The sequence below is a fragment of the Streptococcus sp. HMSC10A01 genome (assembly GCF_001807785.1).
Taxonomy (GTDB): domain Bacteria; phylum Bacillota; class Bacilli; order Lactobacillales; family Streptococcaceae; genus Streptococcus; species Streptococcus gordonii.
Genome location: NZ_KV790983.1, coordinates 594,363 through 652,033, shown reverse-complemented (window position 1 = coordinate 652,033; position 57,671 = coordinate 594,363). Strand labels below are relative to the sequence as shown.

At 38.4% G+C, this 57,671-nt stretch carries 52 protein-coding genes and 2 pseudogenes (2 of these 54 cut by a window edge); 43 read left to right on the top strand and 11 right to left on the bottom strand.

Going from position 1 to position 57,671, the window contains the following annotated elements:
- The 5 genes from HMPREF3108_RS10150 to HMPREF3108_RS10130 form a co-directional block, all read left to right on the top strand.
- Positions 1 to 874: the 3' portion of a serine protease HtrA gene (locus HMPREF3108_RS10150; protein ID WP_061603308.1), read on the top strand. It extends 320 nt beyond the left edge of the window; 874 of the gene's 1,194 nt are visible here — the last part of the coding sequence; its start codon lies off the left edge, out of view; its stop codon occupies positions 872 to 874.
- A gap of 65 nt (positions 875 to 939) precedes the next feature.
- Positions 940 to 1,704 carry a ParB/RepB/Spo0J family partition protein gene (locus HMPREF3108_RS10145; protein WP_048777284.1) on the top strand — a complete coding sequence of 255 codons (765 nt, stop codon included), beginning with the start codon at positions 940 to 942 and terminating at the stop codon, positions 1,702 to 1,704.
- Positions 1,705 to 1,907: 203 nt separating this feature from the next.
- On the top strand, positions 1,908 to 3,260 hold the full coding sequence (gene dnaA / locus HMPREF3108_RS10140; RefSeq protein WP_048777285.1) for a chromosomal replication initiator protein DnaA: 1,353 nt from the start codon (positions 1,908 to 1,910) through the stop codon (positions 3,258 to 3,260).
- 160 nt (positions 3,261 to 3,420) lie between these two features.
- Positions 3,421 to 4,557, top strand: coding sequence for a DNA polymerase III subunit beta (gene dnaN / locus HMPREF3108_RS10135; RefSeq protein ID WP_008808038.1), 1,137 nt, complete (start codon positions 3,421 to 3,423; stop codon positions 4,555 to 4,557).
- Positions 4,557 to 4,760, top strand: coding sequence for a DUF951 domain-containing protein (locus HMPREF3108_RS10130; RefSeq protein WP_048777286.1), 204 nt, complete (start codon positions 4,557 to 4,559; stop codon positions 4,758 to 4,760). Before dnaN ends, HMPREF3108_RS10130 begins: the two co-directional genes overlap by 1 nt.
- A gap of 18 nt (positions 4,761 to 4,778) precedes the next feature.
- Here the strand turns inward: HMPREF3108_RS10130 and HMPREF3108_RS10125 are convergent, their stop codons facing one another.
- The 3 genes from HMPREF3108_RS10125 to HMPREF3108_RS10115 all read right to left on the bottom strand — a co-directional run bounded on the left by HMPREF3108_RS10125 (position 4,779) and on the right by HMPREF3108_RS10115 (position 9,595).
- Positions 4,779 to 5,297 (bottom strand): YehR family lipoprotein, encoded by a 519-nt coding sequence (locus HMPREF3108_RS10125; RefSeq protein WP_045504988.1) that lies wholly within the window; start codon positions 5,295 to 5,297, stop codon positions 4,779 to 4,781.
- 68 nt (positions 5,298 to 5,365) lie between these two features.
- Entirely contained in the window at positions 5,366 to 7,933 is a 2,568-nt protein-coding gene (locus tag HMPREF3108_RS10120; RefSeq protein WP_048777287.1) for a YfhO family protein, read from the bottom strand.
- 39 nt (positions 7,934 to 7,972) lie between these two features.
- A complete protein-coding gene (locus HMPREF3108_RS10115) occupies positions 7,973 to 9,595 on the bottom strand; it encodes an ATP-binding cassette domain-containing protein (protein WP_070494435.1) in 1,623 nt (540 codons plus the stop codon).
- A 229-nt stretch (positions 9,596 to 9,824) separates the two neighbouring features.
- On the opposite strand from HMPREF3108_RS10115, the gene trpS reads away from it, so the two are divergent.
- Together trpS and guaB are read left to right on the top strand one after the other, a co-directional pair.
- Complete coding sequence (trpS, locus tag HMPREF3108_RS10110; RefSeq protein WP_008808043.1) at positions 9,825 to 10,847, top strand: tryptophan--tRNA ligase; 1,023 nt, start codon at positions 9,825 to 9,827, stop codon at positions 10,845 to 10,847.
- Positions 10,848 to 10,951: 104 nt separating this feature from the next.
- Positions 10,952 to 12,433, top strand: a pseudogene (guaB, locus tag HMPREF3108_RS10105) (IMP dehydrogenase).
- A gap of 102 nt (positions 12,434 to 12,535) precedes the next feature.
- Here the strand turns inward: guaB and recF are convergent.
- The gene (gene recF / locus HMPREF3108_RS10100) at positions 12,536 to 13,621 is read right to left on the bottom strand and encodes a DNA replication/repair protein RecF (protein ID WP_048777290.1); all 1,086 of its coding nucleotides are present in this window, start codon (positions 13,619 to 13,621) and stop codon (positions 12,536 to 12,538) included.
- 1 nt (position 13,622) lies between these two features.
- Positions 13,623 to 14,015 carry a S4 domain-containing protein YaaA gene (gene yaaA, locus HMPREF3108_RS10095; protein ID WP_046164777.1) on the bottom strand — a complete coding sequence of 131 codons (393 nt, stop codon included), beginning with the start codon at positions 14,013 to 14,015 and terminating at the stop codon, positions 13,623 to 13,625.
- Between the two features lie 154 nt (positions 14,016 to 14,169).
- Between yaaA and yfmF the strand changes: the two genes are divergently transcribed.
- The 8 genes from yfmF (at position 14,170) to HMPREF3108_RS10055 (ending at position 21,592) form a co-directional block, all read left to right on the top strand.
- Entirely contained in the window at positions 14,170 to 15,417 is a 1,248-nt protein-coding gene (gene yfmF, locus HMPREF3108_RS10090) for an EF-P 5-aminopentanol modification-associated protein YfmF (protein WP_045772591.1), read from the top strand.
- Complete coding sequence (gene yfmH / locus HMPREF3108_RS10085) at positions 15,417 to 16,712, top strand: EF-P 5-aminopentanol modification-associated protein YfmH (protein ID WP_048777291.1); 1,296 nt, start codon at positions 15,417 to 15,419, stop codon at positions 16,710 to 16,712. Before yfmF ends, yfmH begins: the two co-directional genes overlap by 1 nt.
- Positions 16,713 to 16,958: 246 nt before the next feature.
- Positions 16,959 to 17,789: a cytoskeleton protein RodZ gene (gene rodZ / locus HMPREF3108_RS10080; RefSeq protein WP_048777292.1), complete on the top strand. Its 831-nt coding sequence runs from the start codon at positions 16,959 to 16,961 to the stop codon at positions 17,787 to 17,789.
- An 8-nt stretch (positions 17,790 to 17,797) separates the two neighbouring features.
- Positions 17,798 to 18,337: a CDP-diacylglycerol--glycerol-3-phosphate 3-phosphatidyltransferase gene (gene pgsA, locus HMPREF3108_RS10075; protein ID WP_008808050.1), complete on the top strand. Its 540-nt coding sequence runs from the start codon at positions 17,798 to 17,800 to the stop codon at positions 18,335 to 18,337.
- A gap of 3 nt (positions 18,338 to 18,340) precedes the next feature.
- Positions 18,341 to 19,165 carry an energy-coupling factor ABC transporter ATP-binding protein gene (locus tag HMPREF3108_RS10070; RefSeq protein ID WP_048777326.1) on the top strand — a complete coding sequence of 275 codons (825 nt, stop codon included), beginning with the start codon at positions 18,341 to 18,343 and terminating at the stop codon, positions 19,163 to 19,165.
- A complete protein-coding gene (locus HMPREF3108_RS10065; protein WP_011999571.1) occupies positions 19,150 to 19,989 on the top strand; it encodes an energy-coupling factor transporter ATPase in 840 nt (279 codons plus the stop codon). Before HMPREF3108_RS10070 ends, HMPREF3108_RS10065 begins: the two co-directional genes overlap by 16 nt.
- Positions 19,982 to 20,776 carry an energy-coupling factor transporter transmembrane component T family protein gene (locus HMPREF3108_RS10060; RefSeq protein WP_045772594.1) on the top strand — a complete coding sequence of 265 codons (795 nt, stop codon included), beginning with the start codon at positions 19,982 to 19,984 and terminating at the stop codon, positions 20,774 to 20,776. Before HMPREF3108_RS10065 ends, HMPREF3108_RS10060 begins: the two co-directional genes overlap by 8 nt.
- 186 nt (positions 20,777 to 20,962) lie before the next feature.
- Complete coding sequence (locus HMPREF3108_RS10055) at positions 20,963 to 21,592, top strand: LysM peptidoglycan-binding domain-containing protein (protein ID WP_045772595.1); 630 nt, start codon at positions 20,963 to 20,965, stop codon at positions 21,590 to 21,592.
- Between the two features lie 77 nt (positions 21,593 to 21,669).
- On the opposite strand, the gene sdaAA is transcribed toward HMPREF3108_RS10055, so the two are convergent.
- Positions 21,670 to 22,542, bottom strand: coding sequence for an L-serine ammonia-lyase, iron-sulfur-dependent, subunit alpha (gene sdaAA / locus HMPREF3108_RS10050; protein WP_048777293.1), 873 nt, complete (start codon positions 22,540 to 22,542; stop codon positions 21,670 to 21,672).
- Positions 22,543 to 22,550: 8 nt separating this feature from the next.
- Complete coding sequence (gene sdaAB, locus HMPREF3108_RS10045) at positions 22,551 to 23,222, bottom strand: L-serine ammonia-lyase, iron-sulfur-dependent subunit beta (protein ID WP_045772597.1); 672 nt, start codon at positions 23,220 to 23,222, stop codon at positions 22,551 to 22,553.
- A gap of 325 nt (positions 23,223 to 23,547) precedes the next feature.
- On the opposite strand from sdaAB, the gene HMPREF3108_RS10040 reads away from it, so the two are divergent.
- The 18 genes and pseudogenes from HMPREF3108_RS10040 (at position 23,548) to purH (ending at position 45,404) form a co-directional block, all read left to right on the top strand.
- On the top strand, positions 23,548 to 24,111 hold the full coding sequence (locus HMPREF3108_RS10040) for an aggregation-promoting factor (protein ID WP_048777294.1): 564 nt from the start codon (positions 23,548 to 23,550) through the stop codon (positions 24,109 to 24,111).
- 185 nt (positions 24,112 to 24,296) lie between these two features.
- On the top strand, positions 24,297 to 25,442 hold the full coding sequence (gene mnmA, locus HMPREF3108_RS10035; RefSeq protein ID WP_223354086.1) for a tRNA 2-thiouridine(34) synthase MnmA: 1,146 nt from the start codon (positions 24,297 to 24,299) through the stop codon (positions 25,440 to 25,442).
- A gap of 138 nt (positions 25,443 to 25,580) precedes the next feature.
- Complete coding sequence (gene mnmG / locus HMPREF3108_RS10030; RefSeq protein WP_048777296.1) at positions 25,581 to 27,500, top strand: tRNA uridine-5-carboxymethylaminomethyl(34) synthesis enzyme MnmG; 1,920 nt, start codon at positions 25,581 to 25,583, stop codon at positions 27,498 to 27,500.
- 341 nt (positions 27,501 to 27,841) lie between these two features.
- Positions 27,842 to 29,821 (top strand): DHH family phosphoesterase, encoded by a 1,980-nt coding sequence (locus HMPREF3108_RS10025; RefSeq protein WP_048777297.1) that lies wholly within the window; start codon positions 27,842 to 27,844, stop codon positions 29,819 to 29,821.
- Positions 29,818 to 30,270, top strand: coding sequence for a 50S ribosomal protein L9 (gene rplI / locus HMPREF3108_RS10020; RefSeq protein ID WP_011999581.1), 453 nt, complete (start codon positions 29,818 to 29,820; stop codon positions 30,268 to 30,270). The genes HMPREF3108_RS10025 and rplI overlap by 4 nt, the downstream gene beginning before the upstream one ends.
- 26 nt (positions 30,271 to 30,296) lie before the next feature.
- Positions 30,297 to 31,652 carry a replicative DNA helicase gene (dnaB, locus tag HMPREF3108_RS10015; RefSeq protein WP_008808062.1) on the top strand — a complete coding sequence of 452 codons (1,356 nt, stop codon included), beginning with the start codon at positions 30,297 to 30,299 and terminating at the stop codon, positions 31,650 to 31,652.
- A 1-nt stretch (position 31,653) separates the two neighbouring features.
- Complete coding sequence (locus HMPREF3108_RS10010) at positions 31,654 to 31,944, top strand: Veg family protein (protein WP_011999582.1); 291 nt, start codon at positions 31,654 to 31,656, stop codon at positions 31,942 to 31,944.
- A gap of 124 nt (positions 31,945 to 32,068) precedes the next feature.
- Complete coding sequence (locus HMPREF3108_RS10005) at positions 32,069 to 33,256, top strand: pyridoxal phosphate-dependent aminotransferase (protein WP_048777298.1); 1,188 nt, start codon at positions 32,069 to 32,071, stop codon at positions 33,254 to 33,256.
- Positions 33,234 to 34,016 carry a DNA repair protein RecO gene (gene recO, locus HMPREF3108_RS10000; protein ID WP_070494433.1) on the top strand — a complete coding sequence of 261 codons (783 nt, stop codon included), beginning with the start codon at positions 33,234 to 33,236 and terminating at the stop codon, positions 34,014 to 34,016. The genes HMPREF3108_RS10005 and recO overlap by 23 nt, the downstream gene beginning before the upstream one ends.
- Positions 34,013 to 35,014, top strand: a complete 1,002-nt coding sequence (gene plsX / locus HMPREF3108_RS09995) for a phosphate acyltransferase PlsX (RefSeq protein ID WP_070494431.1) — start codon at positions 34,013 to 34,015, stop codon at positions 35,012 to 35,014. The genes recO and plsX overlap by 4 nt, the downstream gene beginning before the upstream one ends.
- Positions 35,011 to 35,250 (top strand): acyl carrier protein, encoded by a 240-nt coding sequence (locus HMPREF3108_RS09990; RefSeq protein ID WP_008808067.1) that lies wholly within the window; start codon positions 35,011 to 35,013, stop codon positions 35,248 to 35,250. The genes plsX and HMPREF3108_RS09990 overlap by 4 nt, the downstream gene beginning before the upstream one ends.
- A 152-nt stretch (positions 35,251 to 35,402) precedes the next feature.
- The gene (gene purC, locus HMPREF3108_RS09985) at positions 35,403 to 36,110 is read left to right on the top strand and encodes a phosphoribosylaminoimidazolesuccinocarboxamide synthase (protein WP_048777302.1); all 708 of its coding nucleotides are present in this window, start codon (positions 35,403 to 35,405) and stop codon (positions 36,108 to 36,110) included.
- A gap of 18 nt (positions 36,111 to 36,128) precedes the next feature.
- The gene (locus HMPREF3108_RS09980) at positions 36,129 to 39,872 is read left to right on the top strand and encodes a phosphoribosylformylglycinamidine synthase (protein ID WP_048777303.1); all 3,744 of its coding nucleotides are present in this window, start codon (positions 36,129 to 36,131) and stop codon (positions 39,870 to 39,872) included.
- 83 nt (positions 39,873 to 39,955) lie between these two features.
- The gene (purF, locus tag HMPREF3108_RS09975; protein WP_048777304.1) at positions 39,956 to 41,398 is read left to right on the top strand and encodes an amidophosphoribosyltransferase; all 1,443 of its coding nucleotides are present in this window, start codon (positions 39,956 to 39,958) and stop codon (positions 41,396 to 41,398) included.
- Between the two features lie 42 nt (positions 41,399 to 41,440).
- Positions 41,441 to 42,463 (top strand): phosphoribosylformylglycinamidine cyclo-ligase, encoded by a 1,023-nt coding sequence (purM, locus tag HMPREF3108_RS09970; RefSeq protein WP_048777305.1) that lies wholly within the window; start codon positions 41,441 to 41,443, stop codon positions 42,461 to 42,463.
- Positions 42,460 to 43,011, top strand: a complete 552-nt coding sequence (gene purN / locus HMPREF3108_RS09965) for a phosphoribosylglycinamide formyltransferase (RefSeq protein WP_048777306.1) — start codon at positions 42,460 to 42,462, stop codon at positions 43,009 to 43,011. Before purM ends, purN begins: the two co-directional genes overlap by 4 nt.
- Positions 43,012 to 43,116: 105 nt before the next feature.
- A pseudogene (locus HMPREF3108_RS09960) lies at positions 43,117 to 43,824 on the top strand (suppressor of fused domain protein).
- Positions 43,825 to 43,856: 32 nt separating this feature from the next.
- On the top strand, positions 43,857 to 45,404 hold the full coding sequence (gene purH / locus HMPREF3108_RS09955; protein ID WP_048777307.1) for a bifunctional phosphoribosylaminoimidazolecarboxamide formyltransferase/IMP cyclohydrolase: 1,548 nt from the start codon (positions 43,857 to 43,859) through the stop codon (positions 45,402 to 45,404).
- A gap of 328 nt (positions 45,405 to 45,732) precedes the next feature.
- Here the strand turns inward: purH and HMPREF3108_RS09950 are convergent, their stop codons facing one another.
- Positions 45,733 to 46,449, bottom strand: a complete 717-nt coding sequence (locus HMPREF3108_RS09950) for a GntR family transcriptional regulator (protein ID WP_045634528.1) — start codon at positions 46,447 to 46,449, stop codon at positions 45,733 to 45,735.
- Positions 46,450 to 46,555: 106 nt separating this feature from the next.
- Between HMPREF3108_RS09950 and HMPREF3108_RS09945 the strand changes: the two genes are divergently transcribed.
- From HMPREF3108_RS09945 to HMPREF3108_RS09915, 7 genes are all read left to right on the top strand, one after another.
- Positions 46,556 to 48,382 carry a glycoside hydrolase family 35 protein gene (locus HMPREF3108_RS09945; RefSeq protein WP_083277182.1) on the top strand — a complete coding sequence of 609 codons (1,827 nt, stop codon included), beginning with the start codon at positions 46,556 to 46,558 and terminating at the stop codon, positions 48,380 to 48,382.
- Positions 48,379 to 48,855, top strand: coding sequence for a PTS sugar transporter subunit IIB (locus HMPREF3108_RS09940; protein WP_008808079.1), 477 nt, complete (start codon positions 48,379 to 48,381; stop codon positions 48,853 to 48,855). The genes HMPREF3108_RS09945 and HMPREF3108_RS09940 overlap by 4 nt, the downstream gene beginning before the upstream one ends.
- 26 nt (positions 48,856 to 48,881) lie before the next feature.
- The gene (locus HMPREF3108_RS09935; protein WP_048777308.1) at positions 48,882 to 49,796 is read left to right on the top strand and encodes a PTS mannose/fructose/sorbose/N-acetylgalactosamine transporter subunit IIC; all 915 of its coding nucleotides are present in this window, start codon (positions 48,882 to 48,884) and stop codon (positions 49,794 to 49,796) included.
- Positions 49,783 to 50,601 (top strand): PTS system mannose/fructose/sorbose family transporter subunit IID, encoded by an 819-nt coding sequence (locus HMPREF3108_RS09930; protein ID WP_048777309.1) that lies wholly within the window; start codon positions 49,783 to 49,785, stop codon positions 50,599 to 50,601. The genes HMPREF3108_RS09935 and HMPREF3108_RS09930 overlap by 14 nt, the downstream gene beginning before the upstream one ends.
- 11 nt (positions 50,602 to 50,612) lie before the next feature.
- Positions 50,613 to 51,020, top strand: coding sequence for a PTS sugar transporter subunit IIA (locus HMPREF3108_RS09925; protein WP_046164797.1), 408 nt, complete (start codon positions 50,613 to 50,615; stop codon positions 51,018 to 51,020).
- A gap of 150 nt (positions 51,021 to 51,170) precedes the next feature.
- A complete protein-coding gene (locus tag HMPREF3108_RS09920) occupies positions 51,171 to 52,334 on the top strand; it encodes an SIS domain-containing protein (protein WP_061596346.1) in 1,164 nt (387 codons plus the stop codon).
- 225 nt (positions 52,335 to 52,559) lie between these two features.
- Complete coding sequence (locus tag HMPREF3108_RS09915) at positions 52,560 to 53,594, top strand: aldose epimerase family protein (protein ID WP_061596344.1); 1,035 nt, start codon at positions 52,560 to 52,562, stop codon at positions 53,592 to 53,594.
- Between the two features lie 95 nt (positions 53,595 to 53,689).
- Here the strand turns inward: HMPREF3108_RS09915 and HMPREF3108_RS09910 are convergent, their stop codons facing one another.
- From HMPREF3108_RS09910 to HMPREF3108_RS09900, 3 genes are read right to left on the bottom strand one after another with little or no spacing between them, the layout of a single operon-like run.
- Positions 53,690 to 54,703: a DUF4097 family beta strand repeat-containing protein gene (locus tag HMPREF3108_RS09910; RefSeq protein WP_061596342.1), complete on the bottom strand. Its 1,014-nt coding sequence runs from the start codon at positions 54,701 to 54,703 to the stop codon at positions 53,690 to 53,692.
- Positions 54,696 to 55,280 carry a DUF1700 domain-containing protein gene (locus HMPREF3108_RS09905; RefSeq protein WP_061596340.1) on the bottom strand — a complete coding sequence of 195 codons (585 nt, stop codon included), beginning with the start codon at positions 55,278 to 55,280 and terminating at the stop codon, positions 54,696 to 54,698. Before HMPREF3108_RS09905 ends, HMPREF3108_RS09910 begins: the two co-directional genes overlap by 8 nt.
- A complete protein-coding gene (locus HMPREF3108_RS09900) occupies positions 55,267 to 55,596 on the bottom strand; it encodes a PadR family transcriptional regulator (protein WP_061596338.1) in 330 nt (109 codons plus the stop codon). Before HMPREF3108_RS09900 ends, HMPREF3108_RS09905 begins: the two co-directional genes overlap by 14 nt.
- Before the next feature lie 209 nt (positions 55,597 to 55,805).
- Here HMPREF3108_RS09900 and HMPREF3108_RS09895 point away from each other — a divergent pair, with 209 nt between their 5' ends.
- The 3 genes in view from HMPREF3108_RS09895 to dltB are tightly spaced (at most 45 nt apart) and all read left to right on the top strand, a layout consistent with a single transcriptional unit that may run on beyond the window.
- A complete protein-coding gene (locus tag HMPREF3108_RS09895) occupies positions 55,806 to 55,937 on the top strand; it encodes a teichoic acid D-Ala incorporation-associated protein DltX (RefSeq protein WP_011999604.1) in 132 nt (43 codons plus the stop codon).
- A 45-nt stretch (positions 55,938 to 55,982) separates the two neighbouring features.
- A complete protein-coding gene (gene dltA / locus HMPREF3108_RS09890) occupies positions 55,983 to 57,506 on the top strand; it encodes a D-alanine--poly(phosphoribitol) ligase subunit DltA (RefSeq protein WP_260452505.1) in 1,524 nt (507 codons plus the stop codon).
- Positions 57,503 to 57,671, top strand: the beginning of a protein-coding gene (gene dltB / locus HMPREF3108_RS09885; protein WP_070494429.1) for a D-alanyl-lipoteichoic acid biosynthesis protein DltB. 1,079 nt of this gene lie beyond the right edge of the window; only the first 169 of its 1,248 coding nucleotides appear in the window; the start codon lies at positions 57,503 to 57,505; its stop codon lies beyond the right edge, outside the window. Before dltA ends, dltB begins: the two co-directional genes overlap by 4 nt.

The window sequence follows — 57,671 nt, the reverse complement described above, 5'->3', positions numbered from 1 at the left end:
TATCTATAGAAAAGATAAAGACTATGCTTACTTAGTTACCAATACACACGTTATCAATGGAGCAAAAAAGGTTGATATCCGTCTTGCTGATGGGAATAAGGTTCCTGGTGAAATAGTCGGAACTGATACATATTCTGATATTTCTGTAGTCAGAATTCCTGCTGATAAGGTTAAAAATGTGGCTGAATTTGGGGATTCTAGTAAATTAACTGTTGGAGAAACTGCCATTGCAATCGGAAGCCCTCTTGGTTCTGATTATGCTAATACAGTGACTCAGGGAATTGTTTCTAGTCTAAGCCGTAATGTTTCTTCACGATCAGAAGATGGTCAGACAATTGCTACTCAAGCTATTCAAACTGATGCAGCAATTAATCCAGGTAACTCTGGTGGTCCTCTTGTAAACATTCAAGGTCAAGTTATTGGTATTACCTCTAGTAAAATTGCTAACACCAATAATGGTAGTACTTCTGTTGAAGGTATGGGATTTGCAATCCCATCCAATGATGTTGTAAATATCATTGAACAATTAGAAAAGAATGGTAAAGTCATTCGACCAGCATTAGGAATTCAAATGGTCAACTTAAGTAGTTTGTCTTCTTCAAGCTCTGATCGATTAAAACTTCCAGACAATGTTAAAAATGGTGTCGTTGTTCGTTCAACACAAACTGGAATGCCTGCTGATGGTAAGTTACAAAAATATGATGTGATTACAAAAATTGATGATACAGAAATATCATCTGCTAGCGATATCCAATCAGCTCTTTATAAACATTCAATTAATGAAGAAATTAAAGTTACTTATTATCGTGATGGAAAAGAGCAAACAACAACTATTAAACTAACTAAATCAACTGATGATTTAAGTTCTGAATAAATACCATTTACAAGACTGTCAACACACCTTTACTCTTTCGTAAAGGTGTGTTATGCTATATACAAATGGAAAATTATCAATATATTTTAATTAAAGATATTCACACCAATCCCTATCAACCAAGAAAAGATTTTTCAATAGAGAAATTAAACGAGTTAGCAAATTCTATTAAAGAAAACGGATTAATCCAGCCTATTATCGTCAGGAAATCATCTATCATTGGATACGAACTTTTAGCTGGGGAAAGAAGATTTAGGGCAGCTAAAATAGCAGGCTTAACTGAAATTCCTGCCTTAGTCAAATCACTAAGCGATGATGAAATGATGAAGCAGGCTATTATTGAAAATCTTCAAAGAGAGGATCTCAATCCAATAGAAGAAGCTGAATCTTATCAGAATCTTATTTACAAGGGATTGACGCATGATGAAATCGCTCAGATTATGGGGAAATCAAGGCCTTATATTACAAATCTTGTTCGCTTGCTACAGCTACCTGATTTTGTCTTAAAAGCTGTAAAAGAAGGTCATATTTCTCAGGCTCATGCTCGATTATTAATAAAACTTAAGGAAAAAGACCAGAAAAAATGGCTTGAAAAAATTATTTCTTCAGATATTTCTGTTAGAAAATTAGAGAAATTATTACAGACTTCTCCTACTAAGCCTAAGTCTGAAAATGTCCAAAAAATTTTTATAGAGGAAGAAGAAGAAAATCTAAAGAAATTATTGGGAGTTGATGTAAAGATTAGTCTCTCTAAGAAACAAACTGGCAAAATCTCAATTTCTTTTTCTAATCAGGAAGAATATGAAAGAATTATTAACAGTCTTAAATAGTACTGTTATTTTTCTTTTATCATTTCACAAGCATTTCCACAAAATATAGTATCCAGAAAACTTTATATAGCAAGAAAAATCTTAACTTTCCACAACTTGTGGAAAACTTTGATAAACATTGTGGATTTCTATTCACAGTTGTGGAAAACTTTTTAAGTTTATGTTAAAATATTGAAGAATATTATAAGTAGAAGGGAGAAATAATGGCTCAGGAACAAGAATTTTGGGCGCGTGTATTAGAGTTAGCTCACACTCAGCTAAAAAAAACAACCTTTGACTTTTTTGTAGCAGAAGCCAAATTGATTAAAATTGAAAATAATCAAGCGACAATTCACTTAGATAGTCCTGTTAAAAAGCTTTTCTGGGAGCAAAATTTAGCAGATATTATCCTAACGGCTGGTTTCGAAATCTACAATTATCAAATTACTGCCTTATACGTATTTGAAATAGAAGACAGAGTTAAAGAAGAACCAGTTCATTTAACTTCACAGCAGCCTGATTTAACTGAAAAGAAAAAATCTCCTCCACTAGCTACTGGCTTAAAATCTAAATATACTTTTGAAAATTTCGTACAAGGGGATGGCAATCAGTGGGCAAAAGCAGCTGCCTTAGCTGTCGCTGATAATCTGGGAGGTATCTATAATCCCTTATTCATCTATGGTGGACCAGGTTTAGGAAAGACACATTTATTGAATGCTATTGGAAACGAAGTATTAGAAAACACACCTGATGCTCGGATAAAATATGTTCCTGCTGAAACCTTTATTAATGATTTCCTAGAACATCTTCGTTTAGGAGAAATGGATAGTTTTAAGAAAATCTATCGCAGTCTTGATTTATTATTAATCGATGATATTCAGGGACTTAGTAAAAAAGTATCTACTCAAGAAGAATTCTTTAACACTTTTGATAAATTGCATGGAGAAAATAAACAGATTGTTTTGACCAGTGACCGGAGTCCGGATTATTTGGAAAATCTAGAAGAAAGATTAGTCACGCGCTTCAAGTGGGGCTTAACTAGTGATATCACTCCTCCAAATTTTGAAACTCGGATTGCTATTTTGCGAAATAAAATTGAAGAATTTGATCTTATTTTTCCAAATGAAACAATTGAATATTTAGCTGGACAATTTGATTCAAATGTACGTGACCTTGAAGGTGCTCTAAAAGATATCAATTTACTTGCTAGTATGAAGCAGATTAAAGAGATTACTATCGATATTGCTGCTGAAGCTATTCGCTCTCGTAAACAAGCAGGTAGTCAACTATTAGTCATCCCAATTGATCGTATCCAAACTGAAGTTGGGAATTTTTACGGAGTTAGTGTCAAAGAAATGAAAGGAACTAGGCGAGTTCAAAATATTGTATTAGCTCGTCAGGTTGCCATGTACTTGACCCGAGAATTAACAGATAATAGCTTACCAAAGATTGGACGTGAATTTGGCGGAAAAGACCATACAACAGTAATTCATGCCCATGGAAAAATAAAAAGTATGCTGGAAGAAGACGATAATCTACGTCTAGAAATTGAATCGATAAAAAATAAAATAAAATAAAATAGTTGTGGATAAGTTTTTAAAAACATGGAAATTAATCCACAAATTGTGCACAAGTAAGAATACTTGCTGTAACTCTGATTGAACTATTTTTCCACATTATCCACATGGCCTACTATTACTATTAACCTTATAATCATAAATAATAAAAGGAGTTTTCATGATTAACTTTTCTATTAATAAAAATTTATTTTTACAAGCCTTGAACACAACCAAACGAGCTATTAGTCATAAAAATGCGATTCCTATTCTTTCAACTATTAAAATTGATGTTACTAACGAAGGAATTACCTTAATTGGTTCTAATGGACAAATTTCGATTGAAAATTTTATTTCTATAAATAATGAAAATGCAGGTCTCTTAGTTACTTCCTTAGGTTCAATCCTTCTTGAAGCGACTTTCTTTATTAATGTTGTTTCTAGTCTTCCAGATGTGACTCTTGATTTTAAAGAAATTGAGCAAAAGCAAATCGTACTGACTAGTGGAAAATCAGAAATTACTCTAAAAGGAAAAGATGCTGATCAATATCCACGTATTCAAGATGTACCAACTTCTAATCCCTTAGTTCTTGAAACAAAGATTTTGAAGGATTTAATTAATGAAACAGCATTTGCAGCTAGCTTACAAGAAAGTCGTCCTATTTTAACTGGTGTACACTTTGTTTTAACGGATCATAAGAATCTTAAAACAGTTGCTACAGATTCCCATCGACTCAGTCAAAAGAAAATTATTCTAGAAAAAAATGGGGATAACTTTGACGTTGTTATTCCAAGTCGTTCTCTACGCGAATTTACAGCTGTTTTTAGCGATGAAATTGAGACAGTTGAGGTTTTCTTTGCTAATCATCAAATTCTTTTTAGAAGCGAAAATATTAGCTTCTATACACGTCTATTAGAAGGAAATTACCCAGATACGGATCGTCTTATTCCCACAGAGTTTTCAACAGTTGTTACTTTTGCTACATCTGCTTTACGTGCTGCGATGGAACGCGCTCGACTATTATCTAATGCCACACAGAATGGAACTGTAAAACTAGAGATTGAAGGTGGCGTTGTAAGTGCTCATGTAAACTCTCCAGAAGTTGGCCGAGTAAATGAAGAAATTGATGCTGAAAATGTTTCAGGAGACAATCTAACTATTAGCTTTAACCCAACTTATCTTATTGAAGCTTTAAAAGCTGTGAATAGTGAAAAAGTAACTATTAGCTTTATCTCAGCTGTTCGCCCATTTACTCTTGTGCCTAGTGATCAAGAAGAAGATTTCATTCAATTAATTACTCCAGTGAGAACAAACTAATGTATGATAAAGGAAGTTATGTTGAAATGAAAAAGCCACATGCCTGTACGATTAAGTCAACAGGTAAAAAGGCAAATCGTTGGGAAATCACCAGAGTTGGAGCGGATATAAAAATTCGTTGCACAAATTGTGATCATGTTGTCATGATGAGCTGTTATGACTTTGAGAGAAAAATGAAAAAAGTCTTAAGTGATGAAACTTAAGACTTTTTATTATTTTTATTATTTTTTTAGTTCTTCAAATTTACCATTTTCGACTTTTTTGAAGCCACTTTTTTCAAGCGCTTCTCCACTAGCTTTCATACTAATTTTTTTAGCATTTTTTTCGTTAGAAATCATCATACCTGGAAGAGAGGCTAATTCTTTTAAATCAGCTTTGTCGTAATCAATTTCTATATTTTCTTTAATACCGTTTTTATCAAAGGAGACTTTTTCTTTAATTCCTTTGACTGTTTGATATTGTTTTGAAAGCTCTTCTATTTTAGCTTTAGCAGCATTTTTTTGCTCTTCTTGGCTTTCATCGATTCCTAAAGACTTATAAGAAATGAAATTTTCAGTAGTTTGTTTGGTAACTACGTCACCTTTATGATAATAGGTCAGACGCATATCAAATTGATTTGATTGATCAATTCTTTGGTAATAAGTAACATCTTCTTTTTGACCACAAGCTACTAAAAGAAAAGCAAAACATACTGTAAGTATAGTAAGGGACAATTTTAATAAATGATTTTTTTTCATCATGGAAACCTCCTTCATATACAAATATTATAAAATAAATTTTTAAAAATTCAAATAATTTTTTTGAATTATCATCTTTTTTTGTAATTATAAAGAGTGAAAAGAGTAATTCCTAAAATAAAGCATCCTATTCCTTCCTTAAAACCTTTAGGAATAAATTTTAGGATAACTCTTCCTGTTCCTTTTTTTACATCAACCTTCATGAAACCATCTTGAGCCTTGTAGATAGTAACTGGGTGACCATTTTGTGTTGCACTCCACCCCTTGTCGTAAGGTAAAGTTAAAAAGAGAGAGGAATCTTTTTGAGCTTGATAATCTACAGTTATTTGGCTATTTTTTGTAGTAACTTCAACTTTTTGAGAATGAATTTTATCAATTGCTTCTTGAAAGTGATTGATATTTACTTTGTAAAATTCAGGTTTATCAAAAGAAACTTGAGAATTATCAGGAAATGTAAAGCGAACAGTTACAGTTTGTTTATCCGTAAAATGACCAAGATTAAAAAATGTAAAGACATTATTTGTTGTAAAGCGTCTTGTTTCGTTTCCTATCGAAATATCAACAACTGTCTGATCATCATTAGAAAAATGTATATTTGGAAGACTGACATAAACTTGACTATTCTCAGGAACATCTAGTGTATAAGTCATACTAGCAAAGCTCTCATTATTCTCTTTGTCAACATTTACAGTGATATGATCATTATTTTCAATAATGTTATGAGAGTTTATTGGATGAATTTTTTGAAAGTACTTATAGTTTAAGCCTGATAATTGATTTAGAAATTTTGTTTGATTATCAAGAGTTAAATTATTAAACTTTACATCTTTGTAAACTTTATTAGTTAAAAAAGCTAAGGTAGTTGCATTTTTATTTTGATATAGGGTTAGATTCTTTTCTGTTTTAATTGGAGTGAATCCATACTTTTGAGGATTTACTTCAGAAATATTATAAGCAAGTGAGAAGATAGCATCCATTAAAATGCTGTTGTTTTGATAGCGTAGATTAAGATTAGTTCCAGTTGATTTAAAACCAAGTTTATCTAGAGTTGAACTTGTCATTGTATTTCGAACAGAAGAAAATTGTGAAATACCATTGTAGTTATATTTCATACTATCATTTCCTGTTTGAGGATCCAATGTCTCTGTGCGAAAAAATTCTGTATTTTTATCTTTTGAATACTTTACAAGCTTGTCAATTTCTTTTAAATTTTTAGCATAGGAAGAACGGCTAGCAAATACCCATTCTTTAGCAATGCCATCAACTTGGTAAAAAGCGTTTAAAGAAACTTCAAAACAAACAAAAGCTAATGTTGTAACAAAAAACACTTTCTTTGAAATAAAAGATTTAGTAAAAGTACCAAATATTAATAAGTAGGCTAAGAGAAACTCTAAAGTTAAAATAAAGTTTACAGGTCCTAAAAAATCATAATGTTTTCTAAAAACAAAAACAAAAATAAATCCAATGGATAAAATCGTGAAAGATATGATTAGATTCTTAAATTTAATTTGTTTAAGACGTTGTAAGGTTTCTGCTGCTAAAAAGATAATGAAAAGAGAGAAGAGCCAGGAATAGCGATGTAAAAACATATTAGGCGCGTGCATCCCTTGCCAAAACAAGTCTAATCTTTCAAGAGAAAAACTTGCAATAAATATTATAATTAGAAAAAAATAGGAAAGTTTCACGTGAAACTTAATCGATTTTAATGTAAAAAACAGGATAGCTAGCAATAGTGGAACTATTCCAACATAAATCATTGGAATGGATCCATATTTAGTTGTATCAAAGCTTCCAATAAAATTTTTAGCAAAAATATCTAAAAACCAAGTTTTTTCTGTAAACAGTCTATCAACTGAAGTTAATTTTTCTCCATGAGTTTTTAAATCCAAAAATGTTGGCAAAATCATAATTAGACTTGTGACGCCAGATAATATTGACACAATTGTAAAGTCTAAAAAAGTTTTAATTCTATTTTTAAAATCCCATGTTGTTTGAACAAAAAACCAAAAAATTAAAAATAGTGCCATCATATATCCAAAATAATAATTCTGGATAAAGAGAATTGACAAACTCGTAAAGTATAATACTCGATTTTTTTTGAGGAGTAAAAGGTGTAAACCATAGAGAATTAGAGGAGCAAGGATAAAGACATCTAGCCAAGTTTTGATTTCAATTTGACTAGTTGCAAAACTCATAAGAGAATAGCAGGTTGACAGCATTAAAATAAGAAAGTTTGGTATTTTTTTAAATATTCCTTTTAAACTGATAGCAGCTGTTAATCCAATTAATCCAAATTTAATCAAGGTAAAGAGATAGACAGCATCTGGCATATTTTCTAGATTGAAGAAATAAACAAAAGGAGATAAAAAACTTCCTAAATAGTAACTAGTCAAAGCATAAAAGTTTAAACCTAATCCACTTGTAAAGGTATAAAAAAGACTATCACTGCCATGAAGAATATTTCTAAGCGTAGTATCAAAGATAACATATTGATGAAAGCCATCTCCTAGTAAAGGAGATGTATCACTATTCCAATAAATACCTTGGGAAAGATATACAATGAACATAATTAAAAAAGGAATTAAAAATGCTGCAAAGTAAACCCAATAATTTTTAAAATAATTCTTTATTTTTTTCATAAACTATATATAGCTAAAAAGCGAATATTCATTCGCTTTTTAGTCTTTCCATAATTCTTTTACTTTTTGCTGAACTTCTTGATTTTCTAAGAATTCATCATAAGTTTCATCAATACGATCAATCACACCATCTTTAGATAACACAATAATATGATTTGCTAATGTTTGAATAAATTCATGGTCATGGCTAGCAAAAATAATGGACTCTTTGAAGTTTTTCAATCCATCATTTAAGCTGGAAATTGATTCCAAATCTAAGTGATTTGTTGGATCATCCAATACTAAGACATTGGATTTAAGCAACATCAATTTAGAAAGCATAACACGAACTTTTTCTCCACCTGACAAGACGTTTACAGACTTGTTAACCTCATCTCCAGAGAAAAGCATACGCCCAAGAAAACCTCGGAGGAAAGTATTGTCATCTTCTTCTTTACTTGCAAATTGACGCAACCAGTCAAGGATTGATTCACCACCAGCAAAATCACGAGAATTATCTTTAGGTAAATAAGATTGACTAGTTGTTACACCCCACTTAACAGTTCCTTCGTATTCAATATCTCCCATTAAAGCACGAATTAAGGCTGTTGTTTGAATATCGTTTTGACCAATCAAAGCTGTCTTGTCACCTGGGCGTAAAATAAAGCTAATATTATCAAGAATAGTTTCCCCGTCAATCTTGACAGAAAGATTTTCAACTGTCAAGAGGTCATTACCAATTTCACGTTCTGCTTTAAAGCTGATAAATGGGTATTTACGGCTAGATGGAACAATTTCTTCTAACTCTATCTTGTCAAGCATCTTTTTACGGGAAGTTGCTTGTTTTGATTTGGACGCATTGGCAGAGAAACGAGCAACGAACTCTTGAAGTTGTTTGATTTTTTCTTCTGCTTTGGCATTTCGGTCAGCGAGTAGCTTAGCCGCTAGTTCGCTTGATTCTTTCCAGAAATCATAGTTTCCGACATAGAGCTTAATTTTTCCAAAGTCAAGGTCGGCCATATGAGTGCAGACTTTATTCAAAAAGTGGCGATCGTGGGATACAACAATAACTGTATTGTCAAAATCGATAAGAAAGTCTTCCAGCCAACTAATCGACTGAATATCCAGACCATTAGTTGGCTCGTCCAGAAGTAAGACATCAGGTTTACCAAAAAGGGCTTTTGCCAAGAGTACTTTAACCTTGTCCCCATTAGAGAGTTCACTCATATTTTGGTAGTGAAGATCTTCTGGAATATTTAGGTTTTGCAAGAGTTGAGATGCTTCACTTTCTGCTTCCCAGCCACCTAGTTCAGCAAACTCTCCCTCAAGCTCAGCCGCTCGAACACCATCTTCATCTGAAAAATCTGGCTTCATGTAGATAGCATCTTTTTCCTTCATGATACTGTAAAGTAGGTCATTTCCCATAATAACAACATCAATGACTCTTTCATCTTCGTAGTCAAAGTGATTTTGACGAAGAACTGAAAGACGTTCATTAGGACCTAATGAAATATGACCAGTTGTTGGTTCAATATCTCCAGCTAATATTTTTAAAAATGTTGATTTTCCAGCGCCATTGGCACCAATTAAACCATAGGTATTACCAGCTGTAAATTTGATGTTAACTTCATCAAATAATTTGCGGTCACTGAAACGTAATGAAACATCTGATACTGTAAGCAATATAATTCTCCTCTTTAATATAACTAGTACTATTTTACTAGAAAAATCACCATATTTCAAATAATTCAAGAAGAAACTCTTGTTTTTAATTGTAAAATTTTTGTCAACTTATTGTCAATTAAATTGACAAAGTTGTAAAAGTTATTTTTATATAGAAATTTATCCAATCTCCTTTCTCATTTTTATTGAAAATGTTATAATGAATTCAACATTAATTGAGGAGAAATAGATGACAAAGCCTATTATTTTAACAGGAGATCGGCCAACTGGAAAATTACATATTGGCCATTATGTAGGAAGTTTACGGAATCGAGTTCTTTTACAAAATGAAGGAAAATATGATTTATTTGTTTTTTTAGCTGATCAACAAGCCTTGACAGATCATGCTAAGGACCCACAAACAATTATTGAATCAATAGGGAACGTAGCTTTGGATTATTTAGCTGCTGGTTTGGATCCAGAAAAGGTTACTATTTTTATTCAGAGTCAAATTCCTGAACTTGCTGAATTAACAATGTACTACATGAATCTAGTCTCTTTAGCTCGGTTGGAAAGAAATCCAACTGTCAAGACAGAAATAGCTCAAAAGGGCTTTGGTCAAAGTATTCCTACAGGATTTTTGGTTTATCCAATTTCTCAGGCGGCTGATATTACAGCTTTTAAGGCGAATTATGTACCAGTAGGGACTGATCAAAAGCCAATGATTGAGCAAACTAGAGAAATAGTTCGTTCTTTTAACAATGCTTATCAAAAAGATGTCTTAGTTGAACCGGAGGGAATTTATCCTGAGAATGAAGCTGCAGGAAGATTACCAGGGTTGGATGGAAATGCTAAAATGTCTAAATCATTAAATAATGGAATCTACCTTGCTGATGATATGGACACACTTAAGAAAAAAGTGATGGGAATGTACACAGACCCTAATCATATTAGAGTAGAAGATCCGGGAAAAATCGAAGGTAATATGGTTTTTCATTATCTGGATGTTTTTGGAAGACCAGAAGATCAAGCAGAAATTGCTGCTATGAAGGAACATTATCAAAGAGGCGGCTTGGGTGATGTAAAGACAAAACGTTATTTATTGGAAATTTTAGAAAGAGAGTTGGGCCCTATTCGTGAGCGTCGCATAGAGTTTGCTAAAGATATGGGACAAGTCTATGATATGCTTAGAAAAGGAAGTGAAAAAGCACGTCAAAAAGCTAGCCAGACTCTTTCTGAAGTGAAATCAGCTATGGGGATTAATTATTTTTAATAGATGATTGACAAATCATAACAGAGTGGTATTATATTATAAATTAAGTTGGTCTAGAACATGGTTCTACTATATGGATGAAAATAGAAAAGAGGAAACTTCGAATGTCTAATTGGGACACTAAATTTTTGAAAAAAGGTTTTACCTTTGATGATGTATTGTTGATTCCAGCTGAAAGTCATGTGTTGCCTAACGATGCTGATTTAACTACGAAATTGGCAGATAATTTGACTTTAAATATCCCAATTATTACAGCAGCAATGGATACCGTAACAGAAAGTCAAATGGCCATTGCTATTGCGCGTGCAGGTGGTCTTGGAGTAATCCATAAAAATATGTCTATTGCGCAACAAGCAGACGAAGTTCGTAAGGTAAAACGTTCTGAAAATGGTGTTATTATTGATCCATTCTTCTTAACACCAGGACATACAATTGCTGAAGCAGATGAATTGATGGGACGTTATCGTATTAGCGGTGTTCCAGTTGTTGAAACATTAGAAAACCGTAAGTTGGTTGGTATATTGACCAATCGAGATTTACGTTTCATTTCTGATTTCAATCAACCTATTTCTAATCATATGACTAGCGAAAATTTGGTTACAGCTCCAGTTGGAACAGATTGAGAAACTGCTGAGCGTATTCTTCAGGAACATCGTATTGAAAAACTTCCTCTGGTTGATGAAGATGGTCGTCTTTCAGGTTTAATCACGATTAAAGATATTGAAAAAGTAATTGAATTTCCAAATGCTGCTAAAGATGAGTTTGGTCGTCTTCTAGTTGCTGGTGCGGTAGGTGTCACTTCAGATACATTTGAACGTGCAGAGGCTCTTTTTGAAGCAGGTGCTGATGCTATTGTTATTGATACAGCTCATGGACACTCTGCAGGAGTTTTGCGTAAGATTGCTGAAATTCGTGCTCATTTCCCAGACCGCACTTTAATCGCAGGAAATATTGCAACTGCTGAAGGTGCGCGTGCCCTTTATGAAGCAGGTGTAGACGTTGTCAAGGTTGGTATTGGCCCAGGTTCTATCTGTACCACTCGTGTGATTGCTGGTGTTGGTGTCCCTCAAGTGACTGCTATTTATGATGCAGCAGCTGTTGCGCGCGAATATGGTAAAACAATCATTGCTGATGGTGGTATTAAATACTCAGGTGATATTGTCAAAGCTCTAGCAGCAGGTGGAAATGCTGTTATGTTAGGTTCTATGTTTGCAGGAACTGATGAAGCTCCTGGGGAAACCGAAATTTTCCAAGGACGTAAGTTCAAAACATATCGAGGTATGGGATCTATTGCAGCAATGAAAAAAGGTTCAAGTGACCGTTACTTCCAAGGTTCTGTCAACGAAGCTAATAAGTTAGTTCCAGAAGGAATTGAAGGCCGTGTAGCATACAAGGGTGCTGCAGCTGATATTGTCTTCCAAATGCTTGGAGGGATTCGCTCTGGTATGGGTTATGTTGGAGCTGCAAATCTACAAGAACTACACGAAAATGCTCAATTTATTGAAATGAGTGGTGCTGGATTGAAGGAAAGTCATCCTCATGATGTTCAAATTACAAACGAAGCTCCTAACTATTCAGTACAATAAAAAATGCGCTATATTTTGGTGCATTTTTATTTTACAATGGATATAGAAATCTTTACATTATATGTAAAGGTTGTAAAAATAGAGTTTACAATATTGTAAACTCTATTTTATATTTCCATTTGAAATTTCAAAAATCTTGATATCTTTAGGTAGGTTTTTTAGGTGTTCCAAAGTAGTTGTGGTAATAAAGGTTTGTATTTCTTGAGAAATTGTTTCTAGTAATTTAAGTTGACGATCATTGTCAAGTTCACTCATCACATCGTCAAGCAGGAGGATAGGAGATTCTTTTGTTATATTTTCAATCAATTTTATTTCTGCTAATTTAAGAGAGAGTACCACACTTCTGTGTTGCCCCTGACTTCCATAATTAGCATCCATTTGATTGATAAAGAAAGCTATATCATCTCGATGAGGACCTACACCAGTATTTTGTTTAAATAAATCTCTTTTTCGATTTTTACTTAAGCTTAATCTAAAACTTTCTTCAATACTGTCAATATCTTGTAAAGGTACAGAGGATAGATAGTCAATTGTTAAAGTTTCTTTTTTTTGTGAGATATCAAGGTGTTTTTCCTGAGCGAATATTTCGAGTTTCTTTAAGAAATCTAGACGATGTTTGATAACACGACAACCATATTCAATAAGCTGTTCGTCTAAAACAGATAGAAAATTCTCATCAATGTTTTGACTATTCTTTAAATAAGAATTCCTTTGTTTAAGGACATGATTGTAATTGGAAAGATCAGCTAGATAAATAGGCTTGATTTGACCTAATTCAATATCTATAAATTTTCGTCTTAATGAAGGTGAACCTTTAATAAGTTGTAAATCTTCTGGCGCAAACAGAACAACATTCATTGCCCCAATATAGTCAGACAGTCTATTTTGCTTGAGATGGTTGATTTTAGTAATTCGTCCCTTAGCTGTCAACTCAATGTCAAGCGGAATTGTCCCCGTCTTTTTTTCAAGGATACCAGATACTTTGAGATCTTTTTCTTGAAAATGAATAAAATCTTTATCTGATCTAGTTCGATGACTACGAGTCAATGCTAAGAAATAAATTGATTCTAGAATATTTGTTTTTCCTTGTGCATTTTGACCAAGAAAAACGTTTAGACCAGAGTGAAAGTTGATTTCCGCGTCTTGATAATTACGAAAATGTTTAAGAGTCAGTGATTTTAGCCACATATTATGTTCCTGGGAAGCGTACAGGGGCTTTTTTCTCTTGCTTTATACCTGTTTGCTTTCTGTTATTCTTTTTGGGAGCAGTAGTATTTTTTTTAAGATTTTTATTCATTTCTTTAACCATGTTAGCAATGCGTTGTTTTTCAGCTGTTTCTTCTGTATGCCGAACTTTTTCGTCTGGACTTGGTTCAAGAATAGATAGAGTTAGGTTTTCTCTAGGAATCGTTATTTGGTCTCCAACTCGAATTTTTTTTCCTCGTCTTGTTTCTAATTCACCATTGAAAAAAACATCATTTTCAGCTAAAAACGCCTTAATAGCACCGCCACTTTGGATTACTCCAACCTCTTTCAGGAGAGCTTGCAGTGTGATATATTCATCAAATAATTTATAATCCATATTTCACCTCAATCCTTGTCATTATACCATATTTTAAGACTGAAAGTGTATAAAATATTCAGGAAAGAAAACGTTTTAATCTGTTATAAGGAACACCAATTTCACATCATTTCGTGATATAATAGAATTCATATTAGGAAGCAAGAGGAACCTTATGGAATTAGCAAGAGGAGTCAATCTCCATTTTATTAAATCAACTAAATTCAAAACAAATAAAATAAAACTTCGTTTTTCTGCACCAATGAGTCCGGCTACTGTTGCTGAGCGAGTTTTGGTTTCTAGTATTTTAGAAACGGCAAATGCTGTTTATCCAACTTCTCAGCTATTTCGTGAGCGTTTAGCTAGTTTATATGGATCAAATTATTCAACCAGTGTTTCAAAAAGAGGTTTGGTTCATTATGTAGATATAAATGTTTCCTTTGTTAGGGATTCTTTTTTAAGTAGGAAAAACGCCCTAACAACGGAGATGGTTGAATTTATCAAAGCAAGTCTCTTATCTCCTTTAGTTGACCAGAAAGGTTTTGATTCCTCTATCTTTGAAATTGAAAAGAAAAATATTATTCATGAGTTGGAATCTGAAATAGAAAACCATTTTTACCACGCTCATTTGGAATTGAATAAGTTATTTTATTTAAGTGAAGAAATGCAACTTCCTCGGGTCTCAAGACTTGACTTAATGAAACAAGTGACACCTGAGACTAGTCTTGCAGTTTTTCAAAAAATGCTGAAGGAAGATAAGATTGATATCTTTTTTATCGGTGATTTTAATGAAGTGGCTATGCAGGAACAATTTTCTCAATTTGGCTTCACGGATCGTGAACAGGATTTACTATTGGATTATCAGCAACCTTTTTCAAAAATTTTACGAGAAGGGATTGAACAAAAGGAAGCTAATCAATCCATTTTAGAAATGGGATATCATTTCCCTATTCAATATGGAGATACTAGTCATATCCCTTTGATTGTAATGAATGGTCTTCTGGGTGGTTATGCACACTCAAAATTATTTGTAGAAGTTCGTGAGAAAGCAAGTCTGGCCTATACTGTTTCTAGCACTATGGATATTTTTTCAGGAATGTTACGAGTATATGCTGGAATTGATAGAAAAAATCGTAATAAAGCTATGACTTTAATTAACCGACAAGTAGCTGATCTAAAAAGAGGAAAATTTTCTGAAGAAGAGCTTCAACAGACAAAAAATATGCTTAAAAACAGTGCTCTCTTATCTCAAGATCGTCAAAATGCTTTACTGGAAACAACTTATTTGTCGGCTGTTTTAGGCAAGAAATTTTTAAGAGTCGATGAATGGTTAGAAGTTATGGAAAATGTTAAGAAGGAAGATATTGTTTTAGCAGCGAATACCTTAAAACTTCAAGCGGTGTACTTTATGGAAGGGAAATAATGCAGAATTTAGCGCTGAAAAAAATAGAATATACAGCTATTGGAGAAAGTCTTTATCGGGTAATTTTACCAAATGGATTGCGACTTTTTTTACTTCCTAAAACAAATTTTCATGAGACATATGGTATTATGACAGTGAATTTTGGGTCAGTGGATACTTATTTTGTACCAAGAGGGACCAAGCAAGCTATCCATTATCCAGCTGGAATTGCTCATTTTTTAGAACATAAATTATTTGAAGATGAAAATGGAAATGACTTATTACAGGAATTTGTAGACTTAGGAGCAGAAAGTAACGCCTTTACTAGTTTTACAAAGACAAGTTATCTTTTTTCAACAACTGAGAATGTAGAAGAATGTTTGGAATTACTACAGGATTTGATTGGGGAAGCTTATTTTACAGAAGAATCTGTTCAGAGAGAACAAGGAATTATCCAGCAAGAAATAGAAATGTACCAGGATAATCCAGATTATCGTTTGTTTTTTAGCGCTTTAGCAAATCTATACCCAGGGACAGCTCTGGCACAAGATATAGCTGGGAATCGCGAGTCGATTGCTGAAATCACAGTGGAAGATTTGGATGAAAACTTTGAAACTTTTTACCATCCGTCTAATATGAGTTTATTTTTAGTTGGAAATTTTGATCTGGATAAAACTGTAACGACTATTAGTGAACAACAAAATTCGTATGAAATAGAGGATGAAAAATCAGCCATCAAAAGGCGTTCATTAAAATTATCTCCTGTAGTTCCAACTGCTAGTATGAGGATGGAAGTCAGCCGACCTAAATTAGCTGTTGCTATGCGAGGAAATGACAAAATTTCAAAGAGAAAATTATTTCGCTATAAACTTATTTTGAAATTATTATTTGATATGATGTTTGGCTGGACTTCTAAACGTTATCAAAAAATGTATGAAAATGGGAAAATTGATGCTTCTTTGACTCTGGAAGTTGAAGTAGAAGAACGCTTCCACTTTGTTATGCTGACGATGGATACCCAGGAGCCAGTAGCTCTATCTCATCAAATCCGTACAGCAATTAAAGAATTCGCTCAAGATATGGATGTAACAGAAGAGCATTTAGATATTGTTAAAAGTGAAATGTATGGTGATTTGATGCATGGTCTAAATTCGTTAGAATATATGGCAACGCAGTATGAAACCCTTATAGATGGAGAAAATCTTTTTGACTTGCCAAAAATTTTACAGGATATTCACTTAGAAGATATTTTAGAAGTTGGTCATGAGTTTATTGATCACTGTGACATGATAGATTTTACAATTTTTCCAAAATAATCCTAACAAAAGAAGAGAAAAATTTGGTACAATAGTCTGTAAAAAAATGATAGAAGATGTTTTCAGAAAAGAGGATATAAAACATAAAAAATGAAACAAAGATCTAGTCCCTAGTATTATCTTTGTAAGGCTGATTCATGTTATTGGCTATGAAATCTAGATTTTATAAATATGATAAACTTTAAAGCTTGTGACATCTGGCTTGGGCACAGCTTTTTCTAGTATTTTTTAGAGGAATTTGAACGTATGAGAAAAAAAACGATAGGTGAGGTATTAAGGTTAGCTCGAATTAATCAGGGACTAAGCCTAGAAGATTTACAACAAAAAACAGATATTCAGTTAGATTTATTAGAGGCTTTAGAAGCAGATGATTTTGATAAACTACCTAGTAGTTTTTATGCCAAATCTTTTCTCCGTAAGTATGCTTGGGCAGTAGACTTAGACGAAAAAATCATTTTAGACGCCTACGAATCAGGTAGTATGGTTACTTATGATGAAGTAGATGTTGATGAAGAAAATATGGGGAGAAGAAGAAGCAACAGACAAAAAACATCTTATTTGCCACTTTTCTATTTTTCTGTCATATCGTTGGCAATCATTGCCTTTGTAACTTATTATGTCTGGCAGTATGTTAACCAGATGGAGACGGAAACTGAGAATTCAGCCTCTTCAAGTTATAGTGTGGTTAAAAGTGAAGGATCTTCAGAATCCGCTTCAAGTAGCTCTAATCAGACTAGTTCTTCCTCAACCACATCATCTAGTAGCAATGCTTTGACAGTTTCTGGTAGTGGACAGAATCTTACAGCTACTTATTCTGGGGCAAAAGATCCTGTAACCATCAAATTATCCGTCACATCTGCAACCAGTTGGGTCAGTTTGTCAGGAACAGATTTGGACAATGGGGTTGTTTTATCTCCAGAAAATCCAAGTGTAACAACTACTGTGTCTCCTGGTTCATCTACAGTTATCACCTTAGGTGTTGTAGAGGGTGTAACGGTCTCTGTAAATGATCAGATCCTTAATACGTCTGCAATCAATACCCAATCGGGAACGATTACTTTAACAATCAATAATTGAGAATGCTTATGAAAAAAGAAAATATTCCAAATGCTTTGACGCTCCTGAGAGTGGCGTTAATCCCAATTTTTATCCTATTACTAACCCTTGGTTCATCTAAGACTGCTCATGTCATTGCTGCGATTATCTTTGCGGTGGCCAGCATTACTGATTATTTGGATGGATATTTAGCTCGCAAATGGAAAGTTGTCACCAATTTTGGGAAGTTTGCTGATCCGATGGCAGACAAACTTTTAGTTATGTCAGCATTTATCATGCTGATTGAAATGAAAATGGCACCTGCCTGGGTGGTAGCTGTGATAATTTGTCGAGAATTAGCTGTGACCGGATTGCGTCTTTTGTTGGTAGAAACGGGAGGAACTGTTTTAGCTGCAGCGATGCCCGGTAAGATTAAAACATTTACACAGATGTTTGCTATTATCTTCCTACTAATCCATTGGACGCTTTTAGGACAAATCTGTCTGTATATCGCTTTAATCTTTACAATATATTCTGGTTATGACTATTTCAAAGGGAGCGCCTATCTCTTTAAAGATACCTTTAAATAAATGATGAAAAATATTATCGAAGTACACAACCTCAAATATAAATACGATAACGATGCTGAAGAATACATTTTAAATGATGTAACGTTTCACGTGAAACAAGGTGAATGGTTGTCCATTGTTGGTCATAATGGGAGTGGTAAATCGACTACGATTCGTTTGATTGATGGCCTTTTAGAAGCTGAAAGTGGAGAAATTTTTATCTTAGGTGATCAACTGACTCCAGAAAATGTTTGGGAAAAACGTCGTCATATTGGAATGGTTTTTCAAAATCCAGACAATCAATTTGTTGGAGCAACTGTAGAAGACGATGTGGCTTTTGGTTTGGAAAATCAGGGAATGGACCATGAGACTATGGTTGAGCGAGTAAATGAAGCGCTTGAGATCGTAGGGATGCAAGACTTTAAAAATCGTGAACCAGCTCGTCTTTCTGGAGGGCAAAAGCAGAGGGTGGCTATCGCAGGAATAGTGGCTCTTCGTCCGGATATTATTATTTTGGATGAAGCGACTAGTATGTTGGATCCAGAAGGACGTTTAGACCTGATTCAAACAGTGAAACGCATCAAAGATGAGAATCAAATGACGGTCATTTCGATTACACATGACTTGGATGAAGTTGCACTTAGTGACCGTGTTTTGGTCATGAAAAAAGGAAAAGTAGAATCAAGCAGTACAGCTAGAGAGCTGTTTTCAAGATCAGATTTACAGGAATTAGGACTTGATGAACCCTTTTCAAATCAAGTCAAGGCAACCTTGAATGAAGATTTTGATTTGCCAGCTGACTATCTAACAGAAAAAGAATTGCAGGAATCTTTATGGGAATTACTTTAAAGAATGTTAGTTATACTTATCAAGCAGGCACACCATTTGAAGGGCCTGCCCTTTTTGATGTGAATTTGGAAATTAAAGATGGCTCTTACACTGCTCTAATTGGTCATACTGGTAGTGGAAAATCTACTATTTTGCAACTTTTAAATGGCTTGTTGACACCTTCTGTAGGAAGTGTCACTGTTAATGATATAGAAATTACAGCTACTTCTGTTAATAAAGACATAAAGCAAGTAAGAAAAAAAGTTGGTTTGGTGTTTCAATTTGCAGAAAGCCAAGTCTTTGCGGAAACAGTTTTAGATGATGTGGCATTTGGTCCACAAAATTTTGGAGTTTCTAAAGAAGAAGCGGAACGTTTGGCGCGTGAAAAACTTCTTTTGGTAGGAATTTCTGAGGACTTGTTCTCACGTAGTCCTTTTGAGCTTTCAGGAGGACAAATGAGACGAGTAGCTATTGCTGGAATCCTAGCAATGGAGCCTGAAGTTTTAGTCCTTGATGAGCCGACAGCTGGGTTAGATCCAGCAGGTCGTAAGGAACTAATGGAAATCTTCCAAGGTTTACATGAGGATGGTATGACTATTGTGCTGGTAACTCATTTGATGGATGACGTGGCAAATTTTGCTGATACTACGTATGTTCTGGAGAAGGGACATTTAGTGAAAAGTGGTTCTCCAAAGGATATCTTTCAGGATGTGGAATTTATGGAAAAAATCCAACTGGGAGTCCCTAAGATTACAAAATTTGCTCAAGGTCTGGTAGAAAAAGGTTTAAACTTGCCTAATTTACCGATTACAATTACTGAATTTAAGGAGATACTGCATGGATAAGATGATTTTAGGGCGGTATATTCCGGGTAATTCTCTGATCCACCGTTTGGATCCTAGAAGTAAACTATTATCTATGTTCTTGTTTGTTTTAATTATTTTTTGGGCAAATAATTTAGCAACAAACCTTTTGCTTTTTGTTTTTACATTTTTTTTAGTTTTTCTTTCTAGAGTCCCTATTGGATTTTTTGTAAAAGGTCTCCAATCTATGCTTTTCTTGGTTGCCTTTACGACTGTTTTTCAGCTCTTATTTACTACAACGGGAAATACTCTTGTCCAATTTTCCTTTATTCGCATTACAGATATAGGCTTAGCACAAGCAGGCATTATTTTTAGTCGATTCGTTTTGATCATTTTTTTCTCAACATTGCTCAGTTTGACTACAATGCCTTTAAGTTTGGCGGATGCGGTAGAAGCTCTCCTAAAACCTCTGACTGTTTTTAAATTTCCAGTGCATGAAGTAGGCTTGATGTTATCAATGAGTTTGCGATTTGTACCAACCTTAATGGATGATACTGTTCGAATTATGAACGCTCAGCGAGCTCGAGGAGTGGATTTTGGTGAAGGAAATATTGTACAAAAAGTGAAATCCATTATACCGATTTTGATTCCTTTATTTGCTTCTAGCTTTAAAAGAGCAGATGCTTTAGCTATTGCAATGGAAGCGCGTGGTTATCAAGGAGGAGATCAAAGAAGTCGCTATAGACAGTTAAAGTGGCAAAATAAAGATTCCTATGCGATTCTTGTCTTATTAATTTTAGGAGCTATATTATATTTGCTAAAAAATTGATGTCAAGTCTGGGTTTTGTGTTAATTTCACATATTATTTAAAATTAATATGTAGAAGTACGATGGATAAGGCAATGTTGGTGTTTAAATAAAATACATTTGTAATTTTTGTAATCCTATTTTAAATAACCTGTAATATTTAAAGTGTATGATGGAACTATCAGTGAAAAGGAGAACCAGAATTATAATGAAATTACAACCAATGAAAGGTGCCTTCGCATTTGTTGCTACAGCAGCTACCCTATTTTTGACAGGAGTTGTAGCTAAGGCAGACACATATACAGTAAAAGCTGGCGACACCTTGTCAAAAATTGCAAAAGAAAAATCTACAACTGTTGAAAGCTTAATTAAATTAAACAAGCTTGAAAATCCAGATTTAATTTTTGAGAATCAAGTGCTAGAACTTGGTGATACAAAAGCTAATAAAAAGGCACCTGCTGTTGCTCCAGCACCAGGACCAGCTACACAAGCTAATCAAGCAGCACCTGCACCGGTGGCAACTATTACAGTCCCTGCACCATCAGCTAACTATTCTACCTATAATTCTACACCTGTTCTTGCCAACGGTAATACAGCAGGTGAGACAGGTACTTATGCAGCAGCTCGCATGGCTGAGTTGACAGGAGTTTCTGCTTCAACTTGGGAAGCAATTATTGCTCGTGAATCAAATGGTCAAGTAAACGCCTATAATGCTTCAGGTGCTAGTGGATTATTCCAAACTATGCCAGGATGGGGTTCTACAGCAACTGTTGAAGATCAAATCCAATCTGCATACAATGCCTATAATGCTCAAGGTTTATCAGCTTGGAATTATTAATATAAAATTAAAAACGGCTCAAAGCCGTTTTTTTTATGTTATAAAAATCAATAGGTTTACACATTTGTCAATCTGTGTTATTCTCCAAATATCTCTTTTGAAAGTCTGCGACCTGTAGGTGTTGTAGCTAAGCCACCTTCAGCCGTTTCTCGGAATGCAGTAGGAAGACTTGACCCGACTTGATACATGGCGTCAATGACTTCATCAACAGGAATTTTAGATTCGATTCCCGCAAGAGCCATATCTGCTGCAATAAAAGCATAACTGGATCCCATTGCATTTCGCTTGACACATGGCACTTCTACTAGACCAGCAACTGGATCACAAATCAAGCCCAGCATATTTTTAATAACAAAACAAATAGCTTGGCTAGCCTGAAAAGGTGAACCTCCAGCAGCCAGAACTAAAGCAGCTGCGCTCATGGCAGAAGCAGAGCCAACCTCTGCTTGACAGCCCCCTTCAGCACCTGAAATTGAGGCGTTATTGGCAATGACTAGGCCAAAAGCGCCTGCAGCTAACAGAAAGTTCAGCTGTTCTTCTTCTGAGAGTCCTAATTTTTCAATAGCAGATGTAAGGACGGCAGGTAGACAGCCAGCACTACCAGCTGTTGGTGTGGCACAAACCAAACCCATTTTAGCATTATGCTCATTGACAGCAATAGCATTTTTTGCTGCAGTCAGTACAGTGTGATCTGACAATGTTTTTCCAGATTGGATATAGTGGTCAAGTTTTGCTGCATCTCCGCCAGTCAATCCGCTGCGAGACTTGCTTTCATCAAGTCCAAGAAGGACAGAGGCTTTCATGACTTCTAGATTGCGACCCATCAGTTTCAAGATTTCATCTCTTTCGCGACCAGTCAATTCATACTCAGTAGCAATCATTAGTTCTGCAACATTTCCTTGGTAATCCAAGTCAGCTTGCTCTACTAATTCTTTTATAGAATAAAACATATTTTCTCCTACTTAAAGAAATTTACATTATGCAGATGAGGAATGTTTCGAATTTCTTCGACAGCTTCTTCACAGCTACGGCTATCCACTTCAATAATCATTATTGCTTTCTCGCCAGCTTTTTCACGTGTGACATTCATTTGAGCAATGTTGATATTGTAGCGTGAGAGTGCCTCGGTAACGTGAGCAATCATACCAGGGACATCTTGATGAACAATAATAATAGTAGGTGTGTTCATGCTGAGGGAAACTGAAAAACCATTCAGCTCTGTTACTTGAATATTGCCCCCTCCAATAGATACCCCAGTAACACTAATTGTTTTATGATCGTTTTTTATTGTAATTTTCGTTGTATTGGGATGTGGAGCATTACTATCTTTTTGAATAGACCAGACAACTTTTATGCCTCGTTTATGGGCTATTTCTAGACTATTGGGAATCTCTGGATCATCCGTATCCATTCCTAAGATTCCCGCTACAAGAGCTAAATCAGTTCCGTGTCCTCGATATGTTTTAGCAAAAGAATTAAAAAGCTGAAATTCCACTTCAGTAGGTTCATCGTTAAATATAGAATAGACTATTTTTCCAATACGAACGGCTCCTGCTGTATGGCTACTAGATGGTCCAATCATTACAGGGCCAATAATATCAAAAACAGATTGAAATCTTAATGATGTCATGATTTCTCCTCGTGTAAAGTTCTATCTTCATTATAACAAAGTTGAGGGGTATCTGCTTCATTTTTAAATAAAAAATTATAAAATAACAAATCCTATAAATTAGGATAATGATTTGAAAACCAAAATAAAATTTCTTATTTTAAGCCTTTTATAAGCTTTCTTTTTCTAATTTAAACAATTTTGTAACATTTATCATATACTTTAAAAATAGAGGTAACATAGAACCTGTATGATAGGAGTATAGCAAAATGATAGATATGAGACCAAGAAAAAATCATGAACTTTTTGTATCTTGTTTTGCTAGTTACAAGAAAAGGAGAATAAAATGCAAGTACAGACATTTTTAAAAAATAAAAAAAATACAGTAAAGACAGGTGTAGTAAGCTTAGCAGCTTTAGCTTTATTCCTACCAGTAATAGCAAACGCTGATAGTTATACCGTGAAGTCAGGAGATACACTTTCTGCTATTGCGTCAGCTAATAATACAAGTGTTGAAAAGCTAGCTGAACTGAATAAAATTTCTGATGTAAATCTTATCCATGTTGGACAAGTCCTAGAAGTAGGAGGACAGAAGGAAAACAAGACAGAAACTGCACCAACTACAACAACATCTGAGGTTAACAATACGAATACAAACACAGCAAATGCTTCTTCAGGTTTAAGTGCGGAAGATGCAGAAGCTAAAGAATTTATCGCTCAAAAGGAATCAAGTGGTAGTTACACTGCTCAAAATGGTCAATATTATGGTCGATATCAATTAACTATTACATACTTGAATGGAGATCTCTCGCCTGAAAATCAAGAAAAAGTGGCGAATGAATATGTAACAAGTCGATATGGTTCATGGTCAGCTGCTAAAAACTTTTGGTTAGCAAATGGATGGTATTAAAAGGAAACTCTCAATTTTGAGAGTTTTTCTTTACACTATTGTAAACATTCTTTACAAAAAGTAAACTTGGCTAGTAGAAGGAAGCATTCTCTATTTGTTTGTTCTTATAAAAATTTCGTGCTATAATAGAGCTTGCTCAAGCGACCTTCAATCGTTGAAAGCACAGCACGACCTTCAATCGTGAAATAACGAAAAGATGGGAGAACACAATGAGTGATAACTCTAAGACTCGTGTCGTTGTTGGTATGAGCGGAGGTGTCGATTCATCAGTAACTGCCTTGCTCTTAAAAGAGCAAGGTTACGATGTAATTGGTATCTTCATGAAAAACTGGGACGACACGGATGAATTTGGTGTCTGCACAGCCACAGAGGACTACAAGGATGTAGCAGCTGTTGCAGATCAGATTGGCATTCCTTACTACTCTGTCAACTTTGAGAAAGAGTACTGGGATCGCGTTTTTGAATACTTCTTGGCGGAATACCGAGCTGGTAGGACTCCAAATCCAGATGTCATGTGTAACAAGGAAATCAAGTTTAAAGCTTTCCTTGACTATGCCTTGACACTAGGTGCAGATTATGTTGCAACGGGTCACTATGCTCAGGTGAAGAGAGACCAAGATGGTCTAGTACATATGTTACGTGGTAAGGATAACAATAAGGATCAGACTTACTTCCTAAGCCAACTGTCACAGGAACAACTGCAAAAAACCATGTTCCCTCTGGGGCATTTAGAAAAGCCAGAAGTTCGAGCAATTGCTGAAAGAGCTGGTTTAGCTACGGCCAAGAAAAAAGATTCGACAGGTATTTGCTTCATTGGTGAGAAGAATTTTAAAGAATTTCTGAGTCAATATTTACCCGCTCAGCCAGGTCGTATGATGACCTTGGAAGGCCGAGATATGGGCCAGCATGCTGGGTTGATGTATTATACTATTGGCCAGCGAGGTGGTCTTGGAATTGGTGGTCAGCATGGTGGTGATAATGAACCTTGGTTTGTAGTCGGAAAAGATCTCAGCCAAAATATTCTTTATGTTGGTCAGGGATTTTACCATGACAATTTAATGTCAACCAGCCTTGACGCTAGTCAGGTTCATTTCACAAAAGAAATGCCAGAAGAATTTACAATGGAATGTACAGCTAAGTTTCGCTACCGTCAGCCAGATTCTAAGGTGACAGTTACTGTAAAGGGTGACAAGGCGGTTGTCAACTTTGATCAGCCTCAAAGGGCAGTTACACCAGGTCAAGCAGTCGTCTTCTATGATGGGGATGAGTGCTTAGGTGGAGGCTTAATTGACAGAGCTTATAAGAATGGTCAAGTCTTGCAGTACATTTAGATTGACAATTTAGCTTAATTTGCTACAATAAGATAAGCAATACCTATGATGGTCAAAGCTCATGGATGTTGCAGGCTTTTTTGTCCTGCACTTCTGGAGACTTGGCCTTTTTTGGTGAAAAAAACGAAGGAAAAAGAAATGTCACACAATTTTACTGAAAGTTATGATATTATCGTGATTGGAGCGGGGCACGCTGGAGTTGAGGCTTCTTTAGCTGCTAGTCGAATGGGTTGTAAGGTTCTTTTGGCAACCATCAATATTGAGATGCTGGCTTTCATGCCCTGTAATCCCTCTATTGGAGGGTCTGCTAAAGGGATTGTTGTCCGTGAAGTAGATGCATTGGGTGGAGAAATGGCCAAGAATATTGACAAGAGCTATATCCAGATGAAAATGCTCAATACTGGTAAAGGACCCGCTGTTCGGGCTCTTCGGGCGCAGGCAGATAAAGAGCTTTATTCCAAAGAAATGCGGAAGACTGTTGAAAATCAAGAAAATCTGACCTTGCGGCAAACCATGATTAATGAAATCTTGGTAGAAGATGGTAAGGTCATTGGGGTTAAAACGGCAACTCATCAGGAGTATGCAGCTAAAGCCGTCATTGTTACGACTGGAACAGCTTTGCGGGGAGAAATTATTATTGGTGATCTCAAGTATTCATCTGGTCCAAACCATAGCTTAGCAGCAATTCCTTTGGCAGATAATCTGCGTGACCTAGGATTTGAAATTGGTCGTTTTAAAACTGGAACTCCTCCACGTGTTAAGGCGTCATCTATCAATTATGACGTGACTGAGATTCAGCCAGGTGATGAAAAAGCCAATCATTTCTCTTACACATCTCGTGATGAAGACTATGTGAAAGATCAAGTGCCTTGCTGGTTGACTTATACCAATGCAGAAAGTCATGAAATTATTCAAAATAACCTGCATCGTGCTCCTATGTTTTCAGGTATCGTTAAGGGTGTGGGTCCTCGCTATTGCCCGTCAATTGAGGATAAGATTGTCCGTTTTGCGGACAAGGAACGCCACCAGCTTTTCTTAGAACCTGAGGGTCGTGATACAGAAGAGGTTTATGTGCAAGGGCTGTCAACTAGTTTGCCAGAAGATGTGCAGAAGGACTTGGTTCACTCTATCAAGGGTCTAGAAAATGCCGAAATGATGCGGACAGGCTATGCCATTGAGTACGATATGATTATGCCTCACCAGTTGCGGGCAACCTTGGAAACCAAGAAAATTTCAGGTCTCTTTACAGCAGGTCAGACAAATGGGACTTCTGGCTATGAAGAAGCTGCAGGTCAAGGGATTATCGCTGGGATTAATGCGGCCTTGAAAATCCAAGGTAAGCCGGAGTTAATCTTGAAGCGCAGTGATGGATACATTGGAGTCATGATTGATGATTTGGTCACCAAGGGAACCGTAGAACCTTATCGACTTTTGACTAGCCGAGCTGAGTACCGTTTGATTCTCCGCCATGACAATGCCGATATGCGTTTGACAGAGATGGGGCGAGAAATTGGTCTGGTAGATGATGAGCGCTGGGCTCGTTTCGAGATTAAAAAGAATCAATTTGACAATGAAATGAAGCGTTTGGAATCCATCAAGCTAAAACCTGTCAAGGAAACCAATGCTAAGGTAGAAGAGCTTGGCTTTAAGCCTCTGACAGATGCAGTAACTGCCAAAGAATTTATGCGACGTCCGGAAGTGTCTTACCAGGATGTGGTTCAGTTCATTGGTCCGGCGGCAGAGGAGCTTGATGAAAAGATTATCGAGCTAATTGAAACAGAGATTAAGTATGAAGGCTATATTTCCAAAGCTCTTGATCAGGTTGAAAAGATGAAGCGCATGGAAGACAAGCGCATTCCGGCTAATATTGACTGGGATGATATTGATTCGATTGCGACAGAAGCAAGACAGAAGTTTAAGAAAATCAATCCAGAAACAATTGGTCAGGCGAGTCGTATTTCTGGTGTCAATCCAGCAGATATTTCTATTTTGATGGTTTATTTGGAAGGAAAAGCACGTAGTATTTCAAAAAATAAAGAAAAACAAAACCACGTTTAATAAAAAACGTGGTTTTTACACTATATTTACAATATTGTAAATATAGTGTAAATAATATTCGCCTGATATGGATTGAGTTTAAAAGCTTGTGAAAAAAGAACTTTTAATTATTAAACATGACTAAATAACTAGCTTTCTTGAGTGGAGTAACCAATATGTTTACTTTGCTGTAAAATTGTTTTACAACTATGACAACAAACAATTAACTAGAGGATGATGCAATCCATCGAGAAATAATTACTAAGTTTACAAAAAGTTTAAACATCACAAATAAGCTTAGAACCAGTAGAAACTCGCTTTTTTCTTGAATTTATGGTAAAATGGCGGATAAGAGGTTTGTGATGAAAAAATTTCATTTTGCCCCAATTCACTTTGTAATGCTGGGCGTTATTTCTTTTGGAATCTTAGCAGTTTTACTGCGAGCGTTTGGTGAAGGAACGCTTGTTTTGCTTGCTACCTTCTTGGTGGTGGCCTTTTTGGTTTCCCTTCTAATTTATCAACAAAAATTTTTTGAAACAGCTGAATTTGAACAAATTCAGTATGTCAATCACCATGCAGAAAATAGTTTGGCGTCTTTACTAGACAAAATGCCCGTTGGAGTTATTAAAATTAAAGAAGAAACTGGCGAAGTTGAGTGGTTTAATCCCTATGCTGAGTTGCTTTGTACAACAGAAGATGGGGATTTTGATACACAAATGCTACAGCAGATGATGGAGACAGGTTTAGAAGGTTCTGGTCGCTACATGACAATTGGTGACAAGAAATATTCGATTTATCTGGATCGTTCCTCTAATGTTTTCTACTTTTTTGATGCTTCTAATGAGTATGATGCAACTGCAGAATTAGCAACTACACGACCTGTTATTGGTATCATATCTGTTGATAACTATGATGATTTAGAAGATGTTGTATCAGATTCCGATATCAGCCAGATTAATAGTTTTGTTGCCAATTACATTGCAGAATTCTCTGATCGCCATCGGATGTTTTATCGTCGTGTAGGTATGGACCGTTTTTATCTGTTTACAGATTTTACAGTACTAGATCAATTAATGCAGGATAAATTTTCAGTTATTGATCAATTTAGAATCGAGGCCAAGAATCGTGAAATTCCTCTGACTCTCAGTATGGGCTTTGCTTATGGGGATGGGGACCACGATCAAATTGGTAAAACGGCTTTGTTAAATCTAAACCTAGCTGAGGTTCGTGGAGGAGATCAGGCTGTTGTAAAAGAAAATGCTGATGGCAAGAATCCTATCTTCTTTGGAGGTGGCTCTGCTGCAGCTGTGAAACGTACACGTACACGTACTCGGGCCATGATGACAGCTATTTCGGATAAAATCCGTAGTGTTGATCAAGTTTTTGTTGTAGGTCATAAGAATTTGGATATGGATGCCTTGGGTTCGGCAGTTGGAATGCAACTTTTTGCAAGCAATTTAATTGATAAGACGTATGTTGTCTATGATCAGTATCAAATGGCTGCAGATATTGAGAGAGCTGTCAATAAACTCCAAGACGAAGGTCAGACTAATTTGGTAACTGTTGCAGAAGCTATGACGATGGTGACGGGAAACTCCTTACTCATTATGGTTGACCATTCTAAGCTCAGCTTGACCCTATCTAAGGATTTTTATAAACAGTTTTATCAGACTATTGTAATTGATCATCATCGACGGGATGATGACTTCCCAGAAAATGCTGTCATTACTTATATTGAAAGTGGAGCCAGCAGTGCTAGTGAGCTTGTGACGGAATTGCTTCAGTTCCAAAATTCTAAGAAAAATAGATTAAGTAAGATGCAAGCCAGTGTTTTGATGGCTGGAATGATGTTGGATACTAAGAATTTCACATCTCGCGTTACTAGTCGGACATTTGATGTGGCTAGTTATTTACGGACACGGGGCAGTGATAGTGTGACCATTCAAGATATTTCTGCAACTGATTTTGATGAATATCGGGCGGTCAACGAGCTGATCCTACGAGGAAATAAGATATTACCAAACGTCATTGTAGCTAGTGGACCAGAAGATAAGAGTTATCAGACGGTCGCAATCAGTAAGGCGGCGGACACCATGCTTGCTATGTCAGGTATTGAGGCAACCTTTGTTGTAAGTAAAAATACTCAAGGTTATGTTTCGATTTCAGCTCGAAGTCGCAGTAAGATTAATGTCCAACGTATTATGGAAAATATGGGTGGTGGTGGCCACTTTAATCTAGCAGCTGCTCAGATTAAAGATCTAACGGTTGCAGAGGTTACCCGGAAATTAAACCAAGAAATTATTGATGAAGTTATCAAAAAAGAAGAGGAGATAGTAGAATGAAAGTAATCTTTTTAGCAGATGTGAAAGGTAAGGGGAAAAAAGGGGAAGTAAAGGAAGTTCCTACAGGATATGCTCAAAACTTTTTGATTAAGAAAAATTTAGCGAAAGAAGCAACTGCTCAGGCTATTGGTGAGTTACGGGGGAAACAGAAATCTGAAGAAAAAGCCCATGCTGAATTAGTTGCTGAAGCTCAAGCGATTCAGGCTAAATTAGCAGAAGAAGCAACTTTGGTTGAATTTACTGAAAAAGTTGGTCCAGATGGTCGGACGTTTGGCTCTATTACCAGCAAAAAAATTGCAGAAGAGTTAGAAAAACAATTTGGTATTAAGTTGGACAAACGCAATATCAAAGTGGATTCACCGATTCGTTCAGTAGGTCTGATCGATGTTCCAGTGAAGATTTACCAAGACATCACAGGTGTCATCAATCTGCGTGTCAAGGAAGGATAAGTAAGTAGGGGAGAGAGGAGTTCTTTATGGCAGAGATTGATGAATTACGAGCACAGCCTCAAGATATTTTAGCTGAGCAGTCTGTTCTGGGAGCTATTTTTCTTGATGAGAGCAAGCTCGTTTTCGTTCGTGAATATATCGAGCCAGCTGACTTCTTTAAGTATGCCAATCGCTTGATTTTTAAGGCCATGATTGATTTGGCTGATCGTGGTGATGCAATTGATGCCACTACCGTTCGCAATATTCTGGATAGCCAGGATGATTTACAAAACATTGGTGGACTCAGCTATTTGGTTGAAGTGGTTAACTCAGTTCCGACCTCTGCCAATGCAGAATATTATGCTAAAATCGTAGCTGAAAAAGCTATTTTGCGTCGCTTAATTGCTCGGTTGACAGACTCTATCAATCAAGCTTACGATGGAGCCAGCCCAGCAGATGAAATTATTGCTGGTGCGGAGAAGGCGCTCATTGATGTCAGTGAGAATGCTAACCGTAGTGGTTTTAAAAACATCAAAGATATCTTGAATATCAACTTTGAAAACTTGGAGGTTCGTTCTCAACAAACTTCTCATATCACAGGGATTGCGACTGGCTATCCTGAGTTGGATAAGATGACCACAGGTCTACATGAGGAAGAATTGATCATTTTGGCAGCACGTCCTGCGGTCGGAAAAACTGCTTTTGCCCTTAACATTGCTCAGAATATTGGGACCAAACTAGATAAGACTGTCGCTATTTTCTCTTTGGAAATGGGGGCAGAGAGCTTGGTAGACCGGATGTTGGCTTCTGAAGGAGTTATCAATTCGCATTCTATCCGTACAGGACAACTAAGCGATGAAGAATGGCAGAAAGTAACCATCGCTCAAGCAAATCTGGCACAAGCCAGCATTTATATTGATGATACACCAGGGATTCGGATTACAGAAATTCGCTCGCGGGCGAGAAAGTTGGCTCAAGAAACAGGCAATTTAGGCCTAATTTTGATTGACTACCTGCAGTTGATCACAGGAACCGGACGCGAAAATCGTCAGCAAGAGGTATCAGAAATTTCTCGTCAGCTGAAGATTTTAGCAAAAGAGTTAAAAGTACCAGTAATCGCCTTGAGTCAGCTCTCTCGTGGAGTAGAGCAACGACAAGATAAACGGCCAGTGCTGTCTGATATCCGGGAATCTGGATCTATCGAGCAGGATGCGGATATCGTAGCCTTTCTCTATCGGGATGATTATTATGATCGTGCTGGCGAGGAAGAAGAAGGTATTCCAAATAACAAGGTGGAAGTTATTATCGAGAAAAACCGTAGCGGTGCGCGTGGTACGGTAGAATTGATTTTCCAAAAAGAATACAACAAGTTCTCAAGTATTTCTAAAAGGGAGGAAGTATAAAATGAGTGATGCATTTACAGATGTAGCAAAAATGAAAAAAATTAAAGAAGACATCAAGGCACATGAGGGGCAGATTGTCGAGATGACTCTGGAAAATGGGCGGAAGCGTCAAAAGGATAAAAAAGGACGTTTGATTGAGGTTTATCCTTCTTTATTTATAGTAGAATATACAAATGACAATGTTCCAGCTGGAGACTCTGCAAGTACTTATGTAGAATCTTATACTTACTCAGATATTTTGACAGAAAAGAACTTGATTCGCTATTTTGATGATGAAAGCGAAGAACAATAAAGAAAGGATACAAGATTGGGCTTGAGCTGCAATCTTTTTCCTTTTGTGTGATTACAGTCAGTTTTTGCGACGGTCTTTTATTTGTAGTATAATATTTGAAAAGATAAAGATACGGAGGCAATGTATGGATTTAACGAAACGTTTTAATAAGAATTTAGATAAAATTGAAGTATCGATGATTCGTCAGTTTGATCAGTCCATATCAAGTATTCCCGGGGTTTTACGCCTAACTTTAGGTGAGCCAGATTTTACAACTCCGAACCATGTAAAAGAAGCGGCTAAGGTTGCCATTGATGCCGATCAGAGTCATTATACCGGTATGAGTGGTTTGCTTGAGCTAAGACAGGCAGCGAGCGAGTTTGTCAAAGAAAAATATAATTTAGACTATAAACCAGAAAGCGAAGTGTTGGTGACTATTGGTGCAACAGAAGCTTTGTCTGCAACCTTGACAGCTATCTTAGAAGAAGAAGATGTTGTTTTACTTCCCGCACCTGCTTATCCAGGATATGAGCCGATTGTTAATCTTGTAGGAGCTAAAATTGTCGAGATTGATACAACAGAAAATGATTTTGTCTTGACCCCTGAAATGCTAGAAAAGGCTATTTTGGAGCAAGGTGAAAAAGTCAAGGCTGTCATCCTGAACTATCCAGCCAATCCAACTGGTGTGACCTATTCTAGGGAGCAAATCCAGGAATTGGCAGTAGTGTTGAGTAAATATCCAGTCTTTGTTGTCTGTGATGAAGTTTATTCGGAGTTGACTTACAGAGAAGAGGCTCATGTTTCCATCGGTCAGTACCTACCTAAGCAAGCCATTGTTATCAATGGTCTTTCCAAATCTCATGCTATGACTGGTTGGCGATTAGGCTTTATCTTTGCGCCTGCTGAGTTTACCGCTCAGATCATCAAGAGCCACCAATATTTGGTAACAGCTGCAAATACTATGGCCCAATTTGCAGGGGTAGAAGCCTTATCAGCTGGAAAAGACGACGCTCTTCCTATGAAGAAGGAATACATCATAAGGCGAGATTATATCTTGGAAAAGATGAGGGACCTGGGCTTTAAAATTATAAAACCAGACGGTGCTTTTTATATCTTTGCTAAGATTCCGGATGGATTTACGCAGGATTCGTTCGCTTTTCTAAAAGATTTTGCTGAGAAAAAAGCTGTTGCTTTTATTCCAGGTGCAGCTTTTGGCCAGTATGGGGAAGGCTATATTCGGCTTTCTTATGCAGCTAGTATGGAGGTCATTCAAGAGGCTATGAAGCGACTCAAGGAGTACATGGAAGAATATGATGCAGTCCATCACGAGTAAAGCGCTAGTACTCTATAATCGAAACTTTCGTGAAGACGACAAATTAGTAAAAATCTTTACAGAACAGGCTGGCAAACGTATGTTTTTCGTGAAACATGCCACCAACTCTAAGCTGAGTCCTGTTATTCAGCCCCTTACCTTGGCAAATTTGCTTATGAAAGTGAACGATGATGGTCTGAGTTATATTCAGGATTATCAGGATGTCCAGCCTTTTACTCGAATTAATAGCGATTTGTTCATCATGGCCTATGCGACCTATGTAGCTGCCTTGGCAGACGCTAGTATTCAGGACAATCAAGCAGATGCAACTCTTTTTGCTTTCCTGACAAAAACCTTGGAGTTAATGGAAGACGGTTTAGACCATGAGATTTTGACAAATATTTTTGAAGTTCAGATTTTGTCACGTTTTGGTGTTTCTCTAAATTTCCACGAATGTATCTTTTGTCACCGAACTGGATTACCTTTTGATTTTTCCTTTAAATTCAATGGTGTCCTCTGTCCAGACCACTATCATGAAGACGATCGTCGCTGTCATCTTCATCCCAATATCCCATTTTTACTTGATCAATTTCAGGCAGTAGAATATAGCACTCTGGAAACTATTTCACTAAAAGCAGAAATTAAACAACAACTACGCGAATTTATAGATCAAATTTACGACGATTATGTTGGAATTCATTTGAAATCAAAGAAATTCATTGATTCTCTAGGAGACTGGGGAAGTATTTTAAAAGATAAAGAAAATAAGGAGTCAATATGAAAAAAATTGCCATTGATGCTATGGGAGGCGATTTTGCCCCTCAGGCCTTGGTAGAAGGAGCTAATCAAGCTCTTCAAGAGTTTTCAGATATCGAGCTGATTTTATATGGAGATGAGGCCAAGATCAAGCAGTATCTGACTGCAAGTGAGCGAGTTAGCATTGTCCACACAGATGAAAAGATTAATTCTGATGATGAGCCAACCAAGGCCATTCGTCAAAAGAAGAACTCTAGTATGGTCTTAGCTGCTAAGGCTGTTAAAGCAGGAGAAGCAGATGCTGTTCTTTCTGCTGGGAATACAGGTGCACTTTTAGCGGCAGGCTTCTTTATTGTAGGCCGTATTAAAAACATTGATCGACCAGGTCTGTTGTCAACTCTACCAACCGTTGATGGTCAGGGATTTGATATGCTGGATTTAGGAGCAAATGCAGAAAATACCGCTCATCATTTGTATCAGTACGCCAAGTTAGGATCTTTTTATGCTGAGAGTGTGAGAGGAATTAAGAAACCACGTGTAGGTCTTTTGAACAACGGGACAGAAAGTAGCAAGGGTGATCCTTTACGTAAGGAGACCTATGAACTACTTGCTGCAGATTCCTCTCTTAATTTTATTGGAAATGTGGAAGCGCGTGAGTTGATGAATGGTGTAGCTGATGTTATAGTGACAGATGGATTCACCGGAAACGCAGTCTTAAAGTCTATTGAGGGAACAGCGCTCAGCATTATGGGGCAGCTTAAGAAGAGTATTTTAGGTGGTGGTCTCAAGGCCAAGTTGGGTGCCTTGCTTTTAAAAGATAGCCTGAAGGAACTAAAATCTAGACTAGATTATTCTGATGCTGGAGGAGCCGTATTATTTGGTCTAAAAGCGCCAGTTGTTAAGACTCACGGCTCAAGTGATGCAAAAACAGTTTGCAGTACGATTCGTCAAATTCGAACAATGCTACATACTGATGTGGTTGGTAAATCAGTTACAGAATTCTCAAAGGAGGAAACACAATGACGCAGGAAACAATCTACCAAAAGATCGTATCTATCATTCAAGAACGCCAAGGTAAAAGTTTTGAGGTAACTCCGGAATTAAGCTTTAAGGATAATCTTGGGGCGGATTCTGTTGATATGATGGAGTTTATTCTGACTTTAGAAGACGAATTTGGAATTGATATTTTAGATGAAGATATTGATCGTCTATGCAGTGTTGCAGATGTAGTAGCATATATTGAGAAAAAAACAAAGTAGGCCTTGACCTACTTTTTTCTATATTTTGATAAGGAAGGTAGTTTAAATAAAAAAATCAATGGAAGTTAGACGCAAAATACGGATACAGCTTGTAAATATCTAGTTCGTATGATAAAATGAAGGCATAAAAATTACGAAAGGCGAACATTAAAATGTCAAATAAATTGATATATTCGGGAAAAGCCAAAGATATTCTTGCTACAGATGATGAGGATGTGATTGTAGCACATTATAAGGATCAAGCTACCGCTTTTAATGGGGTTAAGAAAGAACAGATTGTTGGTAAGGGAGTACTCAATAATCAGATTTCATCATTTATTTTTGAAAAACTGAATGCTGCGGGTGTAGCCACGCATTTTATTGAAAAGATTTCAGATACAGATCAACTCAACAAAAAAGTAAAGATTATTCCATTAGAAGTAGTGCTTCGGAACTATACAGCAGGATCTTTCTCTAAGCGTTTTGGAGTAGAAGAAGGGATTGCACTTGAGACCCCGATTGTGGAATTTTACTACAAAAATGATGATTTGGACGATCCTTTCATCAATGATGAGCATGTAAAATTCTTGAAGATTGCTAACGACGAAGAAATTGCCTTTTTGAAAGAGGAGACTCGTCGGATCAATGAGCTTTTATCAGACTGGTTCCGCCAAATTGGATTGAAATTGATTGATTTCAAGTTAGAGTTCGGCTTTGACAAAGAAGGAAAAATTATTCTAGCAGATGAATTTTCACCTGATAACTGCCGTCTCTGGGACGCAGAAGGACACCACATGGACAAGGATGTTTTCCGGCGTGGTCTTGGTGAATTAACGGATGTTTACCAAGTTGTTTGGGAGAAGTTGCAGGCGATTAAGTAAGGACGGGTGTGAAAAGTCATGGACAAGCGTATTTTTGTAGAGAAGAAAAATAACTTTGGTATCAAGTCACAGAGTTTAATGAAAGAGCTGATATATAATCTCCAGTTAAAAACATTATCAGATCTTCGTATAATTCAGGTTTACGATGTTTTTCATCTGGCAGAAGACTTGTATACTCGGGCTGAAAAACATATTTTTTCTGAGCAAGTAACAGATAGATTGCTGACAGAAGAGGAAGTAGAGGTTGCACTTGCAGAAACAGCGTTTTTTGCTATCGAAGCTCTGCCGGGTCAGTTTGACCAACGCTCAGCTAGCGCTCAGGAGGCTTTATTGCTCTTGGGCAGTGATAGCAATGTAATTGTAAATACAGCTCAACTTTATTTAGTCAACAAAAATATTGATGCCAATGAACTGAAGGCGATTAAGCGTTATCTTCTAAATCCTGTGGATTCTCGCTTTAAAGATATTCTCTCAGGCCTCCGTCCTCAGGAATTTTCAAGCTCTGACAAGGAAATTCCAAATCTAGATTTCTTTGAAAACTATACGGCAGAAGATTTTTTGCTCTACAAGTCTGAACAAGGTTTGGCTATGGAAGTTGACGATCTCTTATTCATTCAAGATTATTTCAAATCCATTGGGCGCGTGCCAACAGAGACAGAGCTAAAGGTCCTAGATACTTATTGGTCTGATCATTGTCGCCATACAACCTTTGAGACTGAGTTAAAAACGATTGATTTTTCAGCTTCTAAGTTTGAAAAACAATTGCAGGCTACTTATGATAAATACTTGGCTATGCGCAATGAGTTGGGACGTGGGGAAAAACCGCAGACTCTCATGGATATGGCGACTATTTTTGGCCGCTACGAAAGAGCCAATGGCCGTCTAGATGATATGGAAGTTTCTGATGAAATCAATGCCTGCTCAGTCGAAATTGAAGTGGATGTCAATGGTGTGAAAGAACCATGGCTGCTGATGTTTAAAAATGAAACCCACAACCACCCAACAGAAATTGAGCCTTTTGGTGGCGCTGCGACTTGTATTGGTGGAGCTATTCGTGATCCACTCTCTGGTCGTTCTTATGTTTATCAAGCAATGCGGATTTCTGGTGCGGGCGATATTACCCAGCTGATTGCTGAAACGCGAGCTGGAAAGCTTCCTCAGCAGATCATTTCTAAAACAGCAGCGCATGGCTATTCTTCTTACGGTAATCAAATTGGTTTGGCAACAACTTATGTCCGTGAGTACTTCCACCCAGGTTTTGTAGCTAAGCGGATGGAGCTTGGAGCGGTTGTCGGAGCGGCTCCTAAAGAAAATGTTGTTCGTGAAAAACCAGTAGCGGGTGATGTGGTCATCTTATTAGGTGGAAAGACAGGGCGCGACGGAGTTGGTGGCGCAACAGGCTCTTCAAAGGTGCAAACTGTAGAATCTGTAGAGACTGCTGGTGCTGAAGTTCAAAAAGGGAATGCCATTGAAGAACGCAAGATTCAACGCCTTTTCCGTAATGGAAATGTGACTCGACTGATTAAGAAATCAAATGACTTTGGAGCTGGTGGTGTCTGTGTAGCTATTGGTGAATTAGCAGATGGTCTTGAAATCAATCTTGATAAGGTACCTCTTAAATACCAAGGGCTCAATGGAACAGAAATCGCTATCTCTGAATCACAAGAACGGATGGCTGTTGTTGTTCGTCCTGAGGATGTGGATGCCTTTGTTTCGGAATGTAACAAAGAAAATATTGACGCTGTTGTTGTTGCGAAAGTGACTGAAAAACCAAATCTGGTTATGCACTGGAATGGTGAAACAATTGTCGACTTGGAGCGTTCTTTCCTTGATACAAATGGCGTTCGTGTTGTAGTCGATGCCAAGGTGGTTGACAAGGATGTCAAGCTACCTGAAGAAAGGACAACATCAGCTGAAAGTCTTGAAACAGACCTATTATCTCTTCTATCTGATCTCAACCATACTAGTCAAAAAGGTTTACAGACGATTTTTGACAGTTCTGTAGGACGTTCAACTGTCAATCATCCTCTGGGAGGTCGTTATCAAATAACTCCAACAGAAGCTTCTGTTCAAAAACTACCTGTTCAGTCTGGTTTTACGAATACTGCATCTGTAATAGCTCAAGGTTTCCATCCGTATTTGGCTGAATGGTCACCTTATCATGGAGCAGCATATGCTGTGATCGAAGCAACTGCCCGATTAGTTGCCGCTGGTGGAGAATGGTCTAAGGCTCGTTTCTCATACCAAGAGTACTTTGAGCGGATGGATAAGAAAGCTGAACGTTTTGGTCAGCCCGTATCTGCCCTTTTAGGATCTATTGAAGCACAGATTCAGCTAGGCCTTCCATCTATTGGTGGTAAGGACTCTATGTCAGGTACTTTTGAAGAGTTGACAGTGCCTCCAACTCTTGTTGCATTTGGTGTAACAACTGCAGATAGTCGAAAAGTCCTGTCTCCAGAATTTAAAGCAGTGGGAGAATGGATTTACTATATCCCAGGACCAGCCCTATCTCAAGAAATTGATTTCGAGACTGTAAAGGCAAACTTTACACAGTTTACAAGTCTTCAAAAAGAACATAAAATCAGTGCGGCATCAGCAGTTAAATATGGTGGAGTACTTGAAAGCTTAGCTCTTATGAGTCTGGGGAATCGTATAGGAGCAAAAGTAAACTTAACAGATCTGTCAACTTGTTTAACTGGTCAGCTAGGTGGCTTTGTCTTTACATCTAAAGAGGATATTCCAAATGTAGCTAAGATTGGACAAACAACTCAATTGTTTACATTGACCGTAAACGATATTGACATAAATGGTTTAAATGTGCTCAATGCTTTTGAAGGAAAGTTAGAAGCAGTTTACCCAACTGAATTTGAACAATCTAAAGTTTTAGAGGATGTCCCTGCACTAGTCTCTGATACAGTGATAAAAGCCAAGGATACAGTAGCTGAGCCACTGGTTTACATACCAGTCTTTCCTGGAACAAACTCAGAATACGACTCAGCTAAGGCCTTTGAAGCAGCTGGTGCAAAGGTTAATCTAGTTCCCTTTGTTACTTTGGATGAAGTAGCTATTGTCAAGTCTGTTGACGCAATGGTTGACAATATTGACAAGGCAAATATTATCTTCTTTGCAGGTGGCTTCTCTGCTGCAGATGAGCCAGATGGGTCAGCTAAGTTTATCGTCAACATCCTGCTCAACGAGAAGGTTAAGAAAGCCATTGATGCTTTCATCAGTCGTGGTGGCCTCATCATTGGTATCTGTAATGGATTCCAGGCTTTAGTCAAATCTGGACTTCTTCCTTACGGAAACTTTGAAGATGCAGGTGCTAGTAGCCCAACTCTCTTTTACAATGATGCCAATCAGCACGTGGCCAAGATGGTGGAAACTCGAATTGCCAATACCAACTCACCATGGTTGGCTGGCGTGCAAGTAGGAGATATCCATGCCATCCCAGTGTCGCACGGTGAAGGGAAGTTTGTCGTGACGGCCGAGGAATTCGCGGAGCTCCGTGACAATGGTCAAATCTTTAGCCAATACGTTGACTTTGACGGCAAACCAAGTATGGACTCTAAGTACAATCCGAATGGTTCTGTTAATGCCATCGAAGGAATTACTAGCAAGAATGGTCAAATCATCGGTAAGATGGGACACTCAGAACGTTATGAAGATGGTCTTTTCCAAAATATTCCAGGCCAGAAAGACCAGAAATTGTTTGAAAGTGCCGTTCGTTATTTCCAAGCGGGTCAAGATAACACTGGCTTGTAATAGAAAGTAATCAAAAAGGAGTCTACTTGGTCTGTCAGATCAGGTTTTCTCCCTTTTCAGGATAAAAGAATTTAGGTAAAAAAATGACATACGAAGTAAAGTCACTTAATGAAGAATGTGGTGTTTTCGGTATTTGGGGACATCCGGATGCGGCTAAATTGACCTATTTTGGGCTCCATAGTCTTCAGCACCGCGGTCAGGAGGGGGCAGGAATCCTCTCCAATGACCAGGGACAACTAAAGCGCCATCGTGATATGGGACTTCTATCAGAAGTGTTCAGAAATCCAGCTAATTTGGATAAACTGACTGGAACGAGTGCGATTGGGCACGTTCGTTATGCGACTGCAGGAGAAGCTTCTGCGGATAATATCCAGCCTTTCATTTTTCGCTTTCATGATATGCAGTTTGGACTTGCTCATAATGGGAACCTAACTAATGCAGAATCTCTAAAGAAAGAATTGGAACAAAGAGGCGCTATTTTCAGCTCAACCTCTGATTCTGAAATCTTGGCTCACTTGATTCGTCGTAGTCATAATCCTAGTCTAATGGGTAAAATTAAAGAAGCACTCAGTCTTGTCAAAGGTGGGTTTGCTTATATTCTACTTTTTGAAGACAAGTTGATTGCGGCGCTTGACCCAAATGGCTTCCGTCCGCTTTCTATTGGGAAAATGAGCAATGGAGCAGTTGTGGTTTCTTCTGAAACTTGTGCTTTTGAAGTGATTGGTGCTGAGTGGATTCGTGATGTGAAGCCAGGGGAGATTGTCATCATTGATGACAGTGGCATCCAGTACGATAGTTATACGAATGATACCCAGTTGGCGATTTGCTCTATGGAGTATATCTATTTTGCGCGTCCTGACTCCAATATCCATGGTGTCAACGTCCATACAGCCCGCAAGAGAATGGGGGCTCAATTGGCGCGTGAATTCAAACATGAGGCGGATATCGTAGTCGGTGTTCCGAATTCTTCACTAAGCGCAGCCATGGGCTTTGCGGAAGAATCTGGTCTGCCAAACGAAATGGGATTAATTAAAAACCAATATACACAACGCACCTTTATCCAGCCAACTCAAGAATTGCGGGAGCAAGGGGTGCGGATGAAACTGTCAGCTGTTTCAGGCGTTGTCAAAGGCAAACGTGTGGTGATGATTGATGATTCCATTGTTAGGGGGACAACCTCTCGCCGTATCGTTCAGCTCTTGAAAGAAGCAGGGGCGTCTGAGGTTCACGTTGCTATTGGCAGTCCAGCGCTAGCTTATCCATGTTTTTACGGGATTGATATCCAGACGCGGCAGGAGCTGATTGCTGCCAATCATACCGTTGAAGAAACCTGCCAAATCATTGGTGCGGATAGCCTGACCTATCTTTCTATTGATGGCTTGATTAACTCTATCGGGATTGAAACAGATGCGCCAAACGGTGGTCTCTGTGTCGCTTACTTTGACGGCGACTACCCAACTCCTCTCTACGACTATGAAGAAGAATATCGTAGAAGTTTGGAAGAAAAGACGAGTTTTTACAAATAGACGGATGAGATTTTCCATTATACAAAAGGAAGAGGAGACTAAATGACAAATAAGAATGCATACGCTCAATCTGGTGTGGATGTTGAAGCGGGGTATGAAGTAGTTGAACGAATCAAAAAACATGTGGCTCGTACGGAGCGTGCAGGGGTTATGGGAGCTTTGGGTGGCTTCGGTGGTATGTTTGACCTTTCAAAAACAGGTGTCAAAGAGCCTGTTTTGATCTCAGGTACAGATGGTGTTGGTACCAAGTTGATGCTAGCTATCAAGTATGACAAGCACGATACCATTGGTCAGGACTGTGTGGCCATGTGTGTCAATGACATCATCGCTGCAGGTGCGGAGCCCCTCTATTTCCTTGACTATGTCGCGACTGGCAAGAATGAACCAGCCAAGCTAGAACAAGTGGTTGCTGGTGTAGCAGAAGGTTGTGTGCAGGCAGGCGCCGCTCTTATCGGTGGAGAAACGGCTGAAATGCCTGGTATGTACGGTGAAGATGATTATGACTTGGCTGGTTTTGCAGTCGGTGTGGCTGAAAAATCTCAAATTATTGATGGTTCAAAAGTGACGGAAGGAGATGTTCTTCTCGGGCTTGCTTCAAGTGGGATTCACTCCAATGGTTACTCACTTGTGCGTCGCGTCTTTGCCGACTATACAGGTGAGGAAGTCTTGCCAGAATTGGAAGGCAAGAAACTTAAGGAAGTCCTTCTTGAGCCGACTCGTATCTATGTCAAGGCTGTCTTGCCTCTCATCAAGGAAGAGCTGGTCAACGGTATTGCCCACATCACAGGTGGTGGTTTTATCGAGAATGTCCCACGTATGTTTGCAGATGACTTGGCTGCAGAGATTGAGGAAAGCAAGGTTCCAGTGCTTCCGATTTTCAAAGCTCTTGAAAAATACGGTGAAATCAAGCATGAAGAAATGTTTGAAATCTTCAATATGGGTGTTGGACTCATGTTGGCAGTTAGCCCTGAAAATGTAGGCCGTGTCAAAGAATTGCTGGATGAACCAGTCTATGAAATTGGTCGCATCGTCAAGAAAGAAAACGAAAGTGTCATCATCAAATGAAAAAAATAGCGGTTTTTGCCTCTGGTAATGGCTCAAATTTTCAGGTGATTGCCGAAGAATTTCCGGTAGAGTTTGTCTTTTCAGACCATCGTGACGCCTATGTGCTCGAGCGTGCAGACAAGCTTGGCATTCTGTCCTATGCTTTTGAACTAAAGGAGTTTGAGAACAAGGCAGACTATGAAGCAGCCCTTGTCGAACTCTTGGAAGAACACCAGATTGACTTGGTTTGCCTCGCCGGCTACATGAAAATCGTTGGGCCAACCTTGTTGGCAGCTTATGAAGGTCGAATTATCAACATTCATCCAGCCTACCTGCCCGAATTTCCAGGAGCTCATGGGATTGAGGACGCTTGGAATGCTGGGGTTGCTGAGAGCGGCGTGACCATTCACTGGGTGGACTCGGGTGTGGATACAGGCAAGGTCATCAAACAAGTCCGTGTGCCACGACTAGCTGATGATACCATCGAAAGCTTTGAAGCTCGCATTCATGAGGCAGAGTACAAGTTGTATCCAGAGGTGTTGGATAGCTTGGGAGTGGAGAGACGATAGGAAGGAAGTCTGAAATGCTTTTTGGAAGGGTTAAAGCCCTCTTCAAAAACTACCTCTATTAGGAGTTGGTAAATCATGAGTAAGAATCTTAGCTAAGGAGAATTTATGGGTTTATTTGATTTTTTTAAGAAGAAATCTTCCGGTGAGGAAAAGCCGATTGAAGATGGAGACAAGACTGTTATTCAATCTGATAATACAGATGATAGCGCTCCAGGATGGGAAGCCATTGATGCAGAATTTGATCGTCTCTATCCTGATCAACCCAATCCTCGGCATTATGGAACACTTATTAAATATATGTTTGGTGGTCCAGATCCTCTTGATGGTATCAGTGTTTATGATGCGGGGGGATTTTGGCATTTTGTTGGCTATGGCTTGTCAGAATTATATACAAAGGAAAGCTCAGATCCAGAATACAGTGGTTATGGGATTGAATTGACTTTTAAGTTAAAGAAATCAGATAATGACGAAGAAGAAATCAAAAATGGCTGCGGTTTATTGCAATATGTGGCAAGATATATTTTTAAAACGGGTAAAGTTGTTTTACCAGAAGAATACATTTACACCAAGCAAACGGTAGGAATTGATGCCCAGCAAAAATCAAAGTTGACAGGTTTTCTGACTGCTCGCGATAATCTAGCTAAGCCCCTAGACACTCCGCATGGAAAAGTAGAATTTGTAACCCTGATTGGTGCAACAGATGCATAACTGCGAAGCGTGTATGAAAGTGAAACAAGTAAGCTTGAGGTAAGAAGATTATTGCAAGAACTTGGGAATCAGATTACAGACTATGATCGCCAGTCTTTAGTTTAAATGATGTGAAAGATACAAGGAAAGGAAAGAAAATGACTAAACGCGCCTTAATCAGCGTCTCAGACAAAGCGGGCATTGTTGAATTTGCCCAAGAACTCAAAAAACTTGGTTGGGATATCATCTCAACAGGTGGGACCAAGGTTGTCCTCGATAGTGCTGGGGTAGAGACCATTGCTATTGACGACGTGACTGGCTTCCCAGAAATGATGGATGGTCGTGTCAAGACCCTGCACCCGAATATCCACGGTGGGCTCCTCGCTCGTCGTGATCTCGATAGCCATTTAGAGGCGGCTAAAGATAATAATATTGAGCTTATTGACCTTGTGGTGGTCAATCTCTATCCTTTCAAGGAAACAATTCTCAAACCAGATGTGACATACGCTGATGCGGTGGAGAATATCGATATCGGCGGGCCGTCTATGCTTCGTTCAGCAGCTAAAAACCATGCCAGTGTAACAGTTGTGGTAGACCCTGCTGATTATGCTGTAGTTCTTGAAGAATTGTCAGCCAATGGCGAAACTACTTACGAAACTCGCCAACGTTTAGCAGCAAAAGTTTTCCGCCACACAGCGGCTTATGACGCCTTGATTGCAGAGTATTTTACTACTCAAGTCGGAGAAAGCAAGCCTGAAAAATTGACCTTGACTTATGATCTCAAGCAAGTTATGCGTTATGGTGAAAACCCTCAACAGGATGCGGACTTCTACCAAAAAGCCTTGCCGACAGACTACTCAATTGCTTCAGCGAAACAGCTCAACGGTAAGGAATTGTCCTTTAACAATATCCGCGATGCGGATGCAGCTATCCGTATCATTCGTGATTTCAAAGACCGTCCAACCGTTGTGGCTTTGAAACACATGAATCCATGTGGTATCGGTCAAGCAGATGACATCGAGACTGCTTGGGATTATGCTTATGAGTCTGATCCTGTCTCAATCTTTGGTGGGATTGTCGTCCTTAACCGTGAGGTGGATGCTGCGACAGCTGAGAAGATGCATGGCGTCTTCCTTGAAATCATCATTGCACCGAGCTATACGGATGAAGCGCTAGCCATTTTGACCAACAAAAAGAAAAACTTGCGTATCCTTGTCTTGCCATTTGATGCTCAAGATGCCAGTGAAGTGGAAGCAGAATACACAGGTGTTGTCGGTGGACTTCTTGTGCAAAACCAAGACGTGGTGAAAGAGAGCCCAGCTGAATGGCAAGTGGTGACCAAACGCCAGCCAACCGAGACAGAAGCGACAGCTCTTGAGTTCGCATGGAAGGCTATCAAGTACGTCAAATCAAACGGAATCATCGTGACCAACGACCACATGACACTTGGTGTTGGCCCAGGTCAGACTAACCGTGTGGCTTCAGTCCGTATTGCCATTGACCAAGCCAAAGATCGTCTTGATGGTGCTGTACTTGCTTCCGACGCCTTTTTCCCATTTGCCGATAACGTGGAAGAAATCGCCAAAGCCGGTATCAAGGCCATCATCCAACCAGGTGGCTCCGTCCGCGACCAAGAATCCATCGAAGCTGCGGACAAATATGGCTTGACCATGGTCTTCACAGGCGTGAGACATTTTAGACATTGATAACCGACCTGTCCATTTTCGATATGTTTTTCCTTTTAAAGACTTCCGGGTAAAGGAAGAAATGGCTTAGTTAGTCAGGAAATTTGTTTGTTTGACTAAAGTAAGCCAACATACTCTCAATAAAAGAAAAATCAAAAAAGCTATCAATTCAGTTAATTGATAGCTTTTTGTTTAAATAAGTGTTCATATTATATATTTTAGCAAACAAATTAAAGGTATCTAACAAAATAACTTTTCATTTTAGGTAAAACACGATATAATATAAACATCAATGAAAGCGCTTTTACAAAAGAGTGTAAGTGCTTGATAGAGTTCGTTTTTACTACTATTAACGACTTTTATCAGAGGCAATAAACTTGATTTTATAAAAGTCTCCGCGTTTGTAACTCTCAACATATTCCAGGATTTGTCCAGTACTTTCAAGATGAGTAGTTTTCACTTGATGTACAGAAGGAAATTGAGGATCGATTCCTAGTTTTTCAGCTACATGCTTAGGTGTTGGGAAAACAATTTCGTTGATTTCTTCAAAGGGTTCATCGTTCATATGAATATGATAATCTGCTTTGAAGCGACCATAAATAGAACTATAGTACTCTAAGTTTGGATAGTTCGCATTTACATATTGTTCTGGGATATAGGATTGCTGATAGATATAGGTCACACCATTGGTTTCTCTGACCCGTTCGATCCTATAATAGAATTGGTTGCTCTTTAGACCGAGTTTGTCTAGAATGGCTCCATCGTTTCCACGCTCAATGGATAAGACAGTGACATGGTCACTTTGGGATGGAAAAACCTCTACATCAGAAAATTCGACTAGTTTATGCTTACGGGCTCTAGATACGAAGGTGCCTTTTCCTTGCTGGCGGATAATATATCCGTCGTTGGCAAGATCGTTTAGTGCTCTGACGACAGTGATAGAACTAACATCATACATCTGTATCAATTCAGCCTCAGTGTAAAACTTATCGCCATTTTCAAATTGACCAGAAATGATTTTTTGTTTTAGTTCATCTTTTATGTATTGGTATTTAGGGATTGCCATTATTTTTTCACCTCACTTCTATTCCCTCTTACTAGAATTTTACCATATTTTCTAAAAAATAGTTCAAAACTATTGACTTTTTTTCAAAATATTATTATATTAATTAATGAAAGAGTTTTCTTTGAAAGAGGGTGGGCGTTTGGAAAGATTTGAAGTGTCTGATAATTTTCTACTAGATCAGAAGCCATTTAAGATTTTATCGGGTGCAATCCACTACTTTCGAGTGCATCCAGATGACTGGCATCATTCGCTTTACAACTTAAAAGCTTTAGGATTTAATACGGTTGAGACTTATGTTCCTTGGAATATACATGAGCCCGAGAAGGGGCGATTCAATTTTCAAGGACAGTTGGACTTAGAAAGGTTCTTGCAGATAGCTCAAGACTTAGGACTTTACGCCATTGTTCGACCGTCGCCTTTCATCTGTGCGGAGTGGGAGTTTGGTGGTTTACCAGCTTGGCTTTTGACAGAAGACATGAGAATTCGTTCATCTGATTCCAGGTTTATTGAGGCTGTAGCAGCTTACTACGATGAACTGCTTCCTCGCTTAACACCTAGATTATTGGATCAGGGTGGCAATATTCTCATGATGCAGGTTGAGAATGAGTATGGTTCCTATGGTGAGGATAAAGCTTATCTCAGAGCTGTCAGAGACCTAATGATAGAGCGAGACATAACCTGTCCACTCTTTACCTCAGATGGACCCTGGCGAGCAACTTTAGAGGCAGGCACACTGATTGATGAGGATTTGTTGGTTACTGGAAACTTTGGCTCTCGATCAGATGAAAATTTTGCTTCGATGGAAAAATTTTTCCAAGAGCACGACAAGAAGTGGCCACTCATGTGTATGGAATTTTGGGACGGCTGGTTTAATCGTTGGAAGGAACCTATTATTACAAGGGATCCTGAAGAGTTGGCAGAAGCTGTTCATGAGGTTCTCAAGCAAGGTTCGATCAATCTTTATATGTTCCATGGCGGAACCAACTTCGGTTTTATGAATGGTTGTTCAGCGCGTGGAACAATTGATCTCCCGCAAGTCACTTCCTATGACTACGATGCCTTGCTAAATGAAGCTGGGAATCCAACACCTAAGTATTTTGCAGTTCAAAAGATGTTAAAGACTTATTACCCAGAATTCCCACAAATGGAACCTCTGGTGAAAGGCAACTTTGAACAAAAAAATATTCCTTTGAGCGACAAGGTTAGTTTGTTTGAAACTTTGGCGGATTTGGCAGAGCCTGTTCAAAGTCTCTATCCTAAAAAGATGGAGGAACTAGGACAGGACTACGGTTATCTACTCTATCATACAGAAGCTGACTGGGATGCAGATCAAGAAAAGATTCGTATTATTGACGGTCGCGACCGGATGCAACTTTTTGTAGACCAAGAACATATTGCTACCCAATATCAAACTGAAATTGGTGCAGATATCTTTGTCGATAGACAGGTCAAAACGAAGCATAGTATTGACATCCTCCTAGAAAATATGGGGCGAGTCAACTACGGCCATAAACTCTTGGCAGATACTCAGAGAAAAGGAATCCGAACAGGGATTTGCAAGGATTTACACTTTATGCTAGATTGGCAGCACTACTGCCTTACTCTCGATCAACCTGAAAAGATTGACTTTTCAAAAGAATGGTACCCGGGGCATCCAGCTTTCTATGCCTTTGATTTTAACCTAGAAATGAAAGCGCTTAAAGATACCTATCTTGATTTGACAGATTTTGGGAAAGGCGTCGCTTTTGTCAATGGAGTCAATATTGGGCGTTTCTGGAATGTCGGGCCAACCTTATCTCTTTATATTCCTCATGGCCTTCTAAAGGAAGGAGCAAACCGTATTATTATTTTTGAGACGGAAGGGGAATTTAAAGATTCTATTCATCTTGTTAACCAACCTACATTTAAAAATATAAAGGGGGAAAATTTATGACAATCGTAGGGAATCGAATCGACGGACGTCTGATTCATGGACAAGTAGCCAATCTTTGGACTACTAAGCTTAATGTGACACGCATCATGGTAATTGATGACGAAGTGGCACAAAACGATATTGAAAAGAGCGGACTCAAGTTGGCAACGCCACCAGGAGTGAAGCTCAGCATTTTGCCAATCGCTAAAGCAGCAGAAAACATCTTGGCTGGAAAATATGACTCACAACGACTCTTTATCGTTGCTCGTAAACCAGACCGTTTCCTTCGTTTGGTAGAGGCTGGCGTGCCATTAGAAACACTTAATGTCGGAAATATGTCTCAATCAGACGAAACTCGTCCAATCACTCGCTCCATCAATGTGGTTGATGCGGATGTGGAAGCTTTCCACAAACTGCATGAAAAAGGCGTGAAGCTGACAGCTCAGATGGTTCCAAATGATCCGGTTGCGGACTTTATGAATTTGTTAAAATAAGGAAAAATTTTTAGGAGGTCTTTGTCATGATACAATGGTGGCAAATTTTACTACTCACTCTGTACTCAGCTTATCAAATCTGCGATGAGTTGACGATCGTTTCTTCAGCAGGCTCACCGGTCTTTGCTGGTTTCATTACAGGACTTGTCATGGGAGATTTAAAGACAGGTCTCTTTATCGGAGCTTCTCTTCAATTGACAGTGCTCGGTGTTGGTACTTTCGGTGGAGCTTCTCGTATCGACGCCACTTCTGGTGCCGTTCTTGCGACTGCCTTCTCAGTAGCACAAGGGATTGATGCAGAGCTTGCTATTGCTACAATCGCTGTGCCGGTAGCAACTTTGTTGACCTACTTTGATATTCTTGGTCGTATGACTACAACTTACTTCGCTCACCGTGTAGATGCTGCAATCGACCGCTTTGACTACAAAGGTATTGAACGCAACTACCTTCTTGGAGCGATTCCTTGGGCTCTTTCTCGAGCTCTCCCAGTTTTCTTCGCGCTTGCTTATGGTGGAGCTTTCGTAGAATCTGTTGTTAAAGGTCTTGCTAATGTACAATGGTTGGCAAACGGTTTGAAACTTGCAGGTCAAATGCTTCCAGGTCTTGGATTTGCGATCTTGCTTCGTTACCTTCCTGTTCGTCGTAACCTTCACTACTTAGCACTTGGCTTTGGCTTAACAGCGATGTTGACAGTGCTTTACAGCAATGTTCAAAGCCTTGGTACTGCAGTGTCTAGCATTGTTGGTTCTGAAGTGTTCTCTAAACTTCCAAAAGAACAAGCTATTACTTTTGTTAACAACTTCAAGAGTGTATCTATGATTGGTATTGCCATTATCGGTACCTTCCTTGCAGTACAACACTTCAAAAACAGCCAACGTACAGTCGTAGCTGCTCCAGTAACTGAATCAGAAAGCGGGGAAATTGAAGATGATGAATTCTAATTACAAACTAACAAAAGAAGATTTTAAACAGATTAACAAACGTAGCTTGTTCACCTTCCAATTAGGTTGGAACTATGAGCGTATGCAGGCTTCTGGTTACCTTTATATGCTCTTGCCTCAGTTGCGTAAAATGTACGGTGATGGCACTCCAGAATTGAAAGAAATGATGAAATTGCATACGCAATTCTTCAATACTTCACCATTCTTCCATACCATAATCACTGGTTTTGACCTTGCTTTGGAAGAAAAAGATGGCGTCAAATCAAAAGATGCGGTCAATGGTATCAAGACAGGTCTCATGGGACCATTTGCCCCTCTTGGAGACTCTATCTTTGGATCTTTGGTTCCAGCTATTATGGGTTCAATCGCAGCAACTTTGGCTGTTGCAGGAAACCCAGCCGGTATCTTCTTGTGGATCGCTGTAGCAGTTGCTTATGACATTTTCCGCTGGAAACAATTGGAATTTGCCTACAAAGAAGGGGTTAACCTCATCAACAACATGCAAAGTACTTTGACTGCTTTGATTGATGCAGCTTCTGTACTTGGTGTTTTCATGGTTGGTGCCTTGATCGCCAGCATGATTGGTGTTGAAGTTTCTTGGGCTCCACACATTGGGGACAAAGCGATTGAAATTCAAGATATGCTCAACCTCATCTTCCCACGTTTGGTACCAGCTATCATCACAGGTGTAATCTACTGGTTGCTTGGACGTAAGGGTATGAACTCTACAAAAGCTATCTTGCTCATCATCCTTGCAGCAATTGCATTCTCAGCATTTGGCCACTTCTTCTTTAGAATGGCGTAATGGAGTAATTTATGAGTAAGCAATTAGTATTAATTAGCCACGGTCGTTTCTGTGAAGAGTTAAAACACAGTACAGAGATGATAATGGGCCCACAAGAGTCCATCCATAGTGTTGCCTTGCTTCCAGAAGAAGGACCAGACGATTTTTTGGCAAAATTTTTAGATACTATCAAAGATTTTGATGACTATCTGGTATTTGCAGATCTTTTGGGAGGCACACCATGTAATGTTGTTAGTCGCTTGATTATGGAAGGTCAAGAAATTGAACTCTATGCTGGTATGAATTTACCAATGGTGATTGAGTTTATCAATTCTTCCTTGATCGGCGCCGACAGCAACTATCAAGAAAAAGCGGCCGAAAGCATTGTTAAAGTCAACGACCTCTTAGCAGGACTTGCTGACGATGATGAAGACGAGTAGGCAGGTGTCGAAAAAAGTCTTGTAGACACCAGTCACTATTTAGGGTTTTATAGACTACAAATGAGGGGAGAGGGAGCTTTTCCTCTCCTCTTTTTTAAGAATAAATGTTTGAAAACATTCGAATAAAATAGAAAGGAAACAAAAAAGAAAATGCTTAATTATTCAAGAGAGCAATTAGTAGACTTAGGAGCTGAAATCACCACGCGCGAAATCCACCAACAACCACAAGTTTGGCAGACAGCCTTCGATGCTTATAGAGCTCACCAAACTGAAATTGAGGCTTTCATAGACTCGATTGATGGTAAGCATGACTATGTCAAGGTTATCTTTACTGGAGCGGGTACTTCTGCCTACGTTGGGGATACTTTAATTCCCTATCTCAGAAGTATTTACGATGAGCGAAAATGGAATTTCAACTCGGTTGCGACAACGGATATTGTAGCCAATCCTTTGACTCATTTGCGTAAGGATGTTCCGACAGTCTTGGTTTCCTTTGCCCGTAGTGGTAATTCTCCTGAGAGTGTAGCAACAGTCGATTTAGCTAAACAGTTGGTAGATGAGCTTTATCAGGTAACAATTACCTGTGCAGCAGAAGGGAAATTAGCCCAGCAGGCTCATGGGGACGAGAGAAACCTGCTCTTGCTCCAACCTTCTCCATCTAATGATGCTGGTTTTGCTATGACATCGAGCTTCACTTCTATGATGCTAACGGCATTACTGGTCTTTGATACATCCGAACTTGCAGTAAAAGAGGAAAAAGTTGCGTCTTTGATTGCTTTAAGCCAGCAAACTTTAGACCGAGTAGATGAGATTCAAAATTTGGTAAACTTAGACTTCAATCGCGTTATCTACCTGGGAGCAGGCCCCTTCTTTGGTCTAGCCCATGAGGCTCAATTGAAGATTCTAGAATTGACGGCCGGCCAAGTGGCAACAATGTATGAAAGTCCAGTCGGCTTTCGACATGGACCAAAGTCCTTGGTCAATGAGCAGACAATTGTCCTGATCTTTGGATCGACAGATCCATATACTAAGCAATACGATCTAGATTTAGTCAGAGAAGTTGCTGGAGATGAGATTGCCCGCAAGGTTATTTTGCTGACAGACAAGGCAGAAGGATTGGCAAAAGTAGAAGAAGTAGAAATGGCAAGTGAATTACTGGATGATATCTATCGGACCTTCCCTTATATCATTTATGGCCAGCTTTTTGCTTTGCTTACTTCTTTGAAAGTTAAAAATCGACCAGATACACCTTCGCCAACTGGTACAGTTAACCGTGTTGTGCAGGGAGTCGTTATTCATCCTTTTGCTAAATAGGAAAAAAGAGGATTAGTTGTAGTGCTTGGCTCTACTCAATAGGATTTAAGCGAACAAGATTCTTTCGAAAAGTGCCCACAGCTGGTTTGATAAAGTAGAAGAAACTCTTTAATAAGTAGGTGTTTTTAGGATGGGTACTGTGTTATAGTAAAAGAAGTATGGGATAGGAATTGCTAAAGAAGATTCTGATTTCCCTCTTTTACATTTTCATCACAAGGAGTTATTATGAAATCGTATCAAAAAGATCTATTTGGAGAGTTTCAAGGGCAAAACATTTTTCGCTTCACCTTTGAAAACGATCTGGGCTATCGTCTCAGTGTTATGAACTATGGAGCGACGATCCTGGAATACCAAACACCAGATAAAAAAGGCCAGTTTGCTAATGTTATTTTAGGATTTGATCAATTTGAAGATTATATTGGCAATAGCCCTAAACATGGAGCCAGTATTGGACCTGTAGCTGGTCGAATTGCCGGGGCAAGTTTTGAATTGGGTGGAGAAACCTATCACCTGGAAGCCAACAATTGTCAAAACTGCAATCACAGTGGATCGACTGGTTGGGACAGTGCTGTTTTTCAAGTGGAAGAAGTCACTGACGAAGGCCTAGTCCTTTTTACAGAAAGAGCAGATGGGACTGGAGGTTTTCCAGGTCATCTCAAGGTTTGGATTTCTTATACACTTTCTGAAAAAGGGGAGCTGGAAATTTCTTATCAGGTACAAACTGACCGAGATACCCTTATCAATCCAACCAACCATAGCTATTTTAATCTTTCAGCTGATTTTGCTCAGACCATTGATGACCATGTCTTTCAGGTAGATAGCTTGGGGGTTTATCCAATTGCGGCGGATGGAGTACCAGCTAAAGAGGTAGAAACAAGTGATTTTGTAAAGCATCTGCAGCAAGCTATGCTCCTGAAGGACCTCTTTGCTGAAAAGGATGAGCAGGTTCGATTGGTGTCAGGCCTAGATCATCCTTTTGCACTGAAGCCAGGACATGAAACGGCAGGCTTCCTCTATCATCAGGAATCCGGGCGTTTCTTGACCTTTAAGACAGAGGCGCCATGTTTGGTAGTCTATACCGCAAATTGTGTTGATGAAGAAATTCGTTTTGCTGGTCAGACAATGAAACAGCACAATGGAGTAGCGCTTGAAATGCAGGCTCTTCCTGATGCTATACATAGCCATCAGAAAGACCAGGTCATTGTTAGGGCTGGTCAGGAGTTTACCAGCACAACCACTTATCATGCAATTGCTAAATAAAAAATAGGCAGGGATAGATATCCCGGTCTATTTTTTTATGTATTCATATCCATCCACAGACGGATGCAGTTTTTGGTGGAAGTGTTAAAATAATTTTACTCAGCAACAGACAGCTCGATACTTCCGGCGCTATCTCTTACAAAAACTTTTCCGCTACTCTTATCCAGTTGGCGTTTCAGTTTAGAACCAACCTCGTCATTTTCACCTGTGATAGATTGAAAATTGTGGGGGACAGTGATGCTACCCATGCTTGTTTCTATATCAAATGAAAGAGTTTCAAGGCTTTCTTTGACTAAGTTTAGCTGAATATCACCTAAGCTATTGTCAATATTGATATCACCTGACAGAGTGAGTTGCTGAGAGTTAATGCTACCTGATGAAAGCTTAATTGTGCTATCTGATAGCTTACTTTTATTTAGGTTGATATCCCCTAGAGAACTTGCTAAATACCCTTTTTCAACAGTAGTGTTATCGATAGTCACACTGCCTGATGAGAGCTTAAGATCCAATTTTTGGATGGTCAGATCAGATAAAGAGACATCTCCAAGAGAATTCGATAAGTCTCCCGTGGAAATCGTACTGTTTTTGACGGTTAGGCTGCCTGCTGAAAGACTAAGGTCTAATTTTTGAACGGACAAGCCAGATAGGGAAACGTCACCTAGACTGCTGTTGCCTTTAAGGGTTGAAAGTTTTGTTCCCTTAGGTAGGCTGAGGGTAACCGTTGAACGCCCTCCTTCGTTGTCAAAAAAGTTCAAGATAGAACGGATGCCACTGCTCCAGCCGAAAGTTATCAGGGGCCTTGGTTGCTGAATCTTTAAGGTTCCTTGATTGGCTGAGGTAACAATTCGCTCAGAAGCTTCCTTGCCTTGATAATAGGTCAAATGTGTTTTATCATCTTCTGATTCTTCAATGACTAGGTTTCGATTTCCGAGATCGATATCCAGAGCAGAAATATCGGAGAAGTCCTCTGTCTTTTTACTGTATTTGGTATGATTGGCTTGCAACAAGTGGTTTATGCCACCAGTTGCAGTTCCTGTAGCAATCAAAGCACCTCCTAGTAGACATGCTGAGATTCCGACAGTTAGTAATGTTTTTTTCCAGTTAGGCATGGCGTGCTCCTTTCTTTGAAAGTCGTTTCGCTAGCTTGATAAAGTTGTTTTTGGTGAACTGTATGAGCGGTGAAACACCTAAAGCGCAGAAAGCGGATAGTCCAAAACCTAGAAGGCTGATTCCAATAGTAAGTAGGAAACTAGGAATCGAAACTCCTAGTGAGATGGTCAGGCTGTCCCAGATCGAGCTGATACCAAAGACAAAAAAGGCGAAAGAGCCGATAGCTAGGACAAAAGCAAAAACTCCAATCAAGAAGAAGAAGACAAAGACTAAAATAGCGACGACCAGAGCCAGCGGAATAGCTAGAGGTGCTGCTAGAATAGATAGGATAGCAATTTGGATAACATTCTTAGTATTCTTTGGCTCGTCTTCTTCTATGATCTTATCTAAGAGGTTGACCATGATTTCATGTGCGGCTTCACGAGGACTGCCGAGTTCGGCTATGACTTGGGATTCATTTTCAGGACCTGCTTCATCAAAATACTCAACAAAGTAGTCCATAGCTTCTTGATAATCGTGTCTGGGGAGTTTCTTCAGATATTTATCTAACTGAGCGAGATATTCAGTTCTTGTCATGATGGATGTTCCCTTCTATAATATTGTTGATTGTACTAATATACTGATTCCATTCTTCTCTGAGCTTGTTGAGCTGGTCGAGCCCCGAACCTGTGAGAGAATAATATTTTCTTTTACGACCTTGAAACTCTTGTGAGTAGGTGGTTAGGTAGCTATTCTTTTCTAATTTTTTCAGAATTGGGTAAAGAGTGGACTCTTTGATATTGGCTAACAATTTAATGGTCTGGCTGATTTCATAACCGTAGGAATCTTCTTTTTCTACGAGAGCCAAAATGAGAAACTCAATTAGGGCTGATGAGGTTGGGAAGTAATACACATTTTTTCCTCCTTTATCAATATAAAAAATATTTATATATAATTATTTTATATATAAATTATATACATAATAAAATGACTTGTCAAGAAAATATATAAAAATTTTATATATAAATTTTTTCACTTAGAAACAAAATAGATTTAGGATTGAAAACTGAGTGAATAAAATGGTAAAATAGAGTATATTTATTGAATGATTTGGAATGAAGAATGAAAAAACATCAAACAATTTACACTTTTTTGTGGAGAACCCTGCTTTATTTTGTTATCTTTTTAGCACTTCTCTATTTCTTTAGTTACCTGGGCCAAGGCCAGGGTGGCTTTATTTACAATGAATTTTAAGATTAAAAGAGGTATCCTTTCGTGACGAATACGACCATTAACGATATGATCGAAACAATTGAGCACTATGCTCAGACACAACCAGACTTCCCTGTATACAATGTATTGGGGGAGGTTCATACATACGCTGACTTGAAGGCTGATTCAGATTCGCTAGCAGCTAAGATTGACAGTCTAGGTCTACCTGCTAAATCTCCCGTTGTGGTCTATGGGGGCCAAGAGTATGAGATGCTTGCGACCTTTGTAGCCTTGACCAAGTCAGGTCATGCTTATATTCCGATTGATAGTCATTCAGCTTTGGAGCGCGTGGCAGCAATTGTAGAAGTTGCTGAGCCAAGCTTGATCATTGCAATTGCAGACTTTCCTATGGAAGTAACTGTTCCAAGCCTGAGTTTAACAGAATTACAGGCAAGCTTTGCTCAAAAGACAGCTTATGAAATCACTCATTCTGTCAAGGGAGATGATAATTACTACATCATCTTTACCTCTGGAACAACAGGAAAACCCAAAGGTGTTCAAATTTCCCATGACAATTTGCTGAGCTTTACCAACTGGATGATTACGGATAAAGAGTTCGCAACGCCTGCGCAACCGCAAATGTTGGCTCAGCCACCTTACTCTTTTGACTTGTCTGTGATGTACTGGGCACCGACTCTGGCTTTGGGAGGAACGCTGTTTGCACTTCCAAGTGCTATTACGCAAGACTTTAAGCAACTCTTTGAAACTATTTTGAGCTTGCCGATTGCTATCTGGACCTCAACACCATCTTTTGCAGATATGGCCATGCTCTCAGATGATTTCAATAGCCAAAAGATGCCAGGACTGACTCATTTCTACTTTGATGGAGAAGAGTTGACGGTTAAGACAGCTCAAAAACTGCGTGACCGTTTCCCAAATGCTCGTATCATCAATGCCTATGGACCGACGGAAGCGACAGTGGCTTTATCAGCTGTAGCTGTTACAGATGAAATGCTAGCTACCATGAAACGTCTGCCAATCGGCTATACTAAGGAAGATTCTCCAACCTTTATCATTGATGAAAACGGCCAGAAGCTTCCGAATGGTGAGCAAGGAGAAATCATCGTATCTGGTCCAGCAGTTTCTAAAGGCTATATGAACAATCCAGAAAAAACAGCAGAGGCTTTCTTTGAATTTGAAGGCTTGCCTGCTTATCATACTGGAGATGTGGGTTCCATGACTGATGAAGGACTCTTGCTTTACGGCGGTCGGATGGATTTCCAAATTAAGTTTAATGGCTACCGCATCGAGCTGGAGGATGTTTCACAAAATCTTAATAAATCAAAATACATTGATTCGGCAGTGGCTGTGCCTCGTTATAACAAGGACCACAAGGTACAAAATCTTTTGGCCTATGTTATCTTAAAAGATGGGGTGGCAGAACAGTTTGAGCGTGAGATTGATATTACAAAAGCTATTAAGGAAGACTTGGAAGATATCATGATGTCTTATATGATGCCATCTAAATTCCTTTATCGTGAATCTCTACCTCTGACACCTAATGGTAAGATCGATATCAAGGGCTTAATCAGCGAGGTCAATAACCGATGATGGAAATTTTAAAACAACTTCCTCACCTGGAACCTTATGGCGATCCCCAATATTTTGTTTATATTATTTTAGCAGTTCTACCTATCTTCATCGGGCTCTTCTTTAAAAAAAGATTTCCGCTTTATGAAGTCTTGGTAAGCCTAGCCTTCATCATCTTTATGTTGG

Bases quoted from the DNA above. Each gene is read 5' to 3' on its own strand.
- purF (WP_048777304.1), top strand. From the start codon at position 39,956: ATGACATACGAAGTAAAGTCACTTAATGAAGAATGTGGTGTTTTCGGT.
- recO (WP_070494433.1), top strand. From the start codon at position 33,234: ATGATGCAGTCCATCACGAGTAAAGCGCTAGTACTCTATAATCGAAAC.
- HMPREF3108_RS10060 (WP_045772594.1), top strand. From the start codon at position 19,982: ATGGATAAGATGATTTTAGGGCGGTATATTCCGGGTAATTCTCTGATC.
- mnmG (WP_048777296.1), top strand. From the start codon at position 25,581: ATGTCACACAATTTTACTGAAAGTTATGATATTATCGTGATTGGAGCG.
- HMPREF3108_RS09935 (WP_048777308.1), top strand. From the start codon at position 48,882: ATGATACAATGGTGGCAAATTTTACTACTCACTCTGTACTCAGCTTAT.
- yaaA (WP_046164777.1), bottom strand. From the start codon at position 14,015: ATGGATTATAAATTATTTGATGAATATATCACACTGCAAGCTCTCCTG.
- HMPREF3108_RS10070 (WP_048777326.1), top strand. From the start codon at position 18,341: ATGAAAAATATTATCGAAGTACACAACCTCAAATATAAATACGATAAC.
- HMPREF3108_RS10025 (WP_048777297.1), top strand. From the start codon at position 27,842: ATGAAAAAATTTCATTTTGCCCCAATTCACTTTGTAATGCTGGGCGTT.
- HMPREF3108_RS10040 (WP_048777294.1), top strand. From the start codon at position 23,548: ATGCAAGTACAGACATTTTTAAAAAATAAAAAAAATACAGTAAAGACA.
- HMPREF3108_RS10130 (WP_048777286.1), top strand. From the start codon at position 4,557: ATGTATGATAAAGGAAGTTATGTTGAAATGAAAAAGCCACATGCCTGT.
- HMPREF3108_RS09940 (WP_008808079.1), top strand. From the start codon at position 48,379: ATGACAATCGTAGGGAATCGAATCGACGGACGTCTGATTCATGGACAA.
- pgsA (WP_008808050.1), top strand. From the start codon at position 17,798: ATGAAAAAAGAAAATATTCCAAATGCTTTGACGCTCCTGAGAGTGGCG.
- HMPREF3108_RS10120 (WP_048777287.1), bottom strand. From the start codon at position 7,933: ATGAAAAAAATAAAGAATTATTTTAAAAATTATTGGGTTTACTTTGCA.
- trpS (WP_008808043.1), top strand. From the start codon at position 9,825: ATGACAAAGCCTATTATTTTAACAGGAGATCGGCCAACTGGAAAATTA.
- HMPREF3108_RS10125 (WP_045504988.1), bottom strand. From the start codon at position 5,297: ATGATGAAAAAAAATCATTTATTAAAATTGTCCCTTACTATACTTACA.
- HMPREF3108_RS09895 (WP_011999604.1), top strand. From the start codon at position 55,806: ATGAAAAAACATCAAACAATTTACACTTTTTTGTGGAGAACCCTGCTT.
- plsX (WP_070494431.1), top strand. From the start codon at position 34,013: ATGAAAAAAATTGCCATTGATGCTATGGGAGGCGATTTTGCCCCTCAG.
- dnaA (WP_048777285.1), top strand. From the start codon at position 1,908: ATGGCTCAGGAACAAGAATTTTGGGCGCGTGTATTAGAGTTAGCTCAC.
- HMPREF3108_RS09910 (WP_061596342.1), bottom strand. From the start codon at position 54,703: ATGCCTAACTGGAAAAAAACATTACTAACTGTCGGAATCTCAGCATGT.
- HMPREF3108_RS09925 (WP_046164797.1), top strand. From the start codon at position 50,613: ATGAGTAAGCAATTAGTATTAATTAGCCACGGTCGTTTCTGTGAAGAG.
- rplI (WP_011999581.1), top strand. From the start codon at position 29,818: ATGAAAGTAATCTTTTTAGCAGATGTGAAAGGTAAGGGGAAAAAAGGG.
- yfmF (WP_045772591.1), top strand. From the start codon at position 14,170: ATGGAATTAGCAAGAGGAGTCAATCTCCATTTTATTAAATCAACTAAA.
- HMPREF3108_RS10010 (WP_011999582.1), top strand. From the start codon at position 31,654: ATGAGTGATGCATTTACAGATGTAGCAAAAATGAAAAAAATTAAAGAA.
- dnaN (WP_008808038.1), top strand. From the start codon at position 3,421: ATGATTAACTTTTCTATTAATAAAAATTTATTTTTACAAGCCTTGAAC.
- HMPREF3108_RS09915 (WP_061596344.1), top strand. From the start codon at position 52,560: ATGAAATCGTATCAAAAAGATCTATTTGGAGAGTTTCAAGGGCAAAAC.
- HMPREF3108_RS09950 (WP_045634528.1), bottom strand. From the start codon at position 46,449: ATGGCAATCCCTAAATACCAATACATAAAAGATGAACTAAAACAAAAA.
- sdaAB (WP_045772597.1), bottom strand. From the start codon at position 23,222: ATGACATCATTAAGATTTCAATCTGTTTTTGATATTATTGGCCCTGTA.
- sdaAA (WP_048777293.1), bottom strand. From the start codon at position 22,542: ATGTTTTATTCTATAAAAGAATTAGTAGAGCAAGCTGACTTGGATTAC.
- HMPREF3108_RS09990 (WP_008808067.1), top strand. From the start codon at position 35,011: ATGACGCAGGAAACAATCTACCAAAAGATCGTATCTATCATTCAAGAA.
- dnaB (WP_008808062.1), top strand. From the start codon at position 30,297: ATGGCAGAGATTGATGAATTACGAGCACAGCCTCAAGATATTTTAGCT.
- HMPREF3108_RS09980 (WP_048777303.1), top strand. From the start codon at position 36,129: ATGGACAAGCGTATTTTTGTAGAGAAGAAAAATAACTTTGGTATCAAG.
- purC (WP_048777302.1), top strand. From the start codon at position 35,403: ATGTCAAATAAATTGATATATTCGGGAAAAGCCAAAGATATTCTTGCT.
- purN (WP_048777306.1), top strand. From the start codon at position 42,460: ATGAAAAAAATAGCGGTTTTTGCCTCTGGTAATGGCTCAAATTTTCAG.
- purH (WP_048777307.1), top strand. From the start codon at position 43,857: ATGACTAAACGCGCCTTAATCAGCGTCTCAGACAAAGCGGGCATTGTT.
- rodZ (WP_048777292.1), top strand. From the start codon at position 16,959: ATGAGAAAAAAAACGATAGGTGAGGTATTAAGGTTAGCTCGAATTAAT.
- HMPREF3108_RS10055 (WP_045772595.1), top strand. From the start codon at position 20,963: ATGAAATTACAACCAATGAAAGGTGCCTTCGCATTTGTTGCTACAGCA.
- HMPREF3108_RS09945 (WP_083277182.1), top strand. From the start codon at position 46,556: ATGAAAGAGTTTTCTTTGAAAGAGGGTGGGCGTTTGGAAAGATTTGAA.
- recF (WP_048777290.1), bottom strand. From the start codon at position 13,621: ATGTGGCTAAAATCACTGACTCTTAAACATTTTCGTAATTATCAAGAC.
- dltA (WP_260452505.1), top strand. From the start codon at position 55,983: ATGATCGAAACAATTGAGCACTATGCTCAGACACAACCAGACTTCCCT.
- purM (WP_048777305.1), top strand. From the start codon at position 41,441: ATGACAAATAAGAATGCATACGCTCAATCTGGTGTGGATGTTGAAGCG.
- HMPREF3108_RS09920 (WP_061596346.1), top strand. From the start codon at position 51,171: ATGCTTAATTATTCAAGAGAGCAATTAGTAGACTTAGGAGCTGAAATC.
- HMPREF3108_RS09905 (WP_061596340.1), bottom strand. From the start codon at position 55,280: ATGACAAGAACTGAATATCTCGCTCAGTTAGATAAATATCTGAAGAAA.
- yfmH (WP_048777291.1), top strand. From the start codon at position 15,417: ATGCAGAATTTAGCGCTGAAAAAAATAGAATATACAGCTATTGGAGAA.
- HMPREF3108_RS10005 (WP_048777298.1), top strand. From the start codon at position 32,069: ATGGATTTAACGAAACGTTTTAATAAGAATTTAGATAAAATTGAAGTA.
- HMPREF3108_RS10145 (WP_048777284.1), top strand. From the start codon at position 940: ATGGAAAATTATCAATATATTTTAATTAAAGATATTCACACCAATCCC.
- HMPREF3108_RS10065 (WP_011999571.1), top strand. From the start codon at position 19,150: ATGGGAATTACTTTAAAGAATGTTAGTTATACTTATCAAGCAGGCACA.
- HMPREF3108_RS09930 (WP_048777309.1), top strand. From the start codon at position 49,783: ATGATGAATTCTAATTACAAACTAACAAAAGAAGATTTTAAACAGATT.